Origin of the sequence: Methylobacterium cerastii (genome assembly GCF_022179125.1) — a bacterium.
Lineage (GTDB): Bacteria > Pseudomonadota > Alphaproteobacteria > Rhizobiales > Beijerinckiaceae > Methylobacterium > Methylobacterium cerastii.
In genome coordinates, this window is record NZ_BPQG01000007.1 from 110,383 (window position 1) to 166,260 (window position 55,878).

General features: G+C 71.0%; 52 protein-coding genes and 1 pseudogene (2 of these 53 cut by a window edge). 31 read left to right on the top strand and 22 right to left on the bottom strand.

Going from position 1 to position 55,878, the window contains the following annotated elements; genetic code table 11:
- From MFF13_RS04005 to MFF13_RS04025, 5 genes are all read right to left on the bottom strand, one after another.
- A protein-coding gene (locus MFF13_RS04005; RefSeq protein ID WP_147828320.1) for an MFS transporter crosses the window boundary here: on the bottom strand, positions 1 to 335 show its 5' end (the start). The gene continues 1,000 nt to the left of window position 1, outside the view; 335 of the gene's 1,335 nt are visible here — the first part of the coding sequence; its start codon is at positions 333 to 335; its stop codon lies beyond the left edge, outside the window.
- Between the two features lie 98 nt (positions 336 to 433).
- A complete protein-coding gene (locus MFF13_RS04010; protein WP_147828319.1) occupies positions 434 to 895 on the bottom strand; it encodes a hypothetical protein in 462 nt (153 codons plus the stop codon).
- A 31-nt stretch (positions 896 to 926) separates the two neighbouring features.
- Entirely contained in the window at positions 927 to 1,580 is a 654-nt protein-coding gene (locus MFF13_RS04015; RefSeq protein ID WP_147828318.1) for a hypothetical protein, read from the bottom strand.
- A gap of 96 nt (positions 1,581 to 1,676) precedes the next feature.
- Positions 1,677 to 3,068: a sigma-54-dependent transcriptional regulator gene (locus MFF13_RS04020; protein WP_147828317.1), complete on the bottom strand. Its 1,392-nt coding sequence runs from the start codon at positions 3,066 to 3,068 to the stop codon at positions 1,677 to 1,679.
- Between the two features lies 1 nt (position 3,069).
- Entirely contained in the window at positions 3,070 to 4,554 is a 1,485-nt protein-coding gene (locus MFF13_RS04025) for a sensor histidine kinase (RefSeq protein ID WP_238270965.1), read from the bottom strand.
- A gap of 256 nt (positions 4,555 to 4,810) precedes the next feature.
- Between MFF13_RS04025 and MFF13_RS04030 the strand changes: the two genes are divergently transcribed.
- Positions 4,811 to 5,797 (top strand): bifunctional riboflavin kinase/FAD synthetase, encoded by a 987-nt coding sequence (locus MFF13_RS04030; protein ID WP_147828316.1) that lies wholly within the window; start codon positions 4,811 to 4,813, stop codon positions 5,795 to 5,797.
- Positions 5,798 to 5,804: 7 nt separating this feature from the next.
- On the opposite strand, the gene MFF13_RS04035 is transcribed toward MFF13_RS04030, so the two are convergent.
- The 3 genes from MFF13_RS04035 to MFF13_RS04045 form a co-directional block, all read right to left on the bottom strand.
- Complete coding sequence (locus MFF13_RS04035) at positions 5,805 to 6,578, bottom strand: anti-sigma factor family protein (protein ID WP_238270967.1); 774 nt, start codon at positions 6,576 to 6,578, stop codon at positions 5,805 to 5,807.
- Positions 6,579 to 6,693: 115 nt separating this feature from the next.
- Positions 6,694 to 7,347: a sigma-70 family RNA polymerase sigma factor gene (locus tag MFF13_RS04040; protein ID WP_238270969.1), complete on the bottom strand. Its 654-nt coding sequence runs from the start codon at positions 7,345 to 7,347 to the stop codon at positions 6,694 to 6,696.
- Between the two features lie 80 nt (positions 7,348 to 7,427).
- The gene (locus tag MFF13_RS04045) at positions 7,428 to 8,570 is read right to left on the bottom strand and encodes a patatin-like phospholipase family protein (RefSeq protein ID WP_373322481.1); all 1,143 of its coding nucleotides are present in this window, start codon (positions 8,568 to 8,570) and stop codon (positions 7,428 to 7,430) included.
- Positions 8,571 to 9,016: 446 nt separating this feature from the next.
- Between MFF13_RS04045 and ispG the strand changes: the two genes are divergently transcribed.
- Together ispG and MFF13_RS04055 are read left to right on the top strand one after the other, a co-directional pair.
- A complete protein-coding gene (ispG, locus tag MFF13_RS04050; RefSeq protein ID WP_147752206.1) occupies positions 9,017 to 10,336 on the top strand; it encodes a flavodoxin-dependent (E)-4-hydroxy-3-methylbut-2-enyl-diphosphate synthase in 1,320 nt (439 codons plus the stop codon).
- 355 nt (positions 10,337 to 10,691) lie between these two features.
- The gene (locus MFF13_RS04055) at positions 10,692 to 12,680 is read left to right on the top strand and encodes a potassium transporter Kup (RefSeq protein ID WP_147828313.1); all 1,989 of its coding nucleotides are present in this window, start codon (positions 10,692 to 10,694) and stop codon (positions 12,678 to 12,680) included.
- An 80-nt stretch (positions 12,681 to 12,760) separates the two neighbouring features.
- Here the strand turns inward: MFF13_RS04055 and MFF13_RS04060 are convergent, their stop codons facing one another.
- Both MFF13_RS04060 and MFF13_RS04065 read right to left on the bottom strand, forming a co-directional pair.
- The gene (locus MFF13_RS04060) at positions 12,761 to 13,183 is read right to left on the bottom strand and encodes a type II toxin-antitoxin system VapC family toxin (RefSeq protein WP_147828312.1); all 423 of its coding nucleotides are present in this window, start codon (positions 13,181 to 13,183) and stop codon (positions 12,761 to 12,763) included.
- Entirely contained in the window at positions 13,183 to 13,425 is a 243-nt protein-coding gene (locus MFF13_RS04065; RefSeq protein ID WP_147752203.1) for a type II toxin-antitoxin system Phd/YefM family antitoxin, read from the bottom strand. Before MFF13_RS04065 ends, MFF13_RS04060 begins: the two co-directional genes overlap by 1 nt.
- A 315-nt stretch (positions 13,426 to 13,740) precedes the next feature.
- Between MFF13_RS04065 and MFF13_RS04070 the strand changes: the two genes are divergently transcribed.
- The 3 genes from MFF13_RS04070 (at position 13,741) to MFF13_RS04080 (ending at position 17,184) form a co-directional block, all read left to right on the top strand.
- Positions 13,741 to 14,217, top strand: a complete 477-nt coding sequence (locus tag MFF13_RS04070) for a (2Fe-2S)-binding protein (protein ID WP_147752202.1) — start codon at positions 13,741 to 13,743, stop codon at positions 14,215 to 14,217.
- Positions 14,214 to 16,553, top strand: a complete 2,340-nt coding sequence (locus MFF13_RS04075; RefSeq protein ID WP_238270971.1) for a xanthine dehydrogenase family protein molybdopterin-binding subunit — start codon at positions 14,214 to 14,216, stop codon at positions 16,551 to 16,553. The genes MFF13_RS04070 and MFF13_RS04075 overlap by 4 nt, the downstream gene beginning before the upstream one ends.
- A gap of 244 nt (positions 16,554 to 16,797) precedes the next feature.
- The gene (locus MFF13_RS04080) at positions 16,798 to 17,184 is read left to right on the top strand and encodes a hypothetical protein (protein WP_147752200.1); all 387 of its coding nucleotides are present in this window, start codon (positions 16,798 to 16,800) and stop codon (positions 17,182 to 17,184) included.
- 507 nt (positions 17,185 to 17,691) lie between these two features.
- Here MFF13_RS04080 and MFF13_RS04085 read toward each other — a convergent pair.
- Together MFF13_RS04085 and MFF13_RS04090 are read right to left on the bottom strand one after the other, a co-directional pair.
- Complete coding sequence (locus tag MFF13_RS04085) at positions 17,692 to 17,940, bottom strand: hypothetical protein (RefSeq protein WP_147752198.1); 249 nt, start codon at positions 17,938 to 17,940, stop codon at positions 17,692 to 17,694.
- A 251-nt stretch (positions 17,941 to 18,191) separates the two neighbouring features.
- Entirely contained in the window at positions 18,192 to 18,911 is a 720-nt protein-coding gene (locus tag MFF13_RS04090) for an NAD-dependent deacylase (RefSeq protein WP_238270974.1), read from the bottom strand.
- A gap of 161 nt (positions 18,912 to 19,072) precedes the next feature.
- Here MFF13_RS04090 and MFF13_RS04095 point away from each other — a divergent pair, with 161 nt between their 5' ends.
- From MFF13_RS04095 to MFF13_RS04170, 16 genes and pseudogenes are all read left to right on the top strand, one after another.
- The gene (locus MFF13_RS04095; protein WP_147828308.1) at positions 19,073 to 19,552 is read left to right on the top strand and encodes a hypothetical protein; all 480 of its coding nucleotides are present in this window, start codon (positions 19,073 to 19,075) and stop codon (positions 19,550 to 19,552) included.
- Positions 19,553 to 19,640: 88 nt separating this feature from the next.
- A pseudogene (gene ggt, locus MFF13_RS04100) lies at positions 19,641 to 21,391 on the top strand (gamma-glutamyltransferase).
- A 113-nt stretch (positions 21,392 to 21,504) separates the two neighbouring features.
- Positions 21,505 to 22,278, top strand: coding sequence for a lysophospholipid acyltransferase family protein (locus tag MFF13_RS04105; RefSeq protein ID WP_147761804.1), 774 nt, complete (start codon positions 21,505 to 21,507; stop codon positions 22,276 to 22,278).
- Positions 22,279 to 22,495: 217 nt separating this feature from the next.
- Positions 22,496 to 22,852, top strand: a complete 357-nt coding sequence (locus MFF13_RS04110; RefSeq protein WP_306422408.1) for a hypothetical protein — start codon at positions 22,496 to 22,498, stop codon at positions 22,850 to 22,852.
- Positions 22,853 to 23,101: 249 nt separating this feature from the next.
- The gene (locus MFF13_RS04115; protein WP_373322483.1) at positions 23,102 to 24,199 is read left to right on the top strand and encodes a DUF2125 domain-containing protein; all 1,098 of its coding nucleotides are present in this window, start codon (positions 23,102 to 23,104) and stop codon (positions 24,197 to 24,199) included.
- Positions 24,200 to 24,364: 165 nt separating this feature from the next.
- A complete protein-coding gene (gene urtA / locus MFF13_RS04120) occupies positions 24,365 to 25,633 on the top strand; it encodes an urea ABC transporter substrate-binding protein (RefSeq protein WP_147753752.1) in 1,269 nt (422 codons plus the stop codon).
- 263 nt (positions 25,634 to 25,896) lie between these two features.
- Positions 25,897 to 26,823 (top strand): urea ABC transporter permease subunit UrtB, encoded by a 927-nt coding sequence (urtB, locus tag MFF13_RS04125; RefSeq protein ID WP_238270985.1) that lies wholly within the window; start codon positions 25,897 to 25,899, stop codon positions 26,821 to 26,823.
- A gap of 11 nt (positions 26,824 to 26,834) precedes the next feature.
- Positions 26,835 to 28,004 (top strand): urea ABC transporter permease subunit UrtC, encoded by a 1,170-nt coding sequence (gene urtC / locus MFF13_RS04130; protein ID WP_147753750.1) that lies wholly within the window; start codon positions 26,835 to 26,837, stop codon positions 28,002 to 28,004.
- 7 nt (positions 28,005 to 28,011) lie between these two features.
- On the top strand, positions 28,012 to 28,797 hold the full coding sequence (gene urtD, locus MFF13_RS04135; RefSeq protein ID WP_147753749.1) for an urea ABC transporter ATP-binding protein UrtD: 786 nt from the start codon (positions 28,012 to 28,014) through the stop codon (positions 28,795 to 28,797).
- A gap of 74 nt (positions 28,798 to 28,871) precedes the next feature.
- Complete coding sequence (gene urtE / locus MFF13_RS04140) at positions 28,872 to 29,561, top strand: urea ABC transporter ATP-binding subunit UrtE (RefSeq protein WP_187273591.1); 690 nt, start codon at positions 28,872 to 28,874, stop codon at positions 29,559 to 29,561.
- 11 nt (positions 29,562 to 29,572) lie between these two features.
- Complete coding sequence (locus MFF13_RS04145; protein WP_238270987.1) at positions 29,573 to 30,589, top strand: alpha/beta fold hydrolase; 1,017 nt, start codon at positions 29,573 to 29,575, stop codon at positions 30,587 to 30,589.
- Between the two features lie 77 nt (positions 30,590 to 30,666).
- Entirely contained in the window at positions 30,667 to 31,896 is a 1,230-nt protein-coding gene (gene fmdA, locus MFF13_RS04150; protein ID WP_147828304.1) for a formamidase, read from the top strand.
- 62 nt (positions 31,897 to 31,958) lie between these two features.
- Positions 31,959 to 32,276, top strand: coding sequence for an FmdB family zinc ribbon protein (locus tag MFF13_RS04155; RefSeq protein ID WP_147753745.1), 318 nt, complete (start codon positions 31,959 to 31,961; stop codon positions 32,274 to 32,276).
- 237 nt (positions 32,277 to 32,513) lie between these two features.
- On the top strand, positions 32,514 to 33,566 hold the full coding sequence (locus MFF13_RS04160) for an aliphatic amidase (RefSeq protein ID WP_147828303.1): 1,053 nt from the start codon (positions 32,514 to 32,516) through the stop codon (positions 33,564 to 33,566).
- 158 nt (positions 33,567 to 33,724) lie between these two features.
- Positions 33,725 to 34,783: a sensor histidine kinase gene (locus MFF13_RS04165; RefSeq protein ID WP_147828302.1), complete on the top strand. Its 1,059-nt coding sequence runs from the start codon at positions 33,725 to 33,727 to the stop codon at positions 34,781 to 34,783.
- A gap of 84 nt (positions 34,784 to 34,867) precedes the next feature.
- Positions 34,868 to 35,290 (top strand): SufE family protein, encoded by a 423-nt coding sequence (locus tag MFF13_RS04170; protein WP_147764829.1) that lies wholly within the window; start codon positions 34,868 to 34,870, stop codon positions 35,288 to 35,290.
- Between the two features lie 13 nt (positions 35,291 to 35,303).
- Here the strand turns inward: MFF13_RS04170 and MFF13_RS04175 are convergent, their stop codons facing one another.
- From MFF13_RS04175 to MFF13_RS04185, 3 genes are all read right to left on the bottom strand, one after another.
- Complete coding sequence (locus MFF13_RS04175) at positions 35,304 to 36,173, bottom strand: DUF6456 domain-containing protein (RefSeq protein ID WP_238270989.1); 870 nt, start codon at positions 36,171 to 36,173, stop codon at positions 35,304 to 35,306.
- Positions 36,174 to 36,284: 111 nt separating this feature from the next.
- Positions 36,285 to 36,506, bottom strand: coding sequence for a hypothetical protein (locus MFF13_RS04180; protein WP_373322482.1), 222 nt, complete (start codon positions 36,504 to 36,506; stop codon positions 36,285 to 36,287).
- 209 nt (positions 36,507 to 36,715) lie between these two features.
- Positions 36,716 to 37,150 carry a Ros/MucR family transcriptional regulator gene (locus MFF13_RS04185; RefSeq protein ID WP_147764830.1) on the bottom strand — a complete coding sequence of 145 codons (435 nt, stop codon included), beginning with the start codon at positions 37,148 to 37,150 and terminating at the stop codon, positions 36,716 to 36,718.
- Positions 37,151 to 37,597: 447 nt separating this feature from the next.
- On the opposite strand from MFF13_RS04185, the gene MFF13_RS04190 reads away from it, so the two are divergent.
- Complete coding sequence (locus MFF13_RS04190) at positions 37,598 to 39,715, top strand: S9 family peptidase (protein WP_238270991.1); 2,118 nt, start codon at positions 37,598 to 37,600, stop codon at positions 39,713 to 39,715.
- A 443-nt stretch (positions 39,716 to 40,158) separates the two neighbouring features.
- Here the strand turns inward: MFF13_RS04190 and MFF13_RS04195 are convergent, their stop codons facing one another.
- Entirely contained in the window at positions 40,159 to 43,743 is a 3,585-nt protein-coding gene (locus tag MFF13_RS04195; protein ID WP_238271003.1) for an AsmA family protein, read from the bottom strand.
- Positions 43,744 to 43,940: 197 nt separating this feature from the next.
- Positions 43,941 to 44,177, bottom strand: coding sequence for a hypothetical protein (locus MFF13_RS04200; protein ID WP_147751559.1), 237 nt, complete (start codon positions 44,175 to 44,177; stop codon positions 43,941 to 43,943).
- 173 nt (positions 44,178 to 44,350) lie between these two features.
- Between MFF13_RS04200 and MFF13_RS04205 the strand changes: the two genes are divergently transcribed.
- The 6 genes from MFF13_RS04205 (at position 44,351) to proC (ending at position 50,358) form a co-directional block, all read left to right on the top strand.
- Positions 44,351 to 46,750, top strand: a complete 2,400-nt coding sequence (locus MFF13_RS04205) for an ATP-dependent helicase (protein WP_147764834.1) — start codon at positions 44,351 to 44,353, stop codon at positions 46,748 to 46,750.
- Between the two features lie 394 nt (positions 46,751 to 47,144).
- Entirely contained in the window at positions 47,145 to 47,861 is a 717-nt protein-coding gene (locus tag MFF13_RS04210; protein WP_238271005.1) for a PhoH family protein, read from the top strand.
- 133 nt (positions 47,862 to 47,994) lie between these two features.
- Positions 47,995 to 48,243 (top strand): hypothetical protein, encoded by a 249-nt coding sequence (locus tag MFF13_RS04215; RefSeq protein ID WP_147751562.1) that lies wholly within the window; start codon positions 47,995 to 47,997, stop codon positions 48,241 to 48,243.
- A gap of 159 nt (positions 48,244 to 48,402) precedes the next feature.
- Entirely contained in the window at positions 48,403 to 48,687 is a 285-nt protein-coding gene (locus MFF13_RS04220) for an accessory factor UbiK family protein (RefSeq protein ID WP_147751563.1), read from the top strand.
- Positions 48,688 to 49,012: 325 nt separating this feature from the next.
- On the top strand, positions 49,013 to 49,522 hold the full coding sequence (locus MFF13_RS04225; protein WP_147726522.1) for a type III secretion system chaperone family protein: 510 nt from the start codon (positions 49,013 to 49,015) through the stop codon (positions 49,520 to 49,522).
- Between the two features lie 8 nt (positions 49,523 to 49,530).
- Positions 49,531 to 50,358 carry a pyrroline-5-carboxylate reductase gene (gene proC / locus MFF13_RS04230; protein ID WP_238271015.1) on the top strand — a complete coding sequence of 276 codons (828 nt, stop codon included), beginning with the start codon at positions 49,531 to 49,533 and terminating at the stop codon, positions 50,356 to 50,358.
- 198 nt (positions 50,359 to 50,556) lie between these two features.
- Here the strand turns inward: proC and mdcG are convergent, their stop codons facing one another.
- The 5 genes from mdcG to mdcA form a co-directional block, all read right to left on the bottom strand.
- Positions 50,557 to 51,189 (bottom strand): malonate decarboxylase holo-[acyl-carrier-protein] synthase, encoded by a 633-nt coding sequence (gene mdcG, locus MFF13_RS04235; protein WP_147828364.1) that lies wholly within the window; start codon positions 51,187 to 51,189, stop codon positions 50,557 to 50,559.
- Positions 51,186 to 51,899, bottom strand: coding sequence for a biotin-independent malonate decarboxylase subunit gamma (mdcE, locus tag MFF13_RS04240; RefSeq protein ID WP_147828365.1), 714 nt, complete (start codon positions 51,897 to 51,899; stop codon positions 51,186 to 51,188). Before mdcE ends, mdcG begins: the two co-directional genes overlap by 4 nt.
- Positions 51,886 to 52,782, bottom strand: coding sequence for a biotin-independent malonate decarboxylase subunit beta (locus MFF13_RS04245; RefSeq protein WP_147828366.1), 897 nt, complete (start codon positions 52,780 to 52,782; stop codon positions 51,886 to 51,888). The genes mdcE and MFF13_RS04245 overlap by 14 nt, the downstream gene beginning before the upstream one ends.
- Positions 52,779 to 53,093, bottom strand: a complete 315-nt coding sequence (gene mdcC / locus MFF13_RS04250) for a malonate decarboxylase acyl carrier protein (protein WP_147828367.1) — start codon at positions 53,091 to 53,093, stop codon at positions 52,779 to 52,781. The genes MFF13_RS04245 and mdcC overlap by 4 nt, the downstream gene beginning before the upstream one ends.
- Positions 53,094 to 53,279: 186 nt before the next feature.
- Positions 53,280 to 54,926 (bottom strand): malonate decarboxylase subunit alpha, encoded by a 1,647-nt coding sequence (mdcA, locus tag MFF13_RS04255; protein ID WP_147763804.1) that lies wholly within the window; start codon positions 54,924 to 54,926, stop codon positions 53,280 to 53,282.
- 270 nt (positions 54,927 to 55,196) lie between these two features.
- On the opposite strand from mdcA, the gene madL reads away from it, so the two are divergent.
- Positions 55,197 to 55,655, top strand: a complete 459-nt coding sequence (gene madL, locus MFF13_RS04260; protein ID WP_147828368.1) for a malonate transporter subunit MadL — start codon at positions 55,197 to 55,199, stop codon at positions 55,653 to 55,655.
- 5 nt (positions 55,656 to 55,660) lie between these two features.
- A protein-coding gene (gene madM / locus MFF13_RS04265) for a malonate transporter subunit MadM (RefSeq protein ID WP_147828369.1) crosses the window boundary here: on the top strand, positions 55,661 to 55,878 show its 5' end (the start). The gene runs 547 nt beyond the window's last position; 218 of the gene's 765 nt are visible here — the first part of the coding sequence; the start codon lies at positions 55,661 to 55,663; its stop codon lies beyond the right edge, outside the window.

Consider the following 55,878-nt stretch of genomic DNA (forward strand, 5'->3'; position numbering starts at 1 on the left):
CCGATGAAGGGCAGCGCGAGGCAGCTCGCCGTCACCGCGAGCGCGGCGGCGATCACCACGGCGCGCTTGGCGTTGGTGCTGTCGATGAGCACGCCGGCCGGCGTCTGCGCGATCAGGCCGGCCACGCCGGCGATCGTCATGATCAGGCCGGTGGTCGCCTCGTTCCAGCCCTGGTCGGGCCCGCGCACGGCGATCAGGTAGATCGCGAGATACGGCCCCAGGCCGTCGCGCACGTCGGCGAGGAAGAAGTTGAGGGCGTCGAGCCCGCGCAGGGTCTTCGCCGTCGGCGCCGGGTCGGCCGTGCCGCCCCTCGCCCCCGCTTGTGTCGTGCTCACGCCGTCCCCCCTCGTCCGTCCTGCGGCCGGGCGGATCGCTCCGCTCGGCCGCGTGCTCAAGTCCTCGACCGCGGCGGTGTTCCGCCCCGGTCGACCGATTAGGCCGCCTCCGCGGAGGCGGACTTGGAATCGGTCTTCGCTTCGGTCTTGGGCTTCGGCTCGCGCACCGTGCCGTCGCGGTCGACGTGCAGGCGGACGGCGCGGCCGTCCTTCTCGGCCGGCACCTCGACGTGCTTGGGCTTGCGCTCCGGCTCGCCTGTGACACGGTAGCCGGCGGCCTCGGCGGCAGCGGTCGCGGCGGCGGGGTCGCCCTCCGAACCGGCGTGCTTGTCGGGCCAGGTGACGGCGTGCACCGTGCCGTCGGCGGTGGTGAGCCGCGCGACCTTGATCTCCGAGGGCTTCTTCTCGCCCTCGACGGTCACCGCGTCGCCGACGCGGAGCGCGACGCCCTCGGCGCCCTTCGGCCCGAGGTCGGCGAGTTGGCGTCCGTCGGCGCCCTCGATGGCGAAGCGGTGGCCGAAGACGCCCCAGACGGTGCCGGCGGCTTTCATGGTGGTCATGCGTGTCTCGACGGGTTGAGGAACGTTGGGTTCAGCGCGGAGGCGGCGGAGCGTCCGGCGGTGGCGGCGGCGGCGGCCCAGGGTCGATCTCGGTCATCGCCCCGGCGGAGGCGCCGACGGCGTGCGCCTCCATCACCGTGCCGAGGGCGGTGCGCAGGAGGATTCCGCGGACGGTCAGGGATCGCCCGGCCTGGAGCTCGACGCTCCAGCGCTCGGCTTCCCGCGGCGGCAACCGCACCTGCGTGCCGTCCTCCAGCAGGACGCCGTTGATCTCGCCGCGCTTGCCGTGCAGCGCCATGCCGACGCGCCCGCTCACCGTCGTCTCGGCGCGGTCGCGCCGGGGCGGGCCGAGGTCGGCCACCGTCGCCCCGGTGGCGTCGTTGCGGATCAGGCTGCCATCCACCAGCGGCAATGCGCGGGCCTTGAGGCCGTGGATCGTGACGGCGTCCCCCGGGCGCACCGCGAAGACGAGCTGCGCGCTGAGATGGGGCGGCGCCTTCACCTCGGTGCCGTCGGTAAGGATCAGGCCGTCGACGTCGCCTCGCGGCGTCAGCGTGTACTGCCGCACTGTCCCGCGAGTCTGAGGCAAGCCGCTCGGATCGAACACCGACTGCGCCGTCGCACCGCCCGATGACGCGGCGAGCGCCAGGATCGCGGACGCGATGAGCGTTTGACCGTGTCGCACGAAGCCTCCCTGTCGCAATGACATCACGGGAGGGCCATGGCACCCTCCGTGCCACGGACAAAAAGCTTACGGATCAGACAGTTGCGCGTGCAACGGTCAAGCTCGACCGTCGGGATTCACGACGGCATCCGTCGGAATATCGGACAGGTCGGTCCCGTCCGGCGGTGCGCCGAGGCCGTAGCGCTCGATCTTGGCGTAGAGCAGCTGTCGCTGGATGCCGAGGCGCCGGGCCGCCGCGGTGCGGTTGCCGCCGGCCGCCTCCAGGGCGGCTGCGATCATCGCGGCCTCCAGCCGCGCGACGGCGCCGGGCAGGTCTCCGGAGAGCCAGTCCACCGGCTCGGGCTTGCGGGAGGCGGCGGGCAGGTCGAGGTCCTGCGCGTCGATCGCGTCGCCGCGCACGAGCACGCCGGCGCGCTCGATCACGTTGCGCAGCTCGCGCACGTTGCCCGGCCAGGCATGGCCGAGCAGCCGCGCGGCGGCCGCCGCGGTCAGGCGCTTGCCCCCGAGCCCGGCGCCGGCCAGGAAGTGCTCGGCCAGCGGCAGGATGTCGGCGAGGCGCTCGCGCAGGGGCGGCAGCGCGATCGGCACGACGTTGAGGCGATAGTACAGGTCCTCGCGGAACGTGCCGGCGGCGACCATCCCCGGCAGGTCCCGGTGGGTGGCCGCGACCACGCGCACCGCGACGGCGACCGGGCGGCCGCCCACCGGCGCCACCACCTTGTCCTGGATCACCCGCAGGATCTTCGCCTGCATCTCGCGCGGCATGTCGCCGATCTCGTCGAGGAACAGCGTTCCCCCCTGCGCCTCCCGGAAGGCGCCGGGCCGGTCCGTCACCGCGCCGCTGAAGGCGCCGCGGACGTGGCCGAACAGCTCGCTCTCGAGGAGGTCGCGGGGGATCGCGGCGCAGTTGACCGGGACGAAGGCCCCGGTGCGCCGCCGGGCGTAGGTGTGGAGCGCGCGTGCCACCAGCTCCTTGCCGGTGCCGGTCTCGCCGCGGATCAGGATGGTCGCGTCGCTGTCGGCGGCCAAGCCGATCGTCTTCTGGACCCGCCGCATCCCGGCGCTCGACCCGACGAGGCCGTCGCCGGGGCCGGGCTCGACGGCAGAGCTCGACGGGATCGCCGGCCGTTCGAGCATCGCCGCCAGCACCGCCGCAAGGTCGGCCCGGCCGACGGGCTTCGTCAGGTGGTCGTGCGCGCCGAGGCGCATCGCCTCGATGGTGTTGCCGGCGTTGGCGTAGGCCGTGAGCACGGTGACCGGCGGGGGGCTGTCCTGCGCGCGGATGCGGGCGAGCACCGCCATGCCGTCGAGGTCGCCCGGCATGCGCAGGTCGAGGAGGATCGCGGCCACCCGCGGCTCGGCCGCCAGCCGCGACAGCGCGTCGCGGCCCGACGCCGCCACGAGGGGGCGATGGCCGAGGTCGGCGATGGTCTCGGCCAAGCTCTCGGCCAATGCCGCGTCGTCGTCGACGATCAGGATCAGCGCCATCTCACAGCCATGGCAGGTCGATCTCGAAGGTGGCGCCGACGGTCGATTCCATCAGCCGGACCTCGCCGTCGTGGGCGCGGGCGATCTCGCGCACGATGGCGAGGCCGAGGCCGGTGCCGTCGGGGCGCCCGGTGGCGAAGGGCTCGAACGGCTCGGCCCGGATCGCGGCGGGGACGCCCGGCCCGGTGTCGGACACCGTCAGCAGCAGGCGCGCGCCGCCGCCCTCCCCGACCCGGGCGGCGGCGAGCCGGACGAGGCCGCCCTCGGGCACGTGCTGGAGCGCGTTGAGCACGAGGTTGTCCAGCGCCCGGGCGACCTGGCCGGCGTCGATCGAGACCCGGGCGCCGGGCGGCAGCCCGTCGGTCTCGACGGCGAGCCGCACGCTCTGCTCCCGGGCGAGGTCCTCGTGCAGGTGGGCGCTGGCCTCGACGAGGGCGGCGACGTCGGCGGGCGCCCGCACGGGGGGCCGCGTCTGCGTCAGCCCGAGGAGGTCGGCGAGGAGGCCGTCGATGCGCGCGACCTGCTGCAGCACGGTCTCGATGGCGCCGCGGGCGCGGGCCGGGTCGCCGCTCGCCAGGGCGTTCTCGGCCTTGAGGCGCATGGCCGACAGGGGGTTGCGGATCTCGTGGGCGACGCTCGCCGACAGGCGCCCGACCGCGGCGAGCTTTTCCGCCGCGACGGCGCGCCCTTGCGCCTCGCGCAGGCGCGCGCTCGCTGCGTTCAACGCATCGACGAGGCGGTCGAGCTCCGGCTCGCCGGTGGGCGCGAGGTCGGGCAGGTCGCCGCGCTCGGAGCGCGGCGCGGCGAGCTGAGCCTTCAGCCGGGCGATGTGGCCGGAAAAGCCGTAGAGGAAGCGGCCGAGGAACAGGGCCGAGCCGAGCACGGTGGCGGCGAGGAAGGCGAAGCCCGCGAGCAGCTGCCGGTAGGCTGGGCCGTGGTCGGTCTGGATCCGCGCCATGGTCCAGGCGGTCGCGCCGGCGATCGGGCCGCGCAGCGGGCAGGCCTGGAGCAACAACGCCTGAGTCCGGCTCGGGCGGCGGAGCGCCGCGGGCCGTTCGGTGCGCAGCGCGTCGGCGTTGATCTGCGCGATGCTCTCGCGCTCGGCCGACGGCAGGTCGGTCTTGGGCCCGGTGCCCTCGTAGGTCGGGAAGGCGTAGGCGACCGAGCCCTCGGCGGCGGTCCAGACCCCGCCCTCGACGCCGGGCGACCGGGCGAGCGCCACGCTCACCGCGTCGGCGAGGTCGGCGCGAAGGCTGGCGTCGACGATCCGCGTCGAGGCCATCGCGCCGGTGACGAAGGCGGTGCGGTCGACGATCTCGCGGCAGGCGCGGGCGACCGCGACCTCGGCCTGGCCGACCTGCACGTCGGCCGACTGACTGTAGAACGCGAACAGCAGGTAGCCGGTGGCCGCGGCGGAGGCGAGAAGCAGCAGCCAGAGCGCGAGCAGCCGCGCCCGCAGCGAGCGCGGGATCACCGGCCGCGCCATCGCCGGCCTTGCTCGAAGCGGATCTCGCGCACCGGGCGTCGTCGCCCCCCTCAACGGCCGGGCGCCACCGCCTCGGATGCTGCCGGTCGTCGCATGTTCCGCCCGGCCGACCAAGCGGACGGAACGCCTTGCGATGTTCGGTCCCCAGCGCGCCGCTCTCGCTTGACCGCCCCGGCGGTTTTCGACAGGGTCCGCGGAGCTGCAATCCGCGGTTCCGGCGAGGGCCGCCGCACTGGACGATCCGCAAAAGCTCCCGATGGCGTCAGGCGACGAGACGGCTCCCGGGCCCTTCACGATCTGCCGCGAGGACGAGCCGGTGCCGGCAGCCCTGCGCGGCGCAGTCGCGGGGATCGGCAACTTCGACGGGGTCCACCTCGGGCATCGCGAACTGGTGGCCGCAGTGCGCGAAGCCGCCGCCGAGACCGGCGCGCCCTCGGCGATCCTCACCTTCGAGCCGCATCCGCGCGCCTACTTCGCCCCCGACAAGCCGATGTTCCGCCTCACCGGCGTCGCCGCCCGCGAGATTGTCTTCCGCCGGCTCGGCCTCGACGGGGTGATCGTGCGCCGGTTCGACGCGGGACTCGCCGGCACCGGCGCGCGCGACTTCGTAGAGCGGCTGCTGCGTGACGACCTCGGCCTCACTGGCGTCGTCGTCGGACACGACTTCCATTTCGGGCGCGGACGCGAGGGCACGCCGGCGATGCTCGCGGCGCTCTGCGCCGAGATCGACCTGTCCTGCCGCGTCGTGGCGCCGGTGGCGCACGGCGGCGAGGCCGAGCCGGTCTCGTCGAGCGCGATCCGGCGGGCGCTGGCGGAGGGCGACGTGGCCCGTGCCAACGCGCTGCTCGGCTACCGCTGGTTCGTGCTCGCCACCGTGCGGCACGGCGACAAGCGCGGGCGCACGCTGGGTTACCCGACCGCCAACCTCGCCCTCACCGAGTGCGCGCTCGCCCACGGCATCTACGCGGTGCGCGTGCGCTTGCCCGACGACACGATGCGCGACGGCGTGGCGAGCTACGGCCGCCGCCCGACCTTCGACGACGGCGCGCCGCTCCTGGAAGTGAACCTGTTCGGCTTCTCGGGCGACCTCTACGGGCAGGAGATCGCGGTCGAACTCGTGGGCTTCATCCGCGGCGAGGAGCGGTTCTCGAGCGCCGAGGCGCTGATCGCCCGGATGGACGTCGATTCGGCCGAGGCGCGCACGATGCTCGCCGCCGACCGGACGCCGTCGATGCTCGGCTGAGCCGCCCTCAGGGCGCGGCGGCCAAAGCCAGGGCCGCGTGCCGCAAATCCTTCGCGTCGTGGCCGCCGCTGACGGCGTAGGCCGAGTCGCGGGTGGTCCAGGCGAGCGTCGCGCCGTCGCCGGCATCCTCCACGTCGGTGGCGAGCCCGGCCGCCTGCACGAGGCCGGACGAGCGGCGCCGGGTCGCGAACAGCGAGACCTCGCCGAGGTCGCCGGCGGCGAACGCCACCTCGATCCCGGTGCCGCTGCGGGCGGGAAACACCTGCACGTCGCGCACGGTCCAGCCGTCCGGCAGGGCGGGGAGCGCGATGCCGGTGGCGGCCGAAAGCCGGTCGCGGTCGTAGGCCGGCGCGCCCTGCGCGCCGATGCGGGCGCGCAGCCGAGCCACCTCGCGCGCCTGCTGCGCGTCGGCGACGAGGGCCGGGTCGACCGGCGACGCGAAGGTGTCGGGCACGCCGAACTGGCCGACCTCGCTGTGCGCGAGCCAGCCGGCGCCGACGAGCACGGCGATCGCTGCCGCCCGCTTGAGACGCGACGCGAACGAGCTCCAGCGCAGCGACCGGTCGAGGCGGCGGGCGGCGAGGCGCAGCCGGTCGGGCCCCGGGCCCGGCGACGGGGCGAAGGATTCGCGCAGCGCGTCGCGGTCGTGCATCTCGGCCATCACCCGGGCGGCGACGTCGGGGTGGCCGGCGAGGTACGCCTCCACGTCGAGGCGGCGCATCACGTCGAGCTGCCCGTCGACGAAGGCGATGAGGTCGGTGTCTGCAATCGGGTCGGTCATCGCGCTCGTCCTGTCGTCTCGTTCGTCGTCCTCGACGCGGGGCGCCGCCCTGCCGCCCGTTCGTCTCGTCGCGCCGGGGTGCCTACCGCGTCCGGCGTCGTCCCGTTCCGCGGGGTCAGAAGTCCCCGACGGCGCGACGGAAGTAGGGGGCGTCGCCCGGCCCCTCGGTGCGGCCGTCGCGGGCGACGAGGCGCAGGCCCGGCCGCTCCGGCCCGCGCGCACGCGGCTCCTCGGCAGCATTTCCGGGAGCTTTCCGCGCCGTGCCCTCCCGCGCGCCGCCCTCGCCCTCCTCGAAGGCGCGCAACGCCGCCCGGCCGCGCCCGAGACGCGACATCAATGTGCCGATCGGGATGCCGAGAACCGCCGCCGCGTCGGCGTAGGCCATGCCTTCGAGGGTGACGAGGTGGAGGGCGGCGCGCTGCTCCTCGGGGAGCGTCAGGAAGGCGCGGCGGATCTGGGCGAGGCGGACTTGGCCCTCCTGGGCCGGCGGCGCCACCTCCTCGTGCATCTGCACCAGGACGTCGGCGTGGCGGGTCTCGACGCGCTTGCGGCGCTGGTCGTCGATGAAGACGTTGTGCAGCACCGTCATCATCCAGGTGCGCAGGTTGGTGTTCGGCCGGAGGCTGCCTTCCGCCTCCAGCGCGCGGACCAGCGTGTCGTGCACGAGGTCGTCGGCCCGCAGGGTGTCGCGGGTGAGCGAGCGCGCGTAGCGCCGTAGCGGCACCAGCAGGTCGACGATGTCGGGACGCTTGGTCTTGTCGGCGATCATGGAGCGTAAACGGACCCGCGCGCGGCTTTAATCCACCCGCGCAGCGAGAATCCCGTTTGAGACGATCCCGCGCGGAGCGCCTACTGATACGCCTTCTGCAGGTCGAGGGAGCAGTCGCGGCCGATCTTCTCGTAATGCTCGGCGAGCCAAGCCTGCGCGGCGCCGCGGCCCTTGTCGCGCAGGCGCTGGAACACGCGCCAGCGGGCGTCGAGCTTCGAGGCGGCGTTGTAGTCCTCCAGCGCGTCGGTGCCGTCGATGCGGTGGACCAGCACCCGCTGGTACTGGCCCTGGCCGAGCACGCCCTCCTCGATCAGCCCGTCGACGAAGTCGATCGCGCGCAGCTCGCGCATCAGGTTGGCGTTGAAGGTGATCTCGTTCAGCCGGTCCTGGATCTCCTTCTCGGTCCGCGGGGTCTCGCGACGCTCCACCGGGTTGATCTGCACCAGGACGATGTCGCGGGTCACCGCGCCGCGATGCAGCGGATAGAGCGGCGGGTTGCCGAGGTAGCCGCCGTCCCAATAGGGCACGCCGTCGATCTCCACCGCCTGGAACACGGTCGGCAGGCAGGCCGAGGCCATCAGGTGATCGACGGTGAGACGTTCGCGCTCGAACACCGCGAGCTTGCCGGTCCAGACGTTGGTGGCCGAGACGAAGACGCCGGCGGTGTTCGATTCGCGCAGGCGCTCGAAGTCGACCTGGGCGGCCAGCGCCTTGCGCAGCGGGTTGATGTTGAGCGGGTTCGAGACGTAGGGGCTCGGCGTCAGCACCTTCGACCAGAACTCGATCACCGGGTTGCCCTTCAGGGCACCGAACATCCCGTGGAACAGGCTGCGCTGGCCGGGGGAGAAGTCTCCGTCGAGGCTGACCTCGCGCCAGAACCGCTCCAGCCCGGCGCGGGCGCCCTCGGGACCGCCCGCGAGCCAGCCGTCGATCATCACCACGGCGTTCATCGCGCCGGCGCTCGCCCCCGTCACCGCCTCGAAGCCGAGGCGCCCGTCCTCGATCAGCGCGTCGAGGACGCCCCAGGTAAAGGCGCCGTGCGCGCCGCCGCCCTGAAGCGCGAGCGCCACGTTCTTCTCGGCCCGCGGCCCTGCGAGCACGTGGTGCGACGGGTGCGCGGAAGGGCTGTCGGCGATGCCGTCGGAGACCGGCTCGGGCACGGCGGTGGCCGGGTTGTCCGGCTCGGGACGATCGGTGGAGGACTTTGAGGTCAACGTCATCATCGCCTCGACATGGGTTGTTGCACTGCAATATCAACGCACGCACCGCAGCATTTTCCTACGGACGTGGCGGCGGCGCAAGCGCGGCGAACGCCCGACGGTTCCGCGAATCGGCCCTGCCGGAGGCGGGGCGATCGGCGGTGTCGGCATCGCAGGGGCACGCTCGGAATCCGACGGCGGAGCGCGCGATCCCGTTGGCGGGCAACGCCTTTCCGGGGCACGCGGAGAACGATCGGCCTGAGCTGTGGCGTGCGCGAACTCGACATCGCCGGGCGGATGCGACATGACACGCGCGGTGCAGACATGCAGGGCCGCGGGATTGACGCGGTCATGCGTCAATCGCAGCTAAACGATCGAGGGCGTAACGCGATCGCATGCTGCGCGCAGCCGCCGGCCGATCGCGCCCCGCGAAACACCAAGGCCTTGAACGAAGGTCCACGATGGAAGCCATGCAAGCCGCCAGCCTCGACCAGAACCCGCTCGCCGCGCAGGTCGCGGGCCTGACCGGACCGGAGATCGCCGGGCCGGCTCCGCGGCACCGCACCGTCGGCGTGCGCGTCGGCGAGGGCGAAGGCGCGGTGATCGTCGGCGGCGGGGCACCGGTCGTCGTGCAGTCGATGACCAACACCGACACCGCCGACATCGACGCCACGGTGGCGCAGGTCGCCCAGCTGGCGCGGGCCGGCTCGGAGCTGGTCCGCATCACCGTCGACCGCGACGAGGCCGCGGCCGCCGTGCCGAAGGTGCGCGAGCGCCTCGACCGCATCGGCTGCCACGTGCCGCTGGTGGGCGACTTCCACTACATCGGCCACAAGCTCCTCTCCGACCATCCGGCCTGCGCCGAGGCGCTGGCGAAGTACCGGATCAACCCGGGCAACGTCGGCTTCAAGGAGAAGAAGGACGTCCAGTTCTCGACGATCATCGAGCAGGCGATCCGCTACGGGAAGACCGTGCGCATCGGCGCGAACTGGGGCTCGCTCGACGAAGCGCTGCTCACCCACCTGATGGACGAGAACGCGAGGCTTCCCCGGCCGATCGACGCCCGCGCGGTGATGCGCGAGGCGATGGTGCAGTCGGCGCTCTCCTCGGCGGAGCGCGCCGTGGAGCTGGGCCTGCCGAAGGACCGCATCATCCTCTCCGCCAAGGTCTCGGCGGTGCAGGACCTGATTGCGGTCTACCGCGAGGTCGCCCGCCGCTCGGACTACGCGATCCACCTCGGCCTCACCGAGGCCGGCATGGGCTCGAAGGGCTTGGTCGCGGCGTCGGCCGCCATCGGCGTGCTGCTGCAAGAGGGCATCGGCGACACGATCCGCTACTCGCTGACGCCGGAGCCCGGCGGCGACCGCACCGTCGAGGTGAAGGCCAGCCAGGAATTGCTGCAGACCATGGGCTTCCGCACCTTCGTGCCGATGGTCGCGGCCTGCCCCGGCTGCGGCCGCACTACCTCGACCACGTTCCAGGAACTCGCCCGCGACATCCAGAACTGGATCGTCACCTCGATGCCGGAGTGGAAGAAGACCTATCCGGGCGTCGAGGGCCTGAACGTCGCGGTGATGGGCTGCATCGTCAACGGACCCGGCGAATCGAAGCACGCCGACATCGGCATCTCGCTGCCGGGCACCGGCGAGACCCCGACTGCGCCGGTCTTCATCGACGGCAAGAAGGCGATGACGCTCCGCGGCGCGACCCTGGCCAAGGACTTCGAGACGGTGGTGATCGACTACATCGAGCGCCGCTTCGGCCAGGGCGCGCGCAACGCCGCGGAGTAGGACGGCCCGATTGTAAAGCGTAACACGCGCTCTTCCCTCCCCCCTCTGCGGGGGAGGATGGGCCTCGCGTCAGCGAGGGTCGGGAGAGGGGAGCGACCTTTCCGGACAACGCGCTCCCCTCTCCAGACCCGCTGCGCGGGCCACCCTCCCCCGCAGAGGGGGAAGGAAGAGCGGCTTGGGAACCGCCCTGTTCCCGCTCGGGCGCCGGCGTGATAGCAGGGCCTCGAAGGCCCCGTGAGCGGCGGGCCCCGCGACCGCGCGGGTTCATTTCACGCACACGGTCGCATCCTCCGGTGGGACCTTCGATGCGCCACACCGCGAAACGCCGCGCAGGCCTGAGCCTCGAACGCACCCGATGACACACCCTGCCACACCGAGCGGTCCTGCCGCTCAGCCCGGCGCCGTGCCGGACAAACCCGCGGCGACCGCGCCCGGGGCCGCGAGCCTGCCGGCCGGCACCCTCGATCCCGTCGAGGGGCAGAGCCAGGGCCATGCCGCCCCGGGGCTGTGGACGCTGGCGGTCGGCTCGGTCGGCGTGGTCTACGGCGACATCGGCACCAGCCCGCTCTACGCCTTCCGCGAGGCGTTGGTGCCGGCCCGCTACGACAACATCCTGCTGCCCGAGGAGGTGCTCGGCACCGCCTCGCTGATCCTGTGGGCGCTGTTCCTGATCGTGACGGTGAAGTACGTCGCGATCCTGCTGCGCATGGACAACAACGGCGAGGGCGGCATCCTCTCGCTGATGGCGCTGGCGCGGAAGGCGCTCGGCGGATCGCGGATCGTGTTCGCCCTCGGCCTGCTCGGCGCGGCCCTGTTCTACGGCGACGCGGTGATCACCCCGGCGATCTCGGTGCTCTCGGCGGTGGAGGGTTTGAAGCTCGTCACGCCGGCCTTCGAGGGCTCGGTGCTGCCGATCACCGTGGCGATCATCCTGGCGCTGTTCCTCGTGCAGAGTCGCGGCACCAGCAAGGTCGCCGCCTTCTTCGGCCCGGTGATGGTGGTGTGGTTCGCGGCCCTGGCGTTGGCGGCCGTGCCGCACATCTTCGGAAACCTCGCGGTCTTCAAGGCGCTGAACCCGTGGTACGCCGTGCACTACCTGCTCGGCCACGGCACCGGCGCGCTCGTGGCGCTGGGCGCGGTGTTCCTGGCCGTCACCGGCGCGGAGGCGCTGTTCGCCGACCTCGGGCATTTCGGACGGCGTCCGATCCAGATCGCCTGGATCGGCCTGGTCTTCCCGTCGCTGGCGCTGAACTACCTCGGCCAGGCGGCCCTGGTGCTGGAGAAGCCCGACACCACCGACCCGTTCTTCCAGCTGTTTCCCGAATGGGCGCTGCTGCCGATGGTGATCCTCGCGACGCTGGCCACCGTCACCGCGAGCCAGGCGGTGATCACCGGGGCGTTCTCGCTGTCCCGGCAGGCGATCCAGCTCGGGCTGCTGCCGCGGCTTGAGATCCGCCACACCTCCGAGTCGCATTCGGGGCAGATCTTCCTGCCGCAGATCAACGTGCTCCTGATGGTCGGCGTCGTGGTGCTGGCGGTGGTGTTCCGCTCGTCCTCGGCCCTGGCCTCAGCCTACGGCATCGCGGTCACCGGCACGATGCTGCTCACCGCGAGCATGACCTTCCTCGTGGTCTGGCGGCTGTGGCGCTGGTCGCCGGTGGCGGCCGCCGCCTTGATGCTGCCGTTCATCGTCATCGAGTTCCTGTTCCTGCTATCGAACCTGCTCAAGGTGCTGGAAGGCGGCTACGTCCCGCTGCTGCTGGCCGCCGGCCTGATCGTGCTGATGTGGACCTGGGTGCGGGGCGTCACGATCCTGTTCAACAAGACCCGCAAGACCGACGTGCCGATCCTCGAGCTCGTCGGCATGCTGGAGAAGAGCCCGCCGCACCACGTGCGCGGCACCGCGGTGTTCCTGACGAGCGACCCCGAGATCGCGCCGGCGGCGCTGCTGCACAACCTCAAGCACAACAAGGTGCTGCACGAGAAGAACGTCATCCTCACGGTCGAGACCGTCGACACCCCCCGCGCCAACGGGCCGGACCGGGTGCGGCTCGAGCCGATCGGGCCGGGCTTCTTCAAGGTCGTGATGAAGTTCGGCTACATGGAGACGCCGAACATCCCCAAGACCCTCGTGCTGTTGCGCAAGCAGGGCTTCAAGTTCGACATCATGGCGACGTCGTTCTTCCTGTCGCGCCGCTCGATCCGCCCCGCCGCCCATTCCGGGATGCCGCTGTGGCAGGACCGGATCTTCATCACCCTGGCCAAGAACGCCAACGACGCGACGGACTTCTTCCAGATCCCGACGGGCCGGGTCGTGGAGGTCGGGACGCAGGTCACGGTCTGAGGCTTGGTGCCATCCGACGCTTGCCGGTCAGAGCGAGGCTTGCCGGTCGGAGCGAGGCTGCCGTCAGAGCGAGGCTGCCGTCAGAGAAGGTCGGTCGGCACGCCCAGAGCCGCGCCGGCTTCCGCCAGGCGCTTGTCGAGCGTGGCGAGAACCAGGCCTTCGTCCATGACGATCGCGAGGTGCAAGGCATCGCCCGCTCGTAGGCCCAGCCGCGCCTGATCGGTGCATCGCGCTGCGGATCGAAACGTCGCTCCGGTCACAGGCAACATTCGGAACGAGGCGGACGAAAGCTGTGCGAAAGCGGCAAGCGCCACGGATCGCCGCACTCCATCGATTGCGCCTGTTCGGACCTTGATCGAAAGCGCTGCCGAGAATTCCGTTACGACCCAAGCACTGATGGCAAGGTCGTCGGCCCTCTGGGCGGCGAGCCATTCTTGCATCCGTCCCGTGTTCGCTTCGGTAGTCAGCGCTGCAACCAGGACGGACGTATCGAGGTAGGGCATCAATAGCGCTCGTCGTCGCGCATCGCCCGAATGAAGTCTGCTGCACCTTCGTCTTGGAACGGCATCTGTGCCGTGACCGCCCTCAGGGCGTCGAGATCGACCTTCCGCTTCGGTTCCGACACGGCGCTCAGCCGCACGACTTCTCGTCCGCGGCGGGTGATGGTGACGGCTTCACCTGCGATGACCCTATCGACGAGGGCGCTGAGATGCGCCTTCGCTTCGGCAAGGCTGACCGTCGCCATAGAAACCTCCACCCACCTTCATGACCATTCAGATAGTCATTTAGTCCAAGAGCCGCATGGCGACAATCTTCCAGACGATCTCGAAGCCCGATTCCCATTGCGTGCGCCACCGCACACGGCATGCCCCCGGCGCCGGGCTCGCGTCGCGTGCGGTCGTTTGCCCGCGTTGCACCGCGGAACGGGCATGCCGTAGATTGAATTCATTCTGAGAACGACGTGCGGACCCGGGGGGCGTCGCGGTTCGGCGGGCCTTGCATCCCACCCGAGCCGTCGAGCCCTCCCGACGCGATCCGCGTTCAGACAGGACCTTTGCGAATGATCAAACTGACGGTGAACGGAGCGCCACGCAGCTTCGACGGCGATCCCGACATGCCGCTGCTCTGGTACCTGCGCGACGAGCTCGGGCTGGTCGGCACCAAGTTCGGCTGCGGCCAGTCGCTGTGCGGCGCCTGCACGATCCACCTCGGCGGCACCGCCACCCGGTCCTGCACCACCCCGATCTCGGCCGCAGCCGACCAGGCGGTGACCACCATCGAAGGGCTCTCGCCCGACGGCAACCATCCGGTGCAGGTGGCTTGGCGCGACCTCAACGTGGCGCAGTGCGGCTACTGCCAGTGCGGCCAGATCATGCAGGCGGCCTCGCTCCTGAAGGACACGCCCAAGCCCACCGACGCGCAGATCGACGAGCAGATGAGCGGCAACATCTGCCGCTGCGGCACCTACCCGCGCATCCGCGCCGCGATCCACCAGGCCGCCGGCCAAGCGCCCGCCACCAAGGGAGAGCGCCTGTGATCCACGACGCCAAGATGATGGCCGAGCTTGCGGCCGAGACGCCGACCCGGACGCCGCTGATCGCCAACGTCAGCCGCCGCACCATCCTCGGTGGCCTGGGCGCCTTCGTGCTCGCGGTGAACCTGCGCGGCACGGCCAAGGCCGAGGCCGCCAAGGACGAGCCGCCGAAGTTCGGCGCCGACGGCATGCCGCACGGCTGGCGCGACGACCCGAAGATCTTCGTCGCGATCGCCGCCGACGGCCGCGTGACCGTGACCAACCACCGCTCCGACATGGGCCAGGGCGTGCGCACCTCGGTGGCCTTCGTGGTCGCCGACGAGCTCGAGGCCGACTGGTCGAAGGTCGGCGTGGTCCAGGCCTGGGGCGACGAGGAGCGCTTCGGCAACCAGGACACCGACGGCTCGCGGAGCCTGCGCCACTTCTTCCAGCATTTCCGCCATGCAGGCGCCGCGGCCCGGCTCATGCTGATCCAGGCGGCCGCCAAGCAGTGGAACGTGCCGGCCTCCGAGGTCACGGCCGAGAACCACGTGCTGGCGCACGCCAAGTCGAAGCGTACGATCGGCTACGGCGAGGTCGCGGCCGCCGCGGCGGAGCTGCCGGTGCCGGCCCGCGAGAGCGTGGTGCTGAAGGACCCCAAGACCTTCCGCTACATCGGCAAGGGCCAGATCGGCATCATCGACAACCGTGACATCACCACCGGCAAGGCCGTCTACGGCCTCGACACGAAGCGCGAGGGCATGCTGTACGCCCTGGTCGCGCGCCCGGCCGTCTACGGCGGCAAGGTCGTCTCGTACGACGACACCGAGACCAAGAAGGTCCCCGGTGTCGTGAAGGTGTTCAAGATCGACGGCGGGGCGATCCCGTCCGAGTTCATGCCGCTCGGCGGCGTCGCCGTGGTGGCCAAGAACACCTGGGCGGCGATGAAGGGCCGCGAGGCCCTTAAGATCGTCTGGGACGACGGCCCGAACGCCGGCTACGACACCGACGCGTTCCGCACCGAGCTCGAGAAGGCGTCGCGCGCACCCGGCAAGGTCGTGCGCAACCAGGGCGACGTCGACGGGGCGATGGCCAAGGCCAAGACGAAGCTCACGGCCGACTACTTCGTGCCCCACCTCGTCCAGGCTCCGATGGAGCCGCCGGCCGCCGTGGTGCAGGTGAAGGACGGCGCGTGCGAGGCCTGGGCCTGCACGCAGGGTCCGCAGGCCGCCCACGACCGGCTGGTCAAGGCGCTCGGCCTGCCCGCCGACAAGGTGCGGGTGAACGTGACGCTGCTGGGCGGCGGCTTCGGCCGCAAGTCCAAGCCCGACTACGTGGTCGAGGCGGCGCTCTGCTCGCGCGAGGTCGGAGGCGCGCCGGTGAAGCTCACCTGGACCCGCGAGGACGACATCCACCACGGCTACTACCACACCATCTCGGCCGAGCACCTCGAGGCGGGCCTCGACGACAAGGGCATGCCGGTGGCCTGGCTCCACCGCTCGGCGGCGCCGACGATCGGCTCGATCTTCGCGCCCGACCCGAAGCACGAGCTGCCGTTCGAACTTGGGATGGGCCTGGTCAACACGCCGTTCGCGGTGCCGAACATCCGGCTGGAGAACCCGGAGGCGGCCGCCCACGTCCGGATCGGCTGGTTCCGCTCGGTCTCGAACATCCCCCACGCCTTCGCGATCCAGTCGTTCGTGGCGGAGCTGGCGCACGCCGCGGGACGCGACGCGAAGGACTACCTGCTCGATCTGATCGGGCCGGCGCGCAAGATCGATCCGACGACGATCGGCGACGTGTGGAATCACGGCGAGGACCCCAAGCTCTACCCGATCGACACCGGGCGCCTGCGCCGGGTGATCGAGACCGCCGCCGGCGGTGCCGGCTGGGGCCGCAAGCTGGAGAAGGGCCGGGGCCTCGGGCTCGCGGGTCACTACAGCTTCGTCACCCACACCGCGGTCGCGGCCGAGGTCGAGGTCGACCCGAAGGGCGGCGTGAAGGTGGTGGCCGTCGACATCGCGATCGATTGCGGGCCTCAGGTCAACCCGGAGCGCATCCGCTCGCAGATGGAAGGCGCCGTGGTGATGGGGATGGGCCTCGCGCTCACCTCCGAGATCACCTTCAAGAACGGCCGGGCGCAACAGAACAACTTCGACGGCTACGAGATCATTCGGATCGACGCCGCCCCGAAGGTGATCCGCGTGCACCTCGTCAACTCGGGCACCTGGGACGGCCCGCTCGGCGGCGTCGGCGAGCCCGGCGTTCCGCCGGTGGCGCCGGCCATCGCCAACGCGGTGTTCGCCGCCACCGGGCGCCGCGTGCGCCAGCTACCGATCCGCGACCAGCTCAGCGCCTGAGCCGGCGGACCCGCGCCGCCCGACGGCGCGGTGACGGATTGGACGACCGAGGGGCCCCTCTTCAACCGGAAGAGCGGGCCCTTCGGCGTTCTTGCGACGGCGCGTCGCCTGCGAAGCGCGTTTTCAAGGCGTCATCTGTCGTAAGGGCCGCCTTTCAGGGGAGCCTTGCCGGCGGATGCCGCGTTTCCGTCGGCAAGCCGTTCGGCTCCCCCGTTCGGCTCGAAGACACCGGAGATTCCATTCGATGACGCGTCTCGCGTACCTCGCCGCCCTGCTCGCGGCGCCCGCCCTGATCGCATCCGCCTCGGCCTCGCCCTGTTCCGAGCGGATCGACGGCCTCGACAAGCGGGTGAAGGCGGAGGCGACGGCCGCGATCTCGGCTTCGACCAGCGGCCAGGGTGCCGCCGCCAAGCGCGGCGGCGAGGGCGTGACCGGCACGGAGGGGACCGCCCCCGGCCAGTCGCCGCAGGCCCCCCCGGAGAAGTCGGCCGAGGCCGGCAAGGGCGCCGACGCCGCCCAGCAGGCCAAGGTCGCCCTCGACGAGGCCCGCACCGCCGACGCCAAGGGCGACGCCAAGGCCTGCGACGCCGCGGTGACGCGCGCCGAGGGCCAGCTCAAGTCGGCTCCGTAGGCCTATCGCGTTCACGAACGCCGGACGCTGCACCTACAAAGGTCAGTGGATCGACGGGACTGCCGCAGATGGATCCGGCTCAAGTTGCGGGTATGGCGCGGGTCCCCGCTCCCCGCACGCGGGGAGAGGCCCGGCTGCACCAAGTCGTACAGCCAGGGAGCGGCGGCGAAGCCGAAGGGACGGTGAGGGGGCACGAACGGATGTGGTTCCTCCGTGGCAGCCCCCTCACCTTCGGCTGCCGCCTCGCTTTGCCGACGACGAGGTCGGCAAAGCCCTCTCCCCGCAGGCGGGGCGAGGGGATGCGAGCACGACGAACTGCCACAAGCAGGGATGTGTGAGTCCTATGCCCCATACGGGAGGAAGGGCGGGTGGCGCGCAGCCTGTGTGCGACTGTGCGTAAGATGCGGGGCGCTGCACGAAGGTTAGAGCCTGCGAGCGCGCAGGGAGCACCGAGCGTGGTGCTTGGCCGGGGGGCGAAGAGCGCGTCCTCGCCCCGAGGGGGCGTCGTCAGGCGATCGCGTCGAAGGTGATGCGGGCGGCGGTGGCACCGAGGGCGTGCGCGTTGCCGTTGAGGCCGGCGCAGAGGTCGTCGATCTCGGCGACGTCGAGGGCGTCGCCGGTCTCGGCGGCGATCGCGTCGATGAGATGGTCCTGCCGGGGATCGAACGGGTGACCCTGCATCCGGTAGAACTGGTAGTAGCGCAGGGCCGCCAGGACCGTGTCGCGCTCGCGGGCCGTGACCGTGAAGTTCTGCATGGGCTGTTGGCTCCCGTGTGGCTTCATCGAACGCCGGTGCGCGCCGCGGCGACCGCACCAAGCTTGTCCATTGTACGCACGGCGTCGTGAGCGTCCATGTCTTGACAGAGCGATCCGGCGTGATTCGCCAAAGAAAGTCCGATTGCGCGCAAGCTGGACTTGAGTTTCCGAAAGCAATTCGCGTGGTTTTTCAGTGCGCTGCTGAATCGCCCGGCGTTATTCTGCCTAGTTTTCTGGCCCGATGCATCGGATCACGAGACGAGGGCGGCGAAGTAGGCCGGCACCGTCTCGCTCGCCGGGCCGTAGCGGGCCTCGTCGAACGCGTCCGCGTTGTCGGACGGCTCGGCGTTGAGCTCGCAGGTCGGGATGCCCTGCGCTCGCGCGTGCCGCACATAGCCGGCCGCCGGGTAGACGGCGCCCGAGGTGCCGATCGCGACGAACAGGTCGGCGGTCGCGAGCGCCGCCTGGATCGCGTCGAGGTGGTGGGGCATCTCGCCGAACCAGACCACGTCGGGCCGCGACGTGCCGACGGCGCCGCAGCGCGGGCAGGCGTCGGCGACGTGGAGGTCGCCGGGGCAGGCGAACGTGCCGCCGCAGGCCGTGCAGCGTCCCTTCAGGAGTTCGCCGTGCATGTGCACGACGGCGCGCGAGCCCGCCCGCTCGTGCAGGTCGTCGACGTTCTGGGTGCACAGGAACAGCCGCCCGCCGCGCTCGCCCAACGCCGCCTCGGCCCGGGCCAGCGCGACGTGGGCCGGGTTCGGCGTGGCCGCGACCACCCCGCGCCGGCGCAGGTTGTAGAAGTCGATGACGGTGTCGGGGTCGGCCGCGAAGGCCTCGGGCGTCGCGAGCCGCATCGGATCGAACCGCGCCCACATCCCGCCGCGGTCCCGGAACGTGCCGAGCCCGCTCTCGGCCGACACCCCGGCTCCGGTGAGGACGAAGACGTTCTTCGGAGGCTTGCGTTCGAACATGGGCGCGAGATTACACCCGTCCGACCCGAACCTCACCTCGGAACCTCAGCGCTGGAGCGCGGCGGCCCGGCCGCGCGCGGCGAGGCTTGGCGGAGGCCACCCGACGGCACCGCCTTCAGGGCGATGCCGTCCCGGCGGACAAGCCGGGCTATAACGCGCCGATGCGCTTCCTCGGCCGCCTCCTCCTCGGCTTCCTCGCCCTGCTCCTCGCGATCCCGGCCGGCGCCGCGATCCTGCTCGGCGCCCTCGTGCTCGATCCGGTGGCCAGCGTCTGGCTGACGCGAGGGGCGCTGGCCGGGCTTCATGCCGGCCTGTCGGACCTCGCCGCCGGCCTGCCGCCGGAGAGCGTCGCGTTCGTCGTCGCGGGACTGGCGAAGGCGTCCTTCGTGCTGCTGGCGGTGCCGCCCGCCCTCGTCGCGCTCGTCGGCGAGACCCTGCGATGGCGCGGCCTCCTCTGGTACGGCGCCGGCTGCGGCCTCCTCACCGCCGCCCTCCCCTGGCTCGTGCGCGGGGCCGTACGCCCCGGCGGCGCGGCGCTGGCGGCGGAGGCGCGCGTGACCGCGATCCTGTTCCTGGCCGGCGCCGGCGCCGGGCTCGTCTACTGGCTGATCGCGGGGCGAAGCGCCGGACGGCCCGCGTAAGCGTTCCAAGACGGGGCTCGCGGAACCCGCCGCCGGGACGAAGCGCCGGCGCCTGCCGCGTGGCCGCGGCCGTGCTATCCACGGTGGCATGAGATCGACCCGCGCCGTCCTCGCCGTCCTGCTCGCGCTCGGCGGTCCCGCCTCAGCACAGAGCCCGGCGCCGCCGATCCCCTCCGACGACGCGCGGATGCTGCCGGTCCTGGCCGTGCACGGCATGGTCGCGAGCCAGGAGGCCCAGGCGACGCGCGTCGGCGTCGAGATCCTCCGGCGCGGCGGCAACGTGGTCGACGCCGCGGTCGCGGTCGGCTTCGCGCTGGCGGTGACCCTGCCGCAGGCGGGCAACCTCGGCGGCGGCGGGTTCATGATGGTGCACCTGGCCGACCGGCAGGAGATCGTGGCGATCGACTACCGCGAGACCGCGCCGAGGGCCGCCACCGCCGACATGTTCCTGGCGCCCGGCAGCGAGCCGGACCGGGACGCCTCGCGGCGCGGCGGAAAGGCCGTCGGCGTACCGGGCACGGTGCGAGGGCTGGCGGAAGCGCACCGCCTCTACGGATCGGGCAAGCTGTCGCTCGCCGAGCTGATCGCGCCGGCCGAGGCGCTGGCCCGCGGCGGCATCCCGGTCGCGGGCGGCCTCGCCGATTCCCTGCCGCGCTCGGCCGGCCTCCTCGGGCGCTGGCCCTCGACCCGGAAGATCTTCTTCCGCGGCGACGCCCCCCTGCCCCGGGGCGAAAGCCTGGTGCAGGCGGATCTCGCGGGCACGCTGCGCGCCATCGCCGAAGGCGGGCCGGACGCGTTCTACGCCGGCCCGGTCGCCGCGCGGATCGCGGCGGCCGTGCGCGAGGCCGGCGGCCTGATGACGGAGGCGGACCTCTCCGCCTACCGCCCGGTGATCCGTCAGCCGGTGCGCGGCAGCTACCGCGGTTACGAGGTGATCTCGATGCCGCCGCCCTCCTCGGGGGGCGTCCACCTGATCGAAATCCTGAACATCCTCGAGGGCTTCGACCTCGCCGCGATGGGCGCGGGCAGCGCCGCCGCGATCCACACCCTGGCCGAGGCGATGAAGCCGGCCTACGCCGACCGCGCCACCTGGCTCGGCGACCCGGACCGGGTCCGCGTGCCGGTGCAGGGCCTCACCGCGAAACCCTACGCGGCGACGCTGCGCCGGGCGATCGACCCGGACCGGGCGCGGCCCGCCGACAGCATCGCGGCCGGCGACCCTCCGCCGCCGGAGCCCGACCAGACCACGCATGACTCGGTGGTGGACGCGGCCGGCAACGCGGTCGCCAACACCTGCACCCTGAACTTCTCCTACGGGGTCGGGCTGGTGGCCGAGGGCACGGGCGTGCTGCTCGACAACGAGATGGACGACTTCTCCGCCAAGGCCGGCACCCAGAACGCCTACGGCCTCGTCGGCGGCGACGCCAACGCGGTGGCGCCGGGCGCCCGCTCGCTCTCCTCGATGACGCCGACCTTCCTGTTCCGGGATGGACGCCGACCTTCCTGTTCCGGGATGGGCAGCTCACTCTCGTCACCGGCAGCCCCGGCGGCAGCCGCATCATCACCACGGTGCTCGCGGTGATCGTCAACCTGGTCGATTTCCGCATGAACCTCGCGGAGGCCGTCGCCGCGCCACGCATCCACCACCAATGGAAACCGGACGTGCTGCGCGTCGAGCAGGGTCTCTCGCCCGACACCCTCGCCCTGCTGCGGGCGCGGGGCCACGACGTTAGGGTGGGGGCGAGCTCGGGCTCGGCCAACTCGATCCTGCGCAGCGGCGGCCTGCTCGCGGGGGCGGCCGACCCGCGCCAGCGCGACACGCTGGCCGAGGAGTATTGATGTGAGGCCTGAGTATTGAGGCAGGACCCAAGACAACCTGAGGCGTCACGCCCGAGCGCCCTTGGCCCCGGCCGCGCCTGCGCGTTAAAGGGGGATCGTCACAGAAGGTCCCGATGCTCGCCGTCCGCTCCCTCGCGTTCAACCTCTGCTTCTACGCCGCCACCACGCTGATCGCGTTCGGCGGGCTGCCGACGCTGGTCTCGGGGCGGGCGGTGATGCGGCTGGCGCGGCTGTGGGGGCGGGTGACGCTGTGGCTGCTGCGCGTGGTCGCCGGCACGCGGGTCGAGTTCCGCGGGCTGGAGAACATCCCGGCCGGCGCGATGCTCGTCGGCGCCAAGCACCAGTCGGCGCTGGAGACCCTAGCCCTGTGCACGGTGTTTCCCGAATTCGCCTACGTGCTGAAGCGCGAGCTGCTGTTCATCCCGCTGATCGGCTGGTTCCTGTCGCGCAGCGGCATGGTGGCGATCGACCGGTCGAAGGGCGCGCGCGCCATGAGCCTGATGAACGCGGCTGCGGCGGATGCGATCGCGCAGGGGCGCCAGCTCATCGTCTTCCCCGAGGGCACCCGGACGGCGCCGGGCGCCGACCCGGCCTACAAGCAGGGCCTGTCCCACCTCTACGCGGCGCTCTCCGTGCCGTGCCTGCCGGTGGCGCTGAACACCGGCCTGTACTGGCCGCGCCGCAGCTTCGTCCGCCGCCCCGGCACCACGGTGATCGAATTCCTGCCGCCGATCCAGCCGGGCCTGGCGCGCGCGGACTTCCTCGACCTCGTCCAGGATCGCATCGAGACTGCCTCGAACGCGCTGCTCGCCGCCGGACGCGCCGACCTTGGACAGGCCGGCCGAACGGCTCCCGAGCCACAGCGCGAAACCTCGCGCCCGGCCTGACGTCGGACGCCGATTCCTGCGTCCGCGGCACCACCGGGACATTGTGAAACGCCCTTCGAATTCCCATTTTGTTCTCACGAGACGAATCGCTTGACGGGCGCTCGGCGCCCGATCTAGGTTGGAACGAATGGCGAACAAGAGAGCCTTGTCCTGGTCTGCGGCCCTCCGCGACCTGACGGACGAGCGGACACGGAGACGGGACGTGCGGGAAGAGCGCTTGAGGACCACCGCCGGCCTTCGCGGCACCCCGGCGCTGGCGCTCAGCGCCTGGCGCGGGCGTTCGGGACGGCGCTATGTGGTCGGCGTGCATGACCTCAGCGCGCCCGAGCTCGACGAGATGGGCGAGGCGGTGGTGATCGCCGTCCGCCGCGATCCCGCGGGCATCGCCGAGCTGGTGTCGGTGTCGTCCTCCGGTGAAAGCCCGCGCGAGCGCCTGCATCGCACCTGGCTCGCCCGCGCCCGCAAGGGCGGCGCGACGGAGATGCACGTGCACCGGCTCGCCGAGGGCGAGGCCGAGCGCAAGGCGATCGTCGACGACCTCTCGATGGAGAGCGCGGACCCCGCGCACGCCTGAACCCCCTTCGCTCGATCGGGCCGGCCGGCGTATCCGGCTGGCGCACCCGCGATCGAGCGAAGGCCGTATCCGCGGTCCGGTGGGGTGATGCGGATTCGGCGTGACGCCGCCTACGCCCCAGTTTCGCCCCGAGCCTCCCCTCATGGCTTGCTGGACGCATGACGATCGCGGACGAACCTGCGATGGGGCGAGCGCGCGGAGCGAACGATGCAGGATCCGGCAAGGCAAGATCCGGCAAGGCAAGGTCCTCTGGGGCAAGCCCCGGGCGAGCCCGTAGCAGTGCCACAGCGGGCGCCGCGCTCCCGGCGCGGCCTGTTCATGCCCTACATCCTGCTGCTGGCGCTGGTGGTGCTGTGGTCGGCGGGCTGGTTCTACGTCCGCGGCCGGGCGGCCTCCGAGATGGACGGCTGGATCGCCCGCGAGGCCAGCGCCGGCCGGACCTGGACCTGCGCCGACCGGTCGATCGGCGGCTATCCGTTCCGAATCGAACTGCGCTGCGGCTCGGTCAGCCTCGCGCGCGCCGACGGACGCTTCCGGCTCGGCCCGCTGACGGCGGTCGCGCAGGTTTACCAGCCGCGCCACGTGCTGATGCTCACCGAGGGCCCGTTTCACGTGGAACAGGGCGACCTCGTCGGCGACGCGACCTGGACGATGCTGGAGGGCAGCTTCCACGGCGCATCGGACGGGTTCGTCCGGGCCTCGCTCGTGGTCGACGCGCCGTCTGTGACGGTGGCCGGCGCGACGCCCGATCCGATCGCAGTCTCCGCCCGCCACCTCGAGCTGCATGCGCGCCCGACGCCAGGGCGCTTCGAGTCGGACGGCGCCGTCGATCTCAGCCTGCGCCTGTCGCAGGCCCTGGCGCCGTTGGCGGACGCGCTGATCGGCAACGCCGACCCGGCCGACCTCACCCTCGACGCCACCGTCGACCGCGCGACGACCCTCGGCACCGGTACGGTGGCGCGCGAGCTGGAGCGCTGGCGCCAGGCCGGCGGAAGCCTCGACGTCGCCAGCCTGGCGCTGGCCAAGGGCGAACGGCGGCTGCAGGCCAAGGGCAGCCTCGGGATCGACCAGGGCCACCGCGTCGCGGGGCAGCTCGACCTGCGCGCGGCGGGCGTCGAGTCGCTGGTCGCCGCGGTGGTCGGGCAGCGCTTCGGCGCCGACCGCGGCGCGCTGGTCGGCAACCTCGTCGGCGGCCTGCTCGGGCTGCGCCGCCAGCCCGAGGGCGGTGCGGGCGACGCCTCCGGCGAGGTGGCGCTGAAGCCGCTGCCGCCGCTGCGGCTCGCCGACGGCCGGATCCTGTTCGGGCCGATCGCGATCCCGAACGTGCGGCTGCAGCCGCTGTACTGATCGCACGCGTCCGGCATCGAGGGTGGAGCAGACTGCGCCGCCCGCACGGCGCCGGCCATACGCAAAACAGCGTATAGGCCGCGACGCGACCGAGCCCCTAGCCTGCGCCACGATCCGCGGCCGTTCCATGAGCCGCCGGACGCGAGATGCGAGGCGTGAGGCACGATGGCTGACGGGGATCACGATCTAAACCGGGGCTTGCGCTCGCCGCTGCGGCGCAAGCTGCTCATGGGGCTGGCGGCCGCGCCGGCCCTCTCGCTCCTGCCGCGCAACGCCTTCGCCGCCGGCCCGGCGACCTCGGCGGTGAGCACCACCGGCCTCGCCGTCACCGACACCGAGGTGACCTGCGGCATCCTCCACTCGATCACCGGCACCATGGCGATCTCGGAGACCGGCGCGCAGCAGGCGGAGAAGCTCGCCATCGCGCAGATCAACGAGGCCGGCGGCATCCTCGGCCGCAAGATCAAGATCATCCAGGAGGACGGCGCCTCCGACTGGCCGACGTTTGCCGAGAAGGCCAAGAAGCTCCTCGTCAACGACAAGTGCGCCGCCGTGATGGGCTGCTGGACCTCGGCCTCGCGCAAGGCGGTGCTGCCGGTGTTCGAGCAGTACAACGGGCTCCTCTACTACCCGACCTTCTACGAGGGCCTGGAGCAGTCCAAGAACGTGTTCTACACCGGCCAGGAGGCGACGCAGCAGATCCTCGCGGGTCTCGACTGGGTGCACAAGGAGAAGGGCGGCGACACGTTCTTCTTCGTCGGCTCGGATTACATCTGGCCGCGCACCTCGAACAAGATCGCCCGCAAGCACGTCGAGAACGTGCTCAAGGGCAAGGTCGTCGGCGAGGAGTACTTCCCGCTCGGCCACACGCAGTTCAACTCGGTCATCAACAAGATCAAGCTCACCAAGCCGAAGGTGATCTTCACCGACGTGGTCGGCGGCTCGAACGTGGCGTTCTACAAGCAGCTGAAGGCCTCCGGCATCGACCTCTCGAAGCAGGTGCTGCTGACGATCTCGGTCACCGAGGACGAGATCGACGGCATCGGCGGCGACAACATCGCCGGGGCGTACTCGTGCATGAAGTACTTCCAGTCGATCGAGAACGACAACAACAAGAAGTTCGTTGCCGACTTCAAGAAGATGTGGGGCGAAAAGACCGTCATCGGCGACGTCACCCAGGCCGCCTACCTCGGGCCTTACCTGTGGAAGATGGCCTGCGAGAAGGCCGGCTCGTTCGACGTCGACAAGGTCGTCGCCGCCTCGCCCGACCTCGAGTTCAAGGGCGCGCCGGAAGGCTACGTCCGCATCGACCCGAACCACCACCTCTGGTCGAAGACCCGCGTCGGCAAGGCCAAGCCCGACGGCCAGTTCGAGATCGTCTACACCAGCCCCGAGCTGATCAAGCCGGACCCGTTCCCGAAGGGTTACCAGTAGGCCGCATCCGCGCGCCGCCGGCGCGGCGCGCGATTTGCAGACGGCCTTTCGACGATCACTCATCCCCCCGACCTCATCCTGAGGCGCCCGCGGCAGCGGGCCTCGAAGGAGGGCTCCAGGGGTCGCCGAGCGCGCCGGAGGGCCCCTTCGAGGCCTCCGCTTCGCTCCGGCACCTCGGGACGAGGTGGGAGGGTGGGAGACGGCGATCGCGCAAAGCGGCGGGCCACGGCCCTCCGGCATTCCCGACGGCTCGGAGCGCACGGATGTTCGGTGACTATTCCCTCGGCGACCTCGGCGCGATCTTCGCGATGCAGGGCTTCGCCGGCCTGATCCTGTTCTCCGTCTACGTGCTGATGGCGCTCGGGCTGGCGATCATCTTCGGCCAGATGGGCGTGATCAACATGGCGCACGGGGAGTTCATGATCCTCGGCGCGTACATGACCTACCTGTGCTCGACGTTCTTCCAGAGCTACCTGCCGGCCCTGTTCCCGGGCTACTTCTTCCTGGCGATGGTGCTCGCCTTCTGCGCCTCGGGGGCGCTCGGGATGCTGGTGGAGTTGGCGCTGATCCGCCACCTCTACAAGCGCCCGCTCGACACGCTGCTCGCCACCTGGGGCCTGTCGCTGATCCTGCAGCAGGCCTACCGCTCGATCTTCGGGGCGCGCGAGGTCGGCGTCGAGCTGCCGACCTGGCTGATCGGCTCGGTGCAGGTCACCGAGTCCATCGAGATCCCGATCAACGGCCTGTTCGTGATGGCTGTCACCACGCTGATCACGGTCGGCGTCGCGCTGCTGATCTACCGCTCGCGCTTCGGCCAGCAGGTTCGCGCAGTGATGGCGAACCGCCCGATGGCAGGCGCCGTCGGTATCGATACCGAGAAGGTCGACCGCTACACCTTCGGCCTCGGCTGCGGCATCGCGGGCGTGGCCGGCTCGGCCTTCACCATGATCGGCTCGACCGGGCCGACCTCGGGCCAGCTCTACATCGTCGACACCTTCCTGATCGTCGTGTTCGGCGGGGCGGCCTCTCTGCTCGGTACCATCGCCTCGGCCTTCTCGATCTCGCAGACCCAGTCGACGCTGGAATTCTTCCTCTCCGGCTCGATGGCCAAGGTGCTCACCCTGCTCGCGGTGGTCGGCATCCTGATGCTGCGGCCGCAGGGCCTGTTCACCCTCAAGGTCCGGCGCTGAGGATTTCGACGATGAAGAACCCCGTCCAGACCCTGACCAAGTCCGTCACCGTGAACGACAACCCGTTCATGAAGCCGATCGAGTGGCTGAGCCTCGCGCTTCTCGCTCTGGTGCTCCTCGTCGTGCTGCCGAGCCTGCTCGACGCCTTCCGGCTCAACCTGGTGGGCAAGTACCTCACCTACGCCTTCGTGGCGCTCGGCCTCGTCATCTGCTGGGGCTATGCCGGCATCCTGTCGCTCGGCCAGGGCTGCTTCTTCGGCCTCGGCGGCTACTGCATGGCGATGTACCTGAAGCTCGAGGCGTCCAGCGTCGCGAACACCAAGATCCAGTCGACGCCGGGCATCCCCGACTTCATGGATTGGAACCAGATCACCGAACTGCCGTGGTTCTGGAAGCCGTTCCAGAGCCTGCCGCTGACCTTGATCCTCGTCGTCGCGGTGCCGGTGCTGTTCGCCTTCGCGATCTCGGCGGCGATGTTCAAGCGCCGGGTCGGCGGCACCTACTTCGCCATCATCACCCAGGCGATCGCCGCGATCCTGACCATCCTGATCGTCGGGCAGCAGGGCTACACCGGCGGCATCAACGGCATCACCGACCTGCGCACCCTCCACGGCTGGGACATCCGCACCGACAGCGCCCACACCATCCTGTACTTCGTCAACGGCGGGCTGCTGCTCGGCTGCATCCTGATCGCGCAGTTCGTGAAGAAGTCGAAGCTCGGGCGCATCCTCGTCGCGATGCGCGACAAGGAGGACCGGGTGCGGTTCTCCGGCTACTCGGTCGCCGGGTTCAAGGTCTTCGCCTTCTGCCTCGCCGCCGCCTTCGCGGCGATCGGGGGCGCGATGTTCACCCTCCAGGTCGGGTTCATGTCGCCGTCCTTCGTCGGCATCGTGCCCTCGATCGAGATGGTGATCTACGCCGCCGTTGGCGGGCGGATGTCGCTGTTCGGCGCGGTCTGGGGCACGCTGCTCGTCAACTGGGCCAAGACCAGCTTCTCGGAATCCTTCCCCGACCTGTGGCTGTTCGGCCTCGGCGCCCTGTTCATCGCCGTGGTGCTCGCCTTCCCGAACGGCCTCGCCGGCATCTGGCGCGAGCACATCGAACCCCGCCTCACCCGCCGGGTGAAGGGTCTGCGCGCCCCGCCCCCCGCGATCGTCCCCCACGGCGCCCCGGCCGAGTGAGAGCATCATGAACGCCGCGATCCTCCCGGGCTCCGTCATCGGCGCTAACCCGAACGCCCCCGAATACCTGCTGGCGGTCGACGCGCTCACCGTCTCCTTCGACGGGTTCAAGGCGGTCAACGACGTCTCGTTCTACGTCGACCCCAACGAGATCCGGGTGATCATCGGCCCGAACGGGGCCGGCAAGACCACCGTGCTCGACCTGATCTGCGGGCGCACCCGCGCCAGCGCCGGGTCGATCAAGTACAAGGGCCAGGAGCTGACCAAGCTCACCGAGAGCGCGATCGTCCAGGCCGGCGTCGGGCGCAAGTTCCAGACGCCGTCGATCTACGACGACCTCACGGTGTTCGAGAACCTGGAGATCTCGTTCCCGCGCGGGCGCTCGGTGTTCGGGGCGCTGACCTTCAAGCGCGACGCCGAGGTGCGCGACCGCATCCACGAGATCGCCGAGACGATCTTCCTCAAGGACCAGCTCCTGGAGCGGGCCGAGTTCCTGAGCCATGGCCAGAAGCAGTGGCTCGAGATCGGCATGCTGCTGATCCAGGACCCGGAGCTGCTGATGCTCGACGAGCCGGTGGCCGGGATGAGCGTCGGCGAGCGCATCAAGACCGCCGAGCTCCTCAACCAGATCATCGTCGGCCGCTCGGTGCTGGTGATCGAGCACGACATGAAGTTCGTCGAGGACATCGCCCACCGGGTCACCGTGCTGCACCAGGGCAAGGTCCTGTCGGAGGGCTCGATGGAGCGGGTCAAGAACGATCCGAAGGTCATCGAAGTGTATCTGGGACACTGAGCATCATGCTGCAGACCGCGCATCCTCCCCTGGCGAAAGCCCCTCCGCTGCCGACGATCCCGTCGGCCGCGCCGATCCTGCGCGTCGCGGACCTGCACGCAGCCTACGGCCAGAGCGAGGTGCTGCACGGCCTCGACTTCCAGGTCGCGCCCGGCGAGATCGTCGCGGTGATGGGCCGCAACGGCATGGGCAAGACCACGCTGATGAAGACCCTGATGGGGATCGTGCCGGTGAAGGCCGGCTCGATCCGCGTCGACGGCGCCGAAATCGGCGGCCTCAAGAGCCATGCCCGCGTCGCCAAGGGCCTCGCCTACGTGCCGCAGGGCCGGATGATCTTCTCGACCATGACGGTGCAGGAGAACATCGAGACCGGGCTGACCGTCACCGGCACACGCCGCGTCCCCCAGGACCTCTACGACATGTTCCCCGTGCTGTTGGAGATGAAGGGCCGGCGCGGCGGCAACCTCTCCGGCGGCCAGCAGCAGCAGCTCGCCATCGCCCGGGCGCTCGCGAGCCGCCCGAAGGTGCTGCTCCTCGACGAGCCGACCGAGGGCATCCAGCCCTCGATCATCCGCGAGATGGGGCGGACGCTGAAGGCGATCCGCGACGCGCGCGGCCTGTCGATCGTCGTCTCCGAGCAGGTGCTGAGCTTCGCCCTCGACGTCGCCGACCGGGTGCTCGTGATGGAGAACGGCGAGATCGTCCACGAGTCGCTGCGCGCCGACATCGACGAAGCGCAGGTCGCCCGCTTCCTCTCGGTCTAAACGAGGACATCATGGCCGATTACGAGATCTTCGAGCTCGGCGACCACGTTCTCCAGTGCGGCAAGACGCTGCGCAACGCCAAGCTCGCGTTCAAGACCTTCGGCACGCTCAACGCGGCCCGCGACAACGCCATCGTCTACCCGACCTGGTATTCCGGCCAGCACACCGAGAACGAGTGGCTGATCGGGCCGGGCAAGGCCCTCGACCCCGACACGTACTTCATCATCATCCCGAACATGTTCGGCAACGGGCTCTCGTCCTCGCCGAGCAACACGCCGGCTCCCTGGAACGGGCCGCGCTTCCCCAACGTCACGGCCTACGACAACGTCCGCGCACAGCACCGGCTCGTCACCGAGCATTTCGGCATCGAAAAACTGGTCCTGGTGACCGGCTGGTCGATGGGGGCGCTCCAGACCTACCATTGGGGCGCGCTCTATCCCGAAATGGTCCCGCGCATCCTGCCGTTCCAAGGCTCGGCCAAGTGCTCGCGGCACAACTTCGTCTTCCTCGAGGGCGCCAAGGCGGCGCTCCAGGCCAACGCCGCCTTCGCAGAGGGTTGGTATGCGAGCCCGCCGAACAAGGGGCTGCGCGCCTTCGGCCGGGTCTACGCCGGCTGGGGCCTGTCGCAGACCTTCTACCGGATCGAGGCCGACAAGACCCACATGGGCTACGCCTCGCTCGAAGACTTCCTCGTCGGATTCTGGGAAGGCCTGTTTTATACGCGCGACGCCAACGATCTGCTCGCGATGCTGTGGACCTGGCAGAACGGCGACATCGGCGCCAACGACACCTTCCTCGGGGACACCAAGGCGGCGCTTCGCGCGATCACCGCGAAGGCGATCCTGATGCCGGCCTCGACCGACCTGTACTTCCCGCCCGAGGACAACCGGATCGAGGCGGAGTCGATGCCGAACGCCGAGTTGCGCGTCATCGACACGTGGTGGGGCCACTTCGCCGGCGGACCGGGCACCAGCCCCGACGACATCCAGATCCTCGACGACGCGCTGAAACGGCTGCTCGCGAGCTGAAAGGTTTCGGCCGGCTCAACCGGTCGTTCGGGGCATCGCCGTCCCCAGGTTTCCAAGACAGGGAGCAAAGTCAGAAAATGCCCGAGACGCTGATCAAGGTCGACCTGACGCAATCGGCCTACGACAACGACATGGTGCACAACCGCTGGCACCCGGACATCCCGATGGTCGCCATGGTGAAGCCCGGCGACGACTTCATCGTCGAGACCTACGACTGGACCGGCGGCTTCATCAAGAACAACGATTCCGCCGACGACGTGCGCGACATCGACCTGTCGATCGTGCACTTCCTCTCCGGCCCGATCGGCGTCGAGGGCGCCGAGCCCGGCGACCTCCTGGTGGTCGACCTCCTCGACATCGGCGCCAAGCCCGAGAGCCAGTGGGGCTTCAACGGCTTCTTCTCGAAGAACAACGGCGGCGGCTTCCTCGACGAGCACTTCCCTCAGGCCCAGAAGTCGATCTGGGACTTCGAGGGCATGTTCACCAAGTCGCGCCACATACCCGGCGTGCGCTTCCCCGGCCTGATCCATCCCGGCCTGATCGGCTGCCTGCCCGATCCGAAGATGCTCGAGACCTGGAACATCCGCGAGAAGGCGCTGTTCGACACCGACCCGAACCGGGTGCCGGCTCTCGCCACCCTGCCCTTCGGGCCCACCGCCCACATGGGACGCCTCAAGGGCGAGGCGAAGGAGAAGGCGGCCGCGACAGGCGCCCGCACGGTGCCGGGGCGCGAGCACGGCGGCAATTGCGACATCAAGGACCTATCGCGCGGATCGAAGATCTACTTCCCGGTCTACGTGCCCGGCGCCGGCCTCTCGATGGGCGACCTGCATTTCAGCCAGGGCGACGGCGAGATCACCTTCTGCGGCGCGATCGAGATGGCCGGCTGGGTCCACCTCAAGGTCAGCCTGATCAAGGACGGCATGGCCAAGTACGGGATCAAGAACCCGATCTTCAAGCCGTCGCCGGTCACGCCGAAGTTCGACGACCACTTGATCTTCGAGGGCGTCTCGGTCGACGAATACGGCAAGCAGCATTATCTCGACGTGACGGTGGCCTACCGGCAGGCCTGCCTCAACGCGATCGAGTACCTGAAGAAGTTCGGCTACTCGGGCGCGCAGGCCTACTCGATCCTCGGCACCGCACCGGTCCAGGGCCACATCTCGGGCGTGGTCGACATCCCCAACGCCTGCGCGACCTTGTGGATTCCGACCAAGATCTTCGAGTTCGACATCAATCCCGGCGCCGACGGGCCGACGAAGTTCATCGACGGCTCGATCCAGATGCCGCTCTCACCGGATCTGTAGTCTCCTGGTTTGCCGCGCTTCCCGGCCGGCAAACCGCACACACTTTGCCTGGAAGCGCGCGAATGCCGGTCTACGATTACGCTTGCGAGGCCTGCGGGCCGTTCACGGTGCTGCGCCCTATGGCGCAGTTCAAGGACCCGCACGACTGCCCCGATTGCGGGACGGCGTGCGGGCGCGCCTTCCTCACCGCGCCGAACCTCGCCTCGATGGATGCGGGCCGGCGCAAGGCCTACGCGACCAACGAGCGGAGCGCGCACGCCCCCCGCAAGTCGTCCGCGCACGGGGCCGGCTGCGGCTGCTGCTCGGGGACGAAGGCCAAATCCAACCCCACGGCCGCCAAGAGCTTCCCGAACGCGCGGCCGTGGATGATCAGCCACTGACACAGCGACACCCCCTCCCCCTCTGCGGGGGAGGGTGGGCTTCGCGTCAGCGAAGGTCGGGAGAGGGAAACGCGCTTTACGGCACCGTTGATCCCCTCTCCCGACCCGCTTCGCGGGCCACCCTCCCCCTCACCCAAGTCGGGCTTGCCCGACTTGGGCACACAAGGCGCGGATCTCGGGCAAGCCCGAGATCCGTCGGGGGGAGGGAAGAAACCCGAGCCAGGAGGAACCTACGCCATGATGCACGGAGACATCTCGTCCAGCGCCGACAGCGTCGGCGTCGCGGTGGTGAACTACAAGATGCCGCGCCTCCACACGAAGGCGGAGGTGCTGGAGAACGCCACGAAGATCGGCGACATGATCGTCGGCATGAAGGCCGGCCTGCCGGGTCTCGACCTGGTGATCTTCCCCGAATACTCGACCCACGGGATCATGTACGACGCGGGGGAGATGTACGAGACCGCCTCGACCGTGCCCGGCGCCGAGACCGAGATCTTCGCCGACGCCTGCCGCAGGGCCAAGGTCTGGGGCGTGTTCTCGCTCACCGGCGAGCGCCACGAGGAGCATCCGAACAAGGCGCCCTACAACACCCTGATCCTGATGAACGACCAGGGCGAGATCGTGCAGAAGTACCGCAAGATCATGCCCTGGACGCCGATTGAGGGCTGGTATCCGGGCGACCGCACCTACGTCTCGGAGGGGCCGAAGGGCCTGATGATCAGCCTGATCATCTGCGACGACGGCAACTACCCCGAGATCTGGCGCGATTGCGCCATGCGCGGGGCGGAACTCATCATCCGCTGCCAGGGCTACATGTACCCGGCGAAAGAGCAGCAGATCCTGATGTCGAAGGCGATGGCCTTCGCCAACAACACCTACGTCGCGGTGGCCAACGCCGCCGGCTTCGACGGAGTCTACAGCTACTTCGGCCACTCGGCGATCGTCGGCTTCGACGGGCGCACGCTCGGCGAGTGCGGCGAGGAGGAGATGGGCATCCAGTACGCGGCGCTTTCGAAATTCCTGATTCGCGATTTCCGCGCGCACGGGCAGTCGGAAAACCACCTCTTCAAGCTGCTCCACCGCGGCTACACCGGGATGATCAACTCCAAGGAGAATCGGCACGGGCTGTCGGAATGCCCCTACGACTTCTACCGCCGCTGGATCGAGGACCCCGACGCCACCCGCGACGCGGTGCGCGCCATCACTCGCCAGGGCGTCGGCACCGAGGAATGCCCGATCGACGGCATCCCCTTCGTCGGCAAGGGCGAAGGGCCGCCGGACCCGCGCTGAAATCGGCTCCGACGCAACGCCGCGCCGGCCCCGGATCGGGTCTGCGCGGCCACTTCCATGACACGACGACGTCTGATCGGAACGGCCCAAGGCCCGACACGTTGACCGGCGCTTGTCTTGCGCACATCAGGTCGAACCAGGGGCGGATCGGGTAGATCATGAACGGTGAGTCGAAGCCGGCCGGTGCGGGCGGTCAGGACAGCAGGCCGGGCGCGCACGGTGTCAGTGCGGAGTTCCGGCGCTTCGCCGACGACGTCCCGCTGATGATGTGGCGCTCGGACCATCGCGGCCACGCGATCCATCACAACGAGTGCTGGCTCCAGTTCACCGGCCGGCCGCTGGAGGAAGAACTCGGCGTCGGCTGGCGCACGGGCCTGCATCCGGACGACTTCGAGCGGCACGCGCGCATCGTCTCCGAGGCGTTCACCGCGCGCGAGCCCTTCACCGTCGAGTTCCGCCTGCGTCGTCACGACGGGGCCTATCGCTGGCTGCTCGACACCGCCCGGCCGCTGACCGAGGACGGCGAGTTCCGCGGCTATCTCGGCTCGTGCTTCGACATCACCGACCGCAAGCATGCCGAGGTGCATATCGAGGAGGCGCTGCAGGAGAAGGAGACCCTGCTCGCGGAGGTCTACCACCGCGTCCGCAACAACCTGCAGGTCATGGTCAGCCTGATCGGCCTCTACGGCCGCGCGGCGCCGGAGCCCTGCCGCGGCAGCTTCGAGGCGCTGGGCCAGCGGGTGAGGGCGATCGCGCTGGTGCAGCAGCACCTGCACGAGGCGCCCCACATCGCCTCGATCGACCTGCGCGACTACCTGCATCGGCTCGCCTCCGGCCTCGGCCAGCTCCGCCGCGCCGGGCGCATCGGCGTCCACCTCGGCGGCGCCGGCACCAGCCTCGTCGAGCCGCGCACCGCCAACGCGCTCGGGATGATCGTCGCCGAGATCGTGGCCGAGTGCCTCGACGCCACCGCCGAGAGCGTCGCCTGCGCCATCGCCATCGACATTGACGCCGCCCCCGGCGCGCCGGTGCGCCTCTCGATCACCTCCGGCGCCGGCGACCAGGATGAATCCGGCCGGCCCAACATCCCGAAGCTCGGGCCGCGGCTGATCGCGGCCTACGCGGCTCAGGCCGAGATCGCCGTCACCGGGGTGGCGACGGCCGAGGACCCGCTGCGGCTGCAGCTGCCGGAGGCGCGGATCGACGGCCTGGCCTGAAGGGCGCCGCGGGATTCGCTTCGGCCGGGGTGGCGACCTATATCTTGGACGACCCCCGCGCCCCCGACAGAACACCGGCCGAGCATGCTGCCTCCGATCGAGACCATCGTCGAGAACTTCGAATTCATCGACGACTGGGAAGAGCGCTACCGCTACCTGATCGAGCTCGGGCGCACCTTGCCGCCGGCCGACGCCGCCCTGCACGCGGAGTCGAACAAGGTGCTGGGCTGCGCCAGCCAAGTGTGGATCGACCTGAACGTCGATGCGTCCGCCGACGTGCCGCGCCTTCACCTGCGGGGCGACAGCGACGCCCACATCGTGCGCGGCCTCGTCGCGCTGATGGTCGCGCTGTTCGACGGCAAGACCCCGCGCGAGGCGGCAGACACCGACGCCTTCGCCCTCTACACCAAGTTGGGCCTCGGCGAGCACCTCACCCCGCAGCGCTCCAACGGCGTCCGCGCCATGGCCGACCGCATTCACCGCGACGCGGTCCGCCTCGCCGCCTGAGCGGGCGACCGCCTCACGCCCGGTCGCGCCACAGCCGCATGCGGGCATGGTCCGGGCCTATGGCCTCGCGCTGCAGGCCGTAATGCTCGGCCAGCCGCCCGAGGGCGATCTTGGCGACCACCTTGGCGGAGCGGGCCGGCCAGCGGCGTTCCTCCTCGATCCGCTCCAGCCCTTTCACGTGGCCGCACAGGTCGATCAACAGGCCCGACAGGTCGTGGCCGACCGCATCCATCGCGCGGTCCACCCGGGCGCGCGCCGCCATCATCGTGTCGGAGGCGCCGGCGGCGTCGCGCGGCCCCGAGCCGTCGACGCGGATCGCCGTCCAGTCGATGCCCATCCGCGGCATCAGCATACCCGTGGTGATGTCGCGGCGCAGGCGCTCGCCGGCCTCGAACGACGCCCGGTCGAGAAGCGGCGCTCCGTCGCGGCCGCGCCGCCGCACCATCCAGGCGATCGGGCTCTCCGCCGCGTCGCGCAGGCGCCTCTCCGTTCCCTCGCCCTCGACTACGAGGTCGAGATGCTGCCCGCGGAAGGCTTCGCCGGCCGGCGCGTCGCCACGCCGGAGGCGCGCCCGGCCGGCGATCGACAGCACGATCCGCCCGCGCGGCCCGGGTTCGCGCAGGGCGAGGTCGGCGGCGAGCAGGCGCTCGCCGGACGCCGCCGGAAAGCGGCCGCCGCCGAGCGAGACGCCGCCGCCGCAGCGCACGATCAGCATCGCGTCCTCGACCGGGTCCGGGAAGGCGTAGGCGCCGTCGGCGGCCAAGGCTGCCAGCAGCCGCTCGCCAGCACGCCCGATCGCGGCCTCCGCTCGCGGCAGGGCGACCGGGCGGGCAAGGGGGCGAGGAGCCAGGCGAGCGGTCCGAGCCTGAGAGAGTTTGTTCATGTTTTGTTCCCAACGCGAACGGTCTTCGTCACGACGAAGGAAACAGGAGAGTCCTGAAAATCGTCCTAGATCAAGACTTGACGACCACGACGCTGTGGAGCGTCACGCACCCTAGGGTGCAGGGTCGGCGCCGGGCTTCGCCGGCGGATGCTTCAGCACCTCGGCGATCTCCTCCTCGGACTTGCCGCGGACGTCGTAGCCCATCCCGGCGAGGCGCTCGACCAGGGCGTCGCTGTCGGCGGCCGAGCGGGCGGCCCATTCGGCGAGCACGTCGTTCGCCTTGCCGAGGTCGTCGGTCGGGACCGCCTCAGTCGACATCTTGGCATCGCTCATGGGGACAAACCGCTCGCAGAACCAGGCACGGTGACGCGCAAGGTTTGTGCCCATCGCGCGCATTGTCCAGCGCGTGGATGTCGGCTTGCGTGAAGAAAACGCGACCGCACGACGAAAGAGAGCGTCTTCCGTGATCCGGAGATCACGGAAGACGCTCGAGATCGCGCGGGACGCGGGGAAACCGTGCCCCGGCGCTCCGCATGGCGGTCTCAGGCGGCTTCGTCGTAATTGCCCGAGCGGGTCTGGCCGAGGCCGATCGCCTTGGCGAGGTCGGAGCGGGCCTTGGCGTAGTTCGGCGCGACCATCGGGTAGTCCGGCGGCAGGCCCCACTTGGCGCGATACTGCTCCGGGCTCATGTCGTACTTGGCGCGCAGGTGGCGCTTGAGCGACTTGAAGGTCCGGCCGTCCTCCAGGCAGATGATGTGGTCGGCGGTGACGGACTTCTTCACCGGCACGGCGGGGGTCAGCGGGCCGGCGGGCGCCTCGGCCTCGGCCTGTCCGCCGGCGACCTGCATCAGCGACGCGTGGATGCGGGTGATCAGCTGGGCCAGCTCGCCCGGGGGGACCGGGTTGTTGCTGACGTAGGCCGACACGATGTCGGCTGCGAGTTCCACGTAGTCGACCGTGGTTTCAGTGTCGTTCATGTTCGGCCATGTCCTCTGGACGCTCAGGCTGTCGACGGGTCTTGGGCGGCGCGGGCCGTCGGCCCCGCCGTCTCTCGCCAGGATGCGGGCATTCCCGCAGCAATGTTCGGCCCGCCCGCAAGTGCTGAGTAAAATGCGGGGACCCCTCCCCGCGACGACTTCTCATTAGGATATTTGCAGATCGCCCGCAAGTTGCTCGACGACAGTTCGGATACGCAACGTCAACTATCCGGAAGGATATTTCAGCTTAACGAAATCGGCTAAAGCGATGCCTACTCAAGGGCGAAGCATCCCACCGAATCGGCTCTACCCCAGATTGCAGAACCTGCGGAGGACAACGCGGCCGGCACCAAGCCGGGGCGAGACCATTGCACGCCGGGCCTTGTCCGGGGCCGGGCCGCACGGCACATGCCCAGGTTCGCGCAGGTTCTCCACGGGAAATCTCCAATGGCGTTCGACACGGCCCACGTCCCGCCCGCCTCCGACGCGCCGCGTGCGCAGCGCCGGCCGCACAGCTTCGTCGTCCACGGGCGCACCCTGTCGGACGACTACGCCTGGTTGAAGGCCGAGAACTGGCAGGACGTCCTCAAGGACCCGTCGGCGCTGCCGGCCGACATCGGCGACTACTTGAGGTCCGAGAACGCCTACGCCGAGGCGGCGCTCGCCGGCGCGGCGCCGCTGCGCAAAACTTTGGTCGCCGAGATGCGCGGGCGCATCCGCGAGGACGACAGCGGCGTGCCGACGCCGGACGGGCCGTTCGCCTACTACACCCGCCACCGCGACGGCGGGCAGCACCCCCTGGTCTGCCGCCGCCCATCCGCGGCCGGCGACGACGCGGGGGCGGAAGAGATCCTGATCGACGGCGACAAGGAGGGCGAGGGCCTGGCCTTCTTCGAGATCGCAGGCGCCGCCCATTCCGACGACCATGCGCGCCTCGCCTGGGGCGTCGACACCAAGGGCTCGGAGCTGCACGCGATCCGGGTGCGCGACCTCGCGACCGGGACGGATGCGGCCGACCGCGTCGAGGCGACCTCCGGCGAGGCGGTCTGGTCGGCCGACGGCGCCGGGTTCTGGTACGTCGCGGTCGACGCCAACCACCGGCCGGCGCGGGTGATGTACCACCGCCTCGGCGCGGAGCAGGCGGACGACGCCACGGTCTACGTCGAGCGCGATTCCGGGTTCTTCGTCCACATCGGGGCGACGCAGTCGGGCGCCTACCTCACCATCACCGCGAGCGACCACGAGACCTCGGAGGTCCACCTCCTCGACCGCGCCGCGCCGGACGGGCGCCTGCGCGTGGTGCAGCCGCGCGAGCCGCTGCTGATCTACTCGGTCGAGCATCGCGGCGCGGACCTCTACATTCTCACCAACGCCGACGGCGCCGAGGACTTCAAGGTCGTCACCACCCCGGTGGCCGAACCAGGCCGGGGGCACTGGGCCGACCTGGTGCCGCACCGCGCCGGCACCATGATCCGCCACCTGCATCTGCTCGCCGACCACCTGGTCCGCCTCGAGGTCGAGAACGCCCGGCCGCGGATCATCGTGCGCGACCTCGCGACCGCCGAGGAGCACGCGGTGGCGTTCGCGGAGGAGGCCTACTCGCTGGGCCTCCAGCCCGGCTACGAGTTCGAGACGGCGACGATCCGCTTCGCCTATTCCTCGATGACGACGCCGACGGAGACCTGGGACTACGATTGCGCCACCCGCTCCCGCGCCCTGCGCAAGCGTCAGACCATCCCGAGCGGGCACGCGCCCGAGGACTACGTCACGCGGCGGCTGTTCGCGACCGCCCCGGACGGGGCGCAGGTGCCGATCTCGCTGCTTCACCGGCGCGACCTCGTCCTCGACGGGACGGCGCCGCTGCTGCTCTACGGCTACGGTGCCTACGGCACGCTGATGCCGGCGGCGTTCCGCACCAACCTGCTGAGCCTCGTCGACCGCGGCTTCGTCTACGCCATCGCCCACATCCGCGGCGGCACCGAGAAGGGCTGGCGCTGGTACCTCGACGGCAAGCGCGAGAAGAAGCCCAACACCTTCTCCGACTTCGTCGCCTGCGCCCGAGCGCTGATCGCGGCGCAGTACACGTCCGAGAAGCGGATCGTGGCGCATGGCGGCAGCGCCGGCGGCATGCTGATGGGGGCGGTGGCCAACCTCGCCCCGGAGCTGTTCGCCGGCATCGTCGCCGACGTGCCCTTCGTCGACGTGCTCAACACCATGCTCGACGCCGAGCTGCCGCTGACACCGCCGGAATGGCCGGAATGGGGAAACCCGGCCGAGAGCGAGGCGGCGTTCCGGACCATCCTGTCGTACTCGCCCTACGACAACGTCGCAGCCAAGGCCTACCCGGCGATCCTGGCGCTCGGCGGCCTCACCGACCCGCGGGTGACCTATTGGGAGCCGGCCAAATGGGTGGCGCGCCTGCGCGCGACCATGACCGGCGGCGGCCCGGTCCTGCTGCGCACCAACATGGAAGCCGGCCACGGCGGCGCCGCCGGCCGCTTCGACCGGCTCGAAGAGGTGGCGCTGATCTACGGCTTCGCGTTGGCGGCGGTGGGCGAGGCGTGAGGGAGAGGCGGCGTTCGGCTGCCACCGTGCCGAACATCATGACGCGGGAGATGTCCCCCTTCCCAGGTTCCCGATTCACCGATTCCGCACAGCCTCGGATGACGCGCGGCTCCCCCCTCTCCCCGCAGGCGGGGAGAGGCCCGGCTGCACCCCGTCGTGCAGCCGGGAAGCGGAGGCGAAGCCGAAGCGACGGTGAGGGGGAGCTTCCGGAAGAGCCTCCTCCGGCTCAGCCCCCTCACCGTCGGCTGCCGCCTCGCTTTGCCGACGACGAGGTCGTCAAAGCCCTCTCCCCCACCGAAGTCGGGCCTGCCCGACTTCGGCAGGCAGGTTCGGATCTCGGGCAAGCCCGAGATCCGTGCGGGGCGAGGGGATGCGCGCAAATCAAGGCGCCAGAAGCAGAGATGTGCGAAGCCTATTGCGTCTCCTTGAGACGTAGATAGCCCTCACGGCTGCGCGGGCGGCGGGCGGATGTCGAGGGGGCGTTCCGGCGGCGGGTCGGGCGTCTCGGTGCGGGCGCGGCGGGCGGCCTCCTCGGCGGCCTGGGCCTTGAGCCGGGCTTGGCGCGCCGCCTCCTCCGCCGCGGCCTTGTCCACCATCGCCCTGTCCGCCGTCGCTTTGTCCGCCGCAGCCTTCTCGGCAGCCGCCTTGTCCGCCGCGGCCTTGAGGGCGGCGGCGCGCGCCTTGTCCATCTCGATCCGGGCGCGGCGGCGCTGACGCTCGGTCTGGTCGGCCTCGATCAGCTCGATCGTTTCCAGCTCGCGCTGCAGCACCAAGGCGGCGAGGCCCGTGGTGAGCGGTCCGACGTCCAGGCTGCGCTCGGGCGCGGCGAGGGGTCCGGCGAGCCCGAGCTGGATCGCAGGGAGGCCGCCGCCCCAGCCCTTCGGCGCCGTGCCGCCCGAAAGCGTGCCGCGGGCGTCGAGCCGGCTCGTCCGGAAATCGTAGCCCAGCGTCCCGCTCCAGCGCGCCGCGCCGAGATCGAGGTCGAGCGGGCCGGCCCGCAGGGTCCCGCCGATGACGGTCGCCGGCGCGGACGCCGTCTGCGTCGTGCCGGCGGCGGCCTTCGACAGCTCCTCCGCGACGAGGGCTTGGAGCCGGCCGTCGCGCAACGGGTCCTCGATCTGGAGCGCGCGGGCGAGCGCCCGGCCGATCGCGGCGGGATCGGTCTCGGGCAGGTTGAGGGCGGCCAGCGTGACGCTGCCCGTGCCCGAAAGGTTTGCCGCCAGGGCCGCAACATCCTCGCCGGAGGTGCCGAAGCGCAGGGCGGCGGAGAGCCGGCCGCCGAGCGGCCCGCCGTCGGCCAGCGCCGGGATCGCCACGTCGGCGACGGTGCCCTCGCCCGCGATCGCTGCGAGGCCGCTGCGCCGCGACAGGCTCGCCGAACCGGCGATCCTGCCCTCGGCGAGCTTGGCCGAGAGGTCGCGCACGCTCAGCGTCCCATCCTCGAGCCCGAGCGCCGCGGCGGCGCCCGTGGCGACGAGGCCGCGCCCGAGGTCGAGCCGTTCGACCCGCAGGTCGAGGGCGGCCGTTAGACCCGGCGCGGGCGGGGCGCCGAACCGCCCGGCGGCGCCCGGCGGCATCACCAGGGCGGCGGCGAGCTGCGGCAGGGACAGGCGGTCGAGGCGCGCGGTCCCCGACAGGGCCCCGTCCGGGATCCGCACGAGGTTCGCGTCGAGGGCCGCCCCGGCGATCCGCCCGGAGAGCGCGGCGCGCGCGTCGTCGCCCTGGCGGGTCAGGGCGACGGAGAGGTCCGCCGGCCACGGGCCCGGCGCGAGGGCGGCGGCGCCCGCAAGCGTCAGGAACGGGCCGAGGTCGGCGGTCTGGAGCCGCAGGGCGCCGGCGGCGGGTGGGCCCCCGTCGCCGGGAAGCCGCAGCGGCGTCGCGGTCGACAGGCTCGCCCCGGCGATCGTGCCCGACGCCTGCAGCGACAGGCCCCCCTCCGCCGCGCGGGCGGCGACGAGGGACAGGTCGGCCGGCTGCTGCAGGCCGGCGATGTCGGCGCGGCCGAACCAGGTGCCGGCCCGCGGCGTCGCGAGGTGGACCTTCGCCCCCTCGACCGAGCCGGCGCGGCTGACCAGAGACAGGTCGAGGCTGCCGCCCGCGGCCTTGCCCTCTGCGGCGAGCCGCAGCGCGTCGGCATCGCCCGCGTCGCGCGCCAGCGTGACCGCGAGGTCGAGGGCGCCGGCCCGCAGGAAGGCGGGGATCAGCCGGGTCTCGGCGGTCCAGACCCGCTCGATCAGGGCGACGAGGGGGGCCGCCACCGGGGCGGAGATCCGGCCGGCGACGCGCCCCGCGCCGTCGGCGCCGATCCGCCCGGAGAGCTTCGCGTTGGCCCCGGCCAGATCGGTCACGTCGAGGCTGTCGACGACCAGCGCCGCCCCGTCCGACTGGATGCTGGCCGAGAGCGTGCCGTTCCCGCTGCCGGTCGCGCCGTAGCGCAGGTCGCGCGCCTCGATGGTGAGGCCGAGGTCGTGGTCGTGCAGGCCCGCGAGCGCGTTGCCGAGCGGCGGCAGGTTGGCGACGTCGAGGCCGCGGGCGCGGATCTGCGCATCGACGCGGCCGCGGGTCCGGCCCTCGGCCGCGGCGTAGCGGGCGTTGCCGGTGACCTGCGCCGTGCCGAGCCCGAGCCGGAGGTTGCGCAGGGAGTACGCGCCGCCGGCCGCGGAGACCTCGGCCGAGACCTCGATGGGCCGCCCGTCGAGGAGCGCCGTCGGCGGCCCGTCGAGGCCGAGCCGGCGCAGATACCGCCCGAGCCCGTCGGAGGCGGATGCGGCGAGCGTCACCGGGCCGGTGAAGCGCGGGCTCGGATCGGTGTCGATTTCGCCGCTCGCCGTCACGGTCGCCGCGCCCGGCGCCACGGCCGAGAAGCGCCGCAGCAGCAGGCCGCCGGCGCGCTCGATGGTGCCGGCCGCCTTGAGGTCGCTCCATTCCTCGAAGCCGAGCACGGCCGTCTCGACCGACAGGTCGAGGTCGAGCATCACCGGCAGGCCGGACGCCGCCTTGCCCGCCTTGCTACCCAGCTTGGGCAGGCCGCGCGCGAGGAAGGCCTGCCCGCCCGGCGAGAGCAGGAAGGCGTCGAGGTCGAGGCGGCGCGCACCGAGGGTCAGCCCCGCGCGCCAGCGCCGCAGGTCGATCTGGCCGCCGCCGGACAGGCGCAGGACCTGACCGCCCGGATCGATCTCGGCGTCGACGCCCTCGAACCGGACCAGCGCGCCGCTCGCCTTGAACTTGCCACCGAGGGTGAACGGCAGGTAGGCGCCCGCGGCCTGGGCCGGCGGGCCGACCACGAGGCGGGCGCTGCCCTCGGCCTCGGCGACGAGGGCGCGCGGCTCGGAGCCGCGGGTGCCGCGCGGGTCCGCCGGCACGAAGGCGACGCGGGCGTCGGCCTCGAAGCGCGGATGGGTGTCGCCGCCGCCCGAAAGCTTCAGCGCGACCGCGCCGTCCGCCCCCGGCTCGCCGCTGACGAGGGTGAACGGCAGGCCGCCGCTGCTGCCCGAGACCCGCCACGGGCCGACGAGCGCCGGCGCCTGGACCTGCACGGCCTCCGCGTAGAACTGGTCGGTGCGCCCGGTCGACGGCACGAACGTGGTGAGCAGCAGCTGCTGGACGTGAAGGTCTTCGACCGCGAGGTCGCGCCCGCGCAGGGTCTCGCCGAGGCCGGCAGGCACCACGAGGGCGTCGCCTTCGGTCACCGGCAGCTTGATCTCGGCGCGGCCGATCCGCGTCTCCGTGAACCGGACCGCGCCCGACAGCAGCGGGGTCAGGCCGAGCTCGGCCTTGACGAAACGCAGGTCGAGGGCGGGCTTTCCCGCATCGTCGCCGAGGTGCAGGCGGTCGAGGCGCAGGCGCGGCGAGGGCAGCAGCCGCACGTCGATGCGGCCCTCGGTGCGGACCGTCAGCCCGAGCGAGCGGCTCACGGTCGCGTCGACGAAGGCGCGATGGGCCGGCCAGTCGATGAAGGGGGGCACGGCGAGCGCCGCGACCAGGATCAGGATGACGGCGCCCGCGAGCGCGGTCAGAAGGTCACGCACCGTGATCGTTCCGCATGCATCCCGCGCCACCCGGCGGGTTCACGGCGGGCATAGCACGGCCGGCGGCAACCAGCGCCAGCGGGCTTTTGTCGGGGGCCGGCAGGGTCGTTTCAGGCAGGCCGCCGGATATTTACCGGATCGATCGAGCGCCCCCCCCTTCCCTCCCGCTCTGCGGGGGGAGGGAAGGGACGGTCCGCTTATCGCCGAGGGGCGACGACCACGCCCGGGGTGGGTTGAGGCGCCTGCATCTGCTGGCTGCGCTGGATCTCCATGCGCGTGGTGTTGTTCTGCGAGGTGATGTTCTGCTGCAGCGCCCGGGACTCGCTCTGGCGGGCGAAGGACTCGTTGGCGGCGTCGGGGTTGCCCTGCCGGACCTGCGCGAGGGCGGGGGTGGCGGCGAGGACGGCGAGGACGGCGATCGGCACGATGCGCATCGGGCGCTCCTGAATCTCGTGTGGTCTTTAATGATGTGGGTCTTGCGATGATCTGACCAAGCGGCCGAACGACCCTGGGTTCCCCGCCTGCGACTCCCCGCCTGCAACCGTGCGGGGTGGCGACATCGCGTCCGGGCCTCGACGCCGTTCGCGTTTTGGTCCAGGGATTGCCGATGCCGAATTCCTCGCATGCGACGCCGCCTTCCGACGCGGGGCGTGGCCCCAGCTCCATCGCCGCCCGCGCCATGGGGGGCTTGCGCCCGACCGCCGCGTCCTACTTGGATGGCCTGAACGAGGAGCAGCGCCGCGCCGTCGAGGCGACGGAAGGCCCCGTCCTGGTGCTGGCCGGCGCCGGCACCGGCAAGACCCGGGTGCTGACCACGCGCATCGCCCACCTGATCAGCACCGGCCGGGCGCGGCCGTTCGACATCCTGTCGGTGACCTTCACCAACAAGGCCGCGCGGGAGATGAAGCACCGGATCGGCACGCTGGTCGGGCCGGCCGGCGAGGGCATGCCCTGGCTCGGCACCTTCCACGCCATCGGCACCAAGATCCTGCGCCGCCACGCCGAGCTGGTGGGCCTGAAGTCCGACTTCACGATCCTCGGCACCGACGACCAGCTCCGCCTGATGAAGCAGGTGCTCAAGGACCAGAACATCGACGAGAAGCGCTGGCCGGCGCGCGCGCTCGGCCACGTCATCGACGGCTGGAAGAACCGCGGCCTCGGCCCGGACCAGATCCCCGCCGGCGAGGCGCAGGCCTTCGCCTTCGGCAAGGGCGGCGACCTCTACACCGCCTACCAGGCGCGGCTCGTGACCCTGAACGCGGTCGACTTCGGCGACCTGCTGCTGCTGTGCCTCAAGCTGTGGCGCGAGAACCCAGAAGTCCTGACCATCTATCAGGACAAGTTCCGCTACATCCTGGTCGACGAGTACCAGGACACGAACGTCGCCCAGTACCTCTGGCTCCGCCTGCTCGGGCAGACCCGGAAGAACATCGCCTGCGTCGGCGACGACGACCAGTCGATCTACGGCTGGCGTGGGGCCGAGGTCGACAACATCCTGCGCTTCGAGCACGATTTTCCCGGCGCCGTGGTGGTGCGGCTGGAGCGCAACTACCGCTCCACCGGCCACATCCTGGCCGCCGCCTCGGGCCTGATCGCCAAGAACCAGGGCCGGCTCGGCAAGACGCTGCGGACCGAGGACGAGCTCGGCGAGCCCGTCACCGTGTCGGGCGCCTGGGATTCCGAGGAGGAGGCGCGGCTTCTGGCGGAATCGATCGAGTCGCTCCAGGCCAAGCAGCACCCGCTTTCCGAAATCGCGGTGCTGGTGCGGATCTCGGCGCAGATGCGCGAGATCGAGGACCGCTTCGTCCAGCTCGGCCTGCCCTACCGGGTGATCGGCGGCCCGCGCTTCTACGAGCGCGCCGAGATCCGCGACGCGCTGGCGTACCTCCGCGCGACCAAGAACCCGTCCGACGACCTCGCCTTCGAGCGGATCGTGAACACCCCCAAGCGCGGCCTGGGCGACGCGACGCTGCAGCAGCTCCACCTCTATGCCCGCGCCGAGCAGGTGCCGCTCCTGCACGCCGCGCGAAAGCTCTGCGAGACCGACGAGCTCAAGCCGCGCGTCCGCTCGACGCTGCGCGCGCTCACCGAGAGCTTTTCGCGCTGGGCGCGGCTCGTCGAGAGCAACCCGCATTCCGAGGTGGCGCAGACCATCCTCGAGGAATCCGGCTACACCGAGATGTGGCAGAAGGAGAAGTCGGCCGACGCCGCCGGGCGCCTGGAAAACCTCAAGGAGTTCGTCCGCTCCATGGAGGAGTTCCCCGACATGGGCGCCTTCCTCGAGCACGTCTCGCTGGTGATGGAAGCCTCGGAGGCCGAGGGCGCCGACCGCGTCTCGCTGATGACCCTGCACGCGGCCAAGGGCCTGGAGTTCGACACGGTGTTCCTGCCCGGCTGGGAGGACGGCCTGTTCCCGAACCAGCGCGCGCTCGACGAGAGCGGCCGCGCCGGCCTGGAGGAGGAGCGGCGCCTCGCCCATGTCGGGCTCACGCGCGCCCGCAAGCGGGCAAAGCTGTCGTTCGCCGTCAACCGCCGCATCCACGGCCTGTGGTCCTCCACAATCCCCTCGCGCTTCATCGACGAATTGCCCGAGACCGCCGTCGACGTGATCGAGGCGCCGGCCCACTTCTCGGCGGGCGCCTCGCGGTTCGACCGCAACCCGCAGCCCTTCGGCTCCAGCTACGGCACGCCGGGCTGGCAGCGGGCGCAGGCCAACACCGGGCAAGGGAACGGCGGATCCGGCAACTTCGGCAAGGGCGCGGCGCACACCACCGCCCGCGGCTTCGGCGCCTCGCCCGGCGGCGGGCGCGGCGGGCCGCGCCAGATCGAAGGCGAGCTGATCGCAAAATCCACCGGCGCGCCCTCGGCCTTCGAGACCGGGATGCGGGTTCTGCACACCAAGTTCGGCCCCGGCGACGTGGCCGCGGTCGACGGCAACAAGCTCACCGTTGACTTCGACAAGGCCGGTCGCAAGATGGTGCTCGACAGCTTCCTGCAGCCGGCCTGACGCCGCCGCGGGACGGCGTCGGGTAGAGGCGTAGGACGCGACCTTGGGCGGACCGGACACGGCCCCATCCCCCGACCTTCCCGGCGTACGACACGCCCGTCTCCGAACCATTTCGGCAACACCCGTCCAACACCGTCATGCGGTCGTCGCAGGCGGCGATTCTATGGTGCGCGCGTTGCATGCTCCTGCAACGACGAGACCGGCCGCATTCGCGGCTCGCCTTGTCCACAAGCTTCGTGTCGTGGGCCGGAACCGGCTCGAGGCAGCCTGATTGCTTTGAGAGAGGCATAGTAAGCCCCGTCACGAAGGTAGAGCGAAGAGCGGTCCCGAGGTTAGCAAGTTCCTAGCTTAGCAAGTCCTTTTGGTTAGCAAGTCCCACGCGGAGTGTTGATCGATGAAAAGACGGCGCGCACGACTCGAGCTGGTTGAAGACCGCACGGTCCGGCTGCACAGGACCCGCTTCGACGAGGAACGAAACCTAGGCCCGATCCAACCGCTGACCGACCGGCAGGCCGAGTACCTCGACGCGCTGGCCCTCCACCCGCAGGTGATCGTGCTCGGCCCGGCCGGCACCGGGAAGACCTACATCGCCGGCACCCGCGCCGCCGACCTGCTGCGCCAGCGCCGCATCGCCAAGGTGATCATCACCCGCCCCAACGTCCCCGGCGGCCGCTCGCTCGGCTTCTTCCCCGGCACCCTCGAGCAGAAGATCGCCCCCTGGGTCGCGCCGCTCACCGAGGCGATGAAGGAGCGGATGGGCGCCGCCGCCTTCGAGATCGCCCTGAAGGCCGGCGACATCGAGATCGTGCCCTTCGAGGTGATGCGCGGGCGCACCTTCAAGGACTGCCTCGTGATCCTCGACGAGGCGCAGAACACGACCACCGCCGAGATCAAGATGTTCCTCACCCGCATCGGCGACGCGTGCCAGGTGATCATCAACGGCGACGTCTCGCAGACCGACCTGCGCGAGACCTCGGGCCTGCGCACCGTCATCCACCTGATCAAGAGCCGGATGATGCCGATCCCCGTCGTGGAGTTCACCCGCGACGACATCGTCCGCTCGGGGATCTGCGCCGAATGGGTGAAGGCGTTCGAGGAAACGAATCTCTGAGTTGTACGTTACCAGCGGCGGGTCGAAGCGGAGACCCGCCGCGCTTCTCCGGCGCGACTTCCTTCTCCCTTCCTTCGGACCCGGAGGATGGAATGGGTGCCGCGGCCCGACGACAAGAAACAGGATTATCTCCGTGAGGAAACTGACCTTCGCCGTTGCCGTGCTCGCCTCGCTCGGCGCCGCCGCGATCACCGCCCCCGCCTCTGCCGCCCCCGGCGCTCCGATGGGCGTGACCGCCCCCGACGCGATCGAGCATGTGCAGATGCACCGCATGGAGCGCCGCATGATGCATCGCCGGATGGAGCGCCGCATGATGCACCGTCACATGGAGCGCCGCATGATGCGTCGTCACATGGAGCGCCGCATGATGCGCCGCATGTGATCTGATCGCTTCGATCAGGTCGGCGACGGGGTCCTTCGGGGCCCCGTTTTTGTTTGCGGCATCCCCATCCCGCGCCGTCCCGCCGGATTGCCGCGGACTCCGCGGATTCCTATGTCGGAGCGCAGGCCGGGTTGCGGCTGCGACGCTTTCGGAGACTACATGCCCCCGTCCAACCGCCTGTTCGACGACTTCGCCCGCCTGATGACCGATGCCGCCGGCGCCGCGCAGGGCGTACGCCGCGAGGCCGAGACGGTGATCCGCGCCCAGGCCGAGCGGCTGATCCGCGACATGGACATCGCCTCCCGCGAAGAGCTCGACGTCCTGCGCGACATGGTCGCCACCTTGCGCTCGCAGAACGAGGCGCTGACCGCCCGCGTCGCGGCGCTGGAGGCCGACGCGAAGCCGCCCGCGGCCGCCGTCGCCGGGGCGAGCGAGGCGATCTGATCGACGGTGGCGAGGGCCGGGTCGCCGGCGCGAATCGGCCCCGGCGGGGCGGCGGGCTTGTACACAGGAAGCGCGCGCGAACGATCCATTTCCTGTTCACCGGCCGGGGGAAGCGCTTTGTGTCGCGAGTCCGCACCGGTTTATAGTCGGTGACGTACTGATTCGCCTTAACCCGCCGAAGACGGGACGCCGCAGAGCCGCCGCCACGAGGTATACCGTCCCATCGGGATAAGTGTCGTCGCGTCGTGACGTGGTTTCGTGCTTCGGTTCTTTCTTGTTCACCATGCCGCGGCGCTCGAATACGGCGGCGTCATTTCGGATCGTCATGCCACAGCTTCACGTCGACATCGAGGGCTACGATCGGATCGAGCACCCGCTCGATGTCGTCGAGCGGCTTGCCGCGCTCCGCGACTGGATCTTCGATCGCGCCGAGACGGACGAGATGTCCGTGGTGGTGGCCGGACGCTGGACCGAGTACCAGGTCGCCTTCACCTGGATCGAGGATGTCGAGGCGCTGCACGTCGCCTGCGCCTTCGACCTCAAGGTGCCGGACCGCCGCCGCACCGAGGTGCAGCGCCTGATCGCCCTGATCAACGAACAGCTCTGGATCGGCCATTTCGACCTGTGGTCGAGCGACGACGTGGTGATGTTCCGCCATTCCCTGCTGCTCGCCGGCGGCTCGGTGCCGACGCACCCGCAATGCGCCATGCTGTTGAAGTCGGCGGTCGAGGCGTGCGAGCGCTACTACCAGGCGTTCCAGTTCGTGCTCTGGGCCGGCAAGTCCGCCCGCGAGGCGCTGGACGCCGTGCTGTTCGAGACCGAAGGCGAGGCCTGAGGCGCACCATGGTGGGTTCCGCAGGCGGCGCCCTGCCCGCCTCCCTGACCCTCGTCGGGGCGGGCAAGATGGGCGGGGCGATGCTCGAGAGCTGGCTCGCGGCCGGCCTCGACCCGCATCGCACCACCGTCGTCGAGGCCCATCCGACCGAGGCTTTGCGTGTGCTCTGCACGGCGCGCGGCCTCGCCCTGAACCCGGCCACCGTCGCGCCGGCCGCCATCCTCGTCGTCGCGATCAAGCCGCAGGGCTTCCCTGACGCCGCGCCCGACCTCGACCGGATGGTCGGCCCCGACACCGTCGTCCTCTCGATCCTGGCGGGCAAGACCGTCGCCGACCTCGCAGGCCGACTGCCGAGCGCCCGGGCGATCGTGCGGGCGATGCCGAACCTCCCTGCCAGCATCGGCCGCGGCGCCACCGGCGCCTTCGCCAACGCGGCGGTGACGCCGGAGCGGCGTGACGCCGTCGCGGCCTTGCTGTCCGCCAACGGACTCGTCGAATGGGTCGGGTCGGAGGCCGAGATCGACGCGGTCACCGCCCTGTCGGGCTCCGGCCCGGCCTACGTCTTCCTGATGGTCGAGGCGATGGCCGAGGCCGGAATCGCCGCCGGGCTCGACCCGCAGGTGGCGGCGCGCCTCGCCCGCGCCACGGTCTGCGGCGCCGGCGCCCTCCTCGACGCGAGCGACCTGCCCGCATCGGAGTTGCGCCGCAACGTCACCTCGCCGGGCGGCACCACCGCCGCCGCCCTCGACGTGCTGATGCGCGCCGACGCGCTCAGTCCCCTTATGCGCGAGGCCGTCGCGGCGGCCAAGCGGCGGGCGGGCGAGCTGGCCGGCTGAGGATCACCGCCATAGGGCATGTTGCGTTCCTCCAACCCACCCCCCTCATCCTGAGGCGCCCGCGTCAGCGGGCCTCGAAGGAGCACTCCAGGGATCGCGCGCAAGCTGGAAGGCTCCTTCGAGGCCTCCGCTTCGCTGCGGCACCTCAGGATGAGGATGGTGGATGGGAATGGGCTGTGAAGGCTCGATCCGCCGACATCACCGGTCCAGGCCCGCCGGCACCAGCGCCACCCGGTCGAGTCCCTTGGCCAGCACCGATCCCCCGGGCGGGGCGTCGCGGAGTTCGCGCCAGTTCACCCCGGCGCCGTCCGGCAGGACGACCTCGCCGTCGAGGCGCATCGGGGCGTTCGCGTCGATCGCGGCGAGGCCGTCGAGGAGGCGGCGCGTGACCGGGACCGGCCAGAGCAGGTCGAGGTCCGAGGTGGTGGAGAGGTAGGCGAGGCCGGTCAGGCGTTGCCACAGCAGGCCGCCGAACACCTGCGGGACGACGCCGTATTCGGCGGCGAGCGCCAGCACCGCGTCGACGGTCGGATGCCAGGCCGGAGGCGCGGACGGGCGCGCGGCGGCGAGGGTCACCGGAGGGGACGGCGTGGCGTCGGTCCACGGCACTGCGAGGCCGATGCGGCGCTTGCCGTCGGCCGGCGGCAGCGGCAGCCCGGCGGGCAGGTGATCGCCTTCGCCGGGGAAGCGCCGCCGCACGATCACCGGCCGGCCGTCGCGCGCCCAGGTCGCGACGTGCGGCACGCCGTCGAGGTCGGGGCGCCCGGCCAGAAGCCGATGCCAGGCCTCGGGCGCCACCACGAACAGGTCGTGGCGGCGGATCGCCCTCACGCCCGCGCCGCCTCGACCACCCGCGCGGCGATGTCGTGCGCGACCGGGCGGCCGCCGCGGGCCTTGCCGAGGGCGTCGCGGTCGTCCTGCCGCGGCAAGTCTGTGATCAACGCCGCGATCTGCGGCCCGAGCGGCTGGACTGGGTCGAGCACCGCCTGCACCGCGCCGGCCTGGACCATGTTGTCGAGGCCGGGGGCGAAGACTGGCGTGGACTTGGCCATCGTCTCGAGCTTTTCCAGGGGCAGCTTGGTGACGCGGGCGACGGAGGGCAGGTCCATCACGCTCGGGTTGGCGCCGGGCAGCGCCACGAGGACCCGCGTCGCCAAAGCCGTGGCGATGAAGGCGCCGGCGGCCGAGTGGCCATAGATCAGGCCGATCGTCGGATGGCCCTGCGCGTCCGCCAGAAGGAGCGCCTTGGCCAGATGCGCCAGGCACTCGTTCAGGCCGAGCAGCTCGTCGCGCCGGCTCATGCGCTGGCTGTCGGAATCGACCAGCACCAGGATCGGCGCGGCGCCCCCGGCTCGCACCGTCGCCAGCACCGCGGCCGAGAGCGTCAGCGCGCCCTCGATCCCGAGCGGCGTGTCGCCGTCGACGCCGACCACCGAAAGGTCCCGGCCGTCGAGCGGACCGTGGCCGGTGATCAGCCCGTCGGCCACATTCACCGAATGGCCCTCGGGGAACAGCGAGGCCAGGATCTCAGCGAGCGTCATGAGTCGTCCCTTCGAGTCCGGCGACGAGGCCGTCGAAGTCGGCCGCCGACAGCGCCGGCACGCCGGCCGGATCGTTGACGCCGAGGCGCGCCCAGATCGCGGTGGCGTCGCGGCAATCGCCGAAGCGCGCGATGCGGGCTTCGAGCCGCGCCTGCTCCGCCTCCAGCGTCGCGAGGTCGAAAGCCGGCGCCCGGCCGACCAGGTCGAGGGCGGCAGCGCGGAACGCCGCCACGGTGTCGTCGCAGAACACGTCGGCGCCCCCGGTGAGCCGCCGGTGCTTGCCGCCCATGGTGCGCCAGACCAGGGCGCGGTCCTTCGAGTCGAACTCCTCGGCGCCCTTGTTGGTCTCGATCACCTCCGGGCCGGAGACCGAGATGCGCCCGCCCTCCGAGACCGCGAGGCGCGAGCAGGTGCCGGCGATGAGGCCGCCGCCGCCGAAGCAGCCGGCGCGCCCGCCGACCAGCCCGACCACCGGGATGCCGGCCCGGCGCAGGTCGGCGATGGCGCGCATGGTCTCGGCGATGGCGGTCTCGCCCGCGTTGGCCTCCTGCAGGCGGACGCCGCCTGTGTCGAACAGGATCAGGACGGCGTCCGGCGTCTCGGTGAGCGCGGCGCGTAAAAGGCCGACGAGCTTGGCCCCATGCACCTCGCCGAAGGCGCCGCCCATGAAGCGGCCTTCCTGCGCGGCGAGGTAGACCGCGCGGCCGTCGAGCCTGCCCCGGCCGACCACGATCCCGTCGTCGAAGGCGCGAGGCAGATCGAACAGCGGCAGGTGCGGGCTCATCGCGCGCTGCTCGGGCCCGACGAATTCCTCGAAGCTGCCCGCGTCGAGGAGCGCCGCGACGCGCTGCCGGGCGCTGGCCTCGTACCAGCTCAGGCTCATCGGCCGCCCTCCATCAGGCGGGCGCCCTGCGCCAGCCGCAGCGACACGGTGTCGGGCCGGGCGCCGCCGTCGTTGATCGCGATGCGCAAGCCGCCGGGCTGGGTCCGCGCCACGAAGTCGGCGGCCACCGCCTCCCACACGTCGCCGTAGCCGACGACCGGGGTCGCGATCTCGATGGTGCACTGGTCTGCCGGCAGCACGCGCTCCAGCAGCACCTCGAGGTTGCCCGACGCCACCACCCCGGTGATCGCCTGCGCCTTGGTGCCCGCGAGCGGCTTTTGCGTGGTGTGGCGGAAGGTGAAGGATTCCATGGATGACGCTTCCTTCCGAATCTCGGACTCGTCCAAATCGATCACCTCATCCTGAGGTGCCGTAGCGAAGCGGAGGCCTCGAAGGAGGGCTCCAGGGATCACGCGACCTTTGGAGGGCTCCTTCGAGGCCCGCTGACGCGGGCACCTCAGGATGAGGTCGTGCGTGGGATAAGGGGCGAGGACGTCTCACCAGTTCCGGAACCGGGCGGGCGGCTCGTACAGGCCGCCCGACCAGTGCACGAGATCCTTGATCGAGCGCGCCGCGAGCAGGGAGCGGTCGGCGTCGAGGGGCTCGATCCCGAGATCCTCCGGGCGGCGGACGATGCCGCGGGCGCGCAAGGCTTCAACCTTCGCCCTGTCGCGGCCGCGGCCGACCTCGGTGTAGCCGGCCACCCCGCGGATCGCCTGCTCGCGCTCGTCCGCGTCGCGGCAGAGCAGGAGGTTGGCGATGCCCTCCTCGGTGACGATGTGGGTGACGTCGTCGGCGTAGACCATGACGGGCGCGAGCTCGAGGCCGATCTTCTTCGCCAGCTCCAGGGCGTCGAGGTGCTCGACGAAGGCCGGCACGAGTCCGTCGCCGAAGGTCTCGACGAGCTGGACCACGAGCTTGCGCCCGCGCCTCAAGGCCGGGTCGCCGGTGCCGCCGGCCTCGCGCCCGGCCTTCATCCAGGTGTCGGACGGGTGGCGGCGGCCATGGGGGTCCGAGCCCATGTTCGGCGCGCCGCCGAAGCCCGCGACGCGGTTCGTCGTGACGGTCGAGGAATGGCCCTGAAGGTCGATCTGCAGGGTCGAGCCGATGAACAGGTCGCAGGCGTAGAGTCCGGCCGTCTGGCAGAAGGCGCGGTTCGAGCGCAAGGACCCGTCGGCGCCGGTGAAGAAGATGTCCGGCCGCGCGGCGATGTAGCGGTCCATGCCGACTTCCGAGCCGAAACAGTGCACCTGCTCGACGAAGCCGGACTCGATCGCCGGGATCAGCGTCGGGTGCGGGTTCAGCGCCCAGTTGGTGGCGATCTTGCCCTTCAGCCCGAGTTTTTCGGCGAACGTCGGCAGCAGCAACTCGATCGCCGCGGTGCCGAAGCCGATGCCGTGGTTGAGCCGGCGGATGCCGTACTCGGCGTAGATGCCCTTGATGGCCATCATCGCCATCAGGATCTGCGTCTCGGTCACGGCCGCCGGGTCGCGGGTGAACAGCGGCTCGACGTAGAACGGCTTGTCGGCCTCGACCACGAAGTCGATCCGGTCGCCGGGGATGTCGACGCGGGGCACCGTGTCGACGATCTGGTTCACCTGCGCGATCACCACGCCGTTCTTGAAGGCGGTGGCCTCCACCACCGTCGGCGTGTCCTCGGTGTTGGGGCCGGTATAGAGGTTGCCGGCCCGGTCGGCCGAGACGCCGGCGATGAGCGCCACGTTCGGCGTGAGGTCGATGAAGTAGCGCGCGAACAGCTCCAGGTAGGTGTGCACCGCCCCGAGCTCGATCTGCCCGCCGTAGAGCATCTTGGCGATGCGCGCGCCCTGCGGGCCGGAATAGGAATAGTCGAGCCGCCGGGCGATGCCGGTCTCGAACACGTCGAGGTGCTCGGGCAGCACGATGCCCGATTGGACCATGTGCAGGTCGTGGACCTTGCCCGGGTCGCAGGCGCCGAGGCCGCGCGCGAGGCAGTCGGCCTGCTTCTGGTTGTCGCCCTCCAGGCACACCCGGTCGCCGGGGCGCAGGACCGCCTCCAGCAGCTCGACCACCGCCTCGTGCCGCACGACCTTGCCGGACGCATGCGCCCGGCCGGCCGCGATCCGCTCGTCCCGCGCCGTCCTCTGCTTGCGCCAGTCGGTCATTCCGATGTCCTCGAAGCCGGTAGCCAGACGCTGCGGCTCGCATGCAAACGCGCGATCCGATATCGAACGCGTATGCGCCGACCTCGTTCGATCACGTCATCGTATCCCAGATTGCCGAACTGTCAATATTTTGCATACTGGTGGGCAACCGAGACGAATCACGAGATCGGGACGGAGACGCCGGATGCCGCAGCCCGTCGCACCGCAAAACCCCCATTCGTGGGGCTCCGACCCGCCTCCCCGGGGCTTCGAGCCGCGCGGGCCCCGGCCATGATCATCGCCGGGGTCGCCTTGCTCGCCGCCTGCACGCTGGTCGGCGTGTATCTCGGCGACCTCCTCGGGGTCGCGCTCGGGGTGAAGGCCAACGTCGGCGGCGTCGGCATCGCCATGATCCTGCTCATCGCCGCCCGCGTCTGGCTGGTGCGGACCGGCCGCCTGACCAAGAACGTCAAGTTCGGCGTCGAGTTCTGGGGCGGCATGTACATCCCGATCGTCGTCGCCATGGCGGCCCAGCAGAACGTCGTCGCCGCGGTGAGCGGCGGCCCGATCGTGATCATTGCCGCCCTCGGCTCCCTGGCGATCTGCTTCGCTGCGGTCGCGCTGCTGAGCCGCCTCGGCGGCCGCGACGCAGGGAGCCCCGAGGTCGCGCAGGGCGGCGCGATCCTCGGCGGCGACTTCGACGAACGGCCCGCCGACGCCTCGGCGATCTCCGCAAGCCGGAAGGGGTGAGCCGCATGTGGCACGGACTCGAGCACGTCTTCGTCGAGCAGAGCCTGGTCGCGGCCTTCGCGGTCGTCGGGGCGCTGATCCTGGTCTCGAACGTCGCCGCGAAGAAACTGACCAACGGGCGGGTGCACGGCTCGGCCATCGCCATCGTGCTCGGCCTGGCGCTCGCCTACGTCGGCGGCGTGTTCACCGGCGGCAAGAAGGGGCTGGCCGACATCCCGGCGCT

Coding starts and splice junctions, on each gene's coding strand:
- MFF13_RS04035 (WP_238270967.1), bottom strand. CDS start 6,578: ATGACCGACCCGATTGCAGACACCGACCTCATCGCCTTCGTCGACGGG.
- MFF13_RS04205 (WP_147764834.1), top strand. CDS start 44,351: ATGCCGAATTCCTCGCATGCGACGCCGCCTTCCGACGCGGGGCGTGGC.
- urtA (WP_147753752.1), top strand. CDS start 24,365: ATGGCTGACGGGGATCACGATCTAAACCGGGGCTTGCGCTCGCCGCTG.
- proC (WP_238271015.1), top strand. CDS start 49,531: ATGGTGGGTTCCGCAGGCGGCGCCCTGCCCGCCTCCCTGACCCTCGTC.
- fmdA (WP_147828304.1), top strand. CDS start 30,667: ATGCCCGAGACGCTGATCAAGGTCGACCTGACGCAATCGGCCTACGAC.
- madL (WP_147828368.1), top strand. CDS start 55,197: ATGATCATCGCCGGGGTCGCCTTGCTCGCCGCCTGCACGCTGGTCGGC.
- urtC (WP_147753750.1), top strand. CDS start 26,835: ATGAAGAACCCCGTCCAGACCCTGACCAAGTCCGTCACCGTGAACGAC.
- MFF13_RS04010 (WP_147828319.1), bottom strand. CDS start 895: ATGACCACCATGAAAGCCGCCGGCACCGTCTGGGGCGTCTTCGGCCAC.
- MFF13_RS04185 (WP_147764830.1), bottom strand. CDS start 37,150: ATGAACGACACTGAAACCACGGTCGACTACGTGGAACTCGCAGCCGAC.
- MFF13_RS04170 (WP_147764829.1), top strand. CDS start 34,868: ATGCTGCCTCCGATCGAGACCATCGTCGAGAACTTCGAATTCATCGAC.
- MFF13_RS04245 (WP_147828366.1), bottom strand. CDS start 52,782: ATGAGCCTGAGCTGGTACGAGGCCAGCGCCCGGCAGCGCGTCGCGGCG.
- MFF13_RS04210 (WP_238271005.1), top strand. CDS start 47,145: ATGAAAAGACGGCGCGCACGACTCGAGCTGGTTGAAGACCGCACGGTC.
- MFF13_RS04180 (WP_373322482.1), bottom strand. CDS start 36,506: ATGAGCGATGCCAAGATGTCGACTGAGGCGGTCCCGACCGACGACCTC.
- MFF13_RS04045 (WP_373322481.1), bottom strand. CDS start 8,570: ATGATGACGTTGACCTCAAAGTCCTCCACCGATCGTCCCGAGCCGGAC.
- MFF13_RS04025 (WP_238270965.1), bottom strand. CDS start 4,554: ATGGCGCGGCCGGTGATCCCGCGCTCGCTGCGGGCGCGGCTGCTCGCG.
- MFF13_RS04175 (WP_238270989.1), bottom strand. CDS start 36,173: ATGAACAAACTCTCTCAGGCTCGGACCGCTCGCCTGGCTCCTCGCCCC.
- MFF13_RS04160 (WP_147828303.1), top strand. CDS start 32,514: ATGATGCACGGAGACATCTCGTCCAGCGCCGACAGCGTCGGCGTCGCG.
- MFF13_RS04055 (WP_147828313.1), top strand. CDS start 10,692: ATGACACACCCTGCCACACCGAGCGGTCCTGCCGCTCAGCCCGGCGCC.
- MFF13_RS04165 (WP_147828302.1), top strand. CDS start 33,725: ATGAACGGTGAGTCGAAGCCGGCCGGTGCGGGCGGTCAGGACAGCAGG.
- MFF13_RS04080 (WP_147752200.1), top strand. CDS start 16,798: ATGACGCGTCTCGCGTACCTCGCCGCCCTGCTCGCGGCGCCCGCCCTG.
- mdcA (WP_147763804.1), bottom strand. CDS start 54,926: ATGACCGACTGGCGCAAGCAGAGGACGGCGCGGGACGAGCGGATCGCG.
- MFF13_RS04030 (WP_147828316.1), top strand. CDS start 4,811: ATGGCGTCAGGCGACGAGACGGCTCCCGGGCCCTTCACGATCTGCCGC.
- urtB (WP_238270985.1), top strand. CDS start 25,897: ATGTTCGGTGACTATTCCCTCGGCGACCTCGGCGCGATCTTCGCGATG.
- MFF13_RS04095 (WP_147828308.1), top strand. CDS start 19,073: ATGCGCTTCCTCGGCCGCCTCCTCCTCGGCTTCCTCGCCCTGCTCCTC.
- MFF13_RS04105 (WP_147761804.1), top strand. CDS start 21,505: ATGCTCGCCGTCCGCTCCCTCGCGTTCAACCTCTGCTTCTACGCCGCC.
- MFF13_RS04020 (WP_147828317.1), bottom strand. CDS start 3,068: ATGGCGCTGATCCTGATCGTCGACGACGACGCGGCATTGGCCGAGAGC.
- MFF13_RS04060 (WP_147828312.1), bottom strand. CDS start 13,183: ATGCCCTACCTCGATACGTCCGTCCTGGTTGCAGCGCTGACTACCGAA.
- MFF13_RS04090 (WP_238270974.1), bottom strand. CDS start 18,911: ATGTTCGAACGCAAGCCTCCGAAGAACGTCTTCGTCCTCACCGGAGCC.
- MFF13_RS04085 (WP_147752198.1), bottom strand. CDS start 17,940: ATGCAGAACTTCACGGTCACGGCCCGCGAGCGCGACACGGTCCTGGCG.
- MFF13_RS04220 (WP_147751563.1), top strand. CDS start 48,403: ATGCCCCCGTCCAACCGCCTGTTCGACGACTTCGCCCGCCTGATGACC.
- MFF13_RS04200 (WP_147751559.1), bottom strand. CDS start 44,177: ATGCGCATCGTGCCGATCGCCGTCCTCGCCGTCCTCGCCGCCACCCCC.
- mdcC (WP_147828367.1), bottom strand. CDS start 53,093: ATGGAATCCTTCACCTTCCGCCACACCACGCAAAAGCCGCTCGCGGGC.
- MFF13_RS04190 (WP_238270991.1), top strand. CDS start 37,598: ATGGCGTTCGACACGGCCCACGTCCCGCCCGCCTCCGACGCGCCGCGT.
- MFF13_RS04070 (WP_147752202.1), top strand. CDS start 13,741: ATGATCAAACTGACGGTGAACGGAGCGCCACGCAGCTTCGACGGCGAT.
- MFF13_RS04225 (WP_147726522.1), top strand. CDS start 49,013: ATGCCACAGCTTCACGTCGACATCGAGGGCTACGATCGGATCGAGCAC.
- MFF13_RS04145 (WP_238270987.1), top strand. CDS start 29,573: ATGGCCGATTACGAGATCTTCGAGCTCGGCGACCACGTTCTCCAGTGC.
- urtD (WP_147753749.1), top strand. CDS start 28,012: ATGAACGCCGCGATCCTCCCGGGCTCCGTCATCGGCGCTAACCCGAAC.
- MFF13_RS04040 (WP_238270969.1), bottom strand. CDS start 7,347: ATGATCGCCGACAAGACCAAGCGTCCCGACATCGTCGACCTGCTGGTG.
- mdcE (WP_147828365.1), bottom strand. CDS start 51,899: ATGACGCTCGCTGAGATCCTGGCCTCGCTGTTCCCCGAGGGCCATTCG.
- MFF13_RS04065 (WP_147752203.1), bottom strand. CDS start 13,425: ATGGCGACGGTCAGCCTTGCCGAAGCGAAGGCGCATCTCAGCGCCCTC.
- MFF13_RS04155 (WP_147753745.1), top strand. CDS start 31,959: ATGCCGGTCTACGATTACGCTTGCGAGGCCTGCGGGCCGTTCACGGTG.
- ispG (WP_147752206.1), top strand. CDS start 9,017: ATGCAAGCCGCCAGCCTCGACCAGAACCCGCTCGCCGCGCAGGTCGCG.